Origin of the sequence: Nonomuraea antimicrobica (assembly GCF_039536965.1) — a bacterium.
GTDB lineage: Bacteria > Actinomycetota > Actinomycetes > Streptosporangiales > Streptosporangiaceae > Nonomuraea > Nonomuraea antimicrobica.
Window position 1 is genome coordinate 1 of sequence record NZ_BAAAZP010000213.1, and the last position, 57671, is coordinate 57671.

Below are 57671 nucleotides of genomic sequence, written 5' to 3' on the forward strand. Positions count from 1 at the left end.
GCGGGCGGCCTGGCGGTGCGGGGAGGCGTGGCGGTCACTGCCGGATCCCGCGCTTGATCGTCTCCACGTCGGTCTTGGCCTGCGCCGCGGCGGCCTGCGGGGTCAGCGTCCCGTCCACGATCTCGCTGAGCGCCTTGGGCACGGGCAGCTCGCCCATCGTGGCGCCGACCAGCTTGCCCTGCCCCTGCGGGATGCCCCATCGGGCGAAGGTGTCGGGGCTGGTGCGCAGGGCGTCGAGCACGTCGGCCGGGTAGACGTCGGCCAGCGGCTTCTTGGTGTCGACCCCGGCGGGCAGCTTGTTCCACACGTCCTCGAAGCCCCTGCGGGTGGGGAACTTGCCCTCCGGCGCCATCCCGATCCAGCGCTCGTAACCCTCGGTCATCATGAAGGAGACGAACTTGCTCGCCGAGTCGGTGGCGGCGTCGCGGGTGATCGCCCAGGAGACGATCTCGCCGTACTGCGCGGGCGCGCTCGCGTCGGGTCCCTTGAGCGCGGTGACGACGCCGGTGTGCTTGGCCAGCCAGTCGGGGTCCGCGCGGCACTCGGGGCAGCTCGGCAGCGCGTCCTTACGCAGCCCGGCCAGCTCGTCGAGGATGAACGACGACCAGATCGTCATGGCCGACTTCCCCGCGAAATACGTGGCCCGCGTGGAGTCGACGTCCTGCTTGCCCTTGACGGAATAGTCCTTGGCCAGCTTCGCGTAGAAGCCGAACGCCCGCACGCACTGCGGCGAGTCGAGCGTCACGTTGCCGGCGTCGTCGACGAGCTGGCAGCCGTTGGCCAGCGCCACGTGTTCGAAGCTCTGGGCGGTGAAGGAGTCTTTCGGCGCGATGGCGAGCGTGATCCCCGCGACCCCGCCCGTGTTCAGCCTGGCCGCCGCGGCCTCCAGCGCCTCGTAGGTGTCGGGCGGCCGCAGCCCCGCCTTCTCGAACAGGTCCTTGCGGTACAGGATGAGCTGCGCCCACCCGTCGCTCGGCACCGCGAGCAGCCTGCCGCCCGAGCTGTCGAGCTCCAGCGCCCGCGGCGAGAACGTGTCACGCCCGAGCTGGTCGACGACCCGGCCCGGCGTCTCGGTGTCGAGCAGGTCGTTGGCCTCCATCTCGCGGATGGAGGCCAGCGGCAGGGCGCCGATCACGTCGGGCAGGTCGTCGGCCGCCGCCGCGGCGGTGAGCGTCTGGCTGAACTGGTCTTCGGCCACGCCGACCAGATTCACCTTGATCCCGGTCTTCCTGGTGAAGTCGGCGGCGATCGCGTTCTGGACCGCCATCCGGTCCTGGAGGTTCTCCTCGGTCCAGACCGTGATCTCGTTGCTCGTGGACGATCTCTCGCCACCGCCGTCCCCGCAGGCCGTCAGCGAGACGGCGGCCAGCAGTGCGACGGAGAGGACGGCGGTGACCTTGGTCGGCATGGCACGCTCCTCCGGTTGGGGTTATGCCGCCCTTACCCGTGCACGAGAGGCCGCAACGTGCGGTAGGCGATACCGAGACCGGTCTGTACCCTGTCCGTGCTGCCGCTCCAGACCGGGTCCTCGTGCTCCACGGAGACCACCCCGTCGTAGCCCCCCTCGTAGAGCGCGTCGATCACCCTGGTCCAGTCGACCTGCCCGAGCCCGGGGACACGGAAGCGGTACCAGCCCTTCTCGCCGCTGATCGGGCCGTGGAAGCCGTACCGGTCGATCTTGCCGGGCAGGAACTGGGTGTCCTTGGCCTGGACGTGCGCGATGTTCGGCACGTACGGGGTCAGCGCGGCGACCGGGTCGATGCCGAGCGCCACCAGGTGTGACGGGTCGTAGTTGAGCTTGAGCCCCAGCGTGAACATCCACTCCCACAGCTCGGGGGAGTAGGCGAGGTTGCCCGGATACCCATCGGGATGCCAGCTCTTCATCACGCAGTTCTCAATGACGATCTCGACCCCGTTCGTCCTGGCGTACGCGACCAGCGGGCCGAAGACGTCCTCGGCGAGCTTGAGGTTGTCGCGCACAGGCAGGGACGGGTCGCGGCCCACGAACGTGCCCACCGTCGGGCAGCCGAGCGCGGCGGCGGCGTCCACGCACCGCCTCACGTGCGCGTTCACCGCAGCCCCTTGCCGAGGGTGCAGATTGTTCTCGTAGTACGCGATCGAGGAAAGCGTGAGTCCGGTCTCCGCGAAGATTCGCCTGACTCGCTCACATTCGGTGTCGTCGAAACGATCCACTCTGATGTGATTTCGGTCATCCGTAGACGGCCACCCCGCGACCTCCAGGGCCTCGTAGCCCTGACTCGCGGCCCAGCGTGCAATGTCGGTAAGGTCACTTTCCGGAAGACACGCTGTCAGAAACCCCAATTTCATCAGTCACCTCCGACGGAAGTCGTAGACTTAAGAGTGTTACGAACGCAACTATCGTTTGCAAACACGCACTAAATCTTTGACTTTTGTTTGATCAATAGGCATAAGTGTGGGGAATGCGCGTCATCACCTTCGAGGAGCCAGGCGAAGTCCGCGTCGGCCTGGAGTCACCCGCCGAGCTTGTGGCGGGGGCAGTGCGAGTTCGCACGCTCTATTCCGGAGTCTCAGCGGGCACTGAACTGACCGCCTACCGCGGCACCAATCCATACCTCAATCGCAAGTGGGACACCGAGCGCCGGCTCTTCGTCGAAGGCCAGACGCACGCCTACCCGCTGGCCGGGTGGGGCTACCAGGAGGTAGGCGAGGTGGTGGAGGCCGCGCCCGATGTGGCCGACCCCCCGGTCGGCAGCCTCGTGTGGGGCATCTGGGGCCACCGGGCCGAGGCCGTCGTCCCCGCCGACAAGCTCGTCGGGCACGTGATCCCGCCCGGCGCCGACCCCCTGACCGGCGTCTTCGCCCGGGTGGGCGCGATCGCGCTCAACGGCGTGCACGCCGCCGACGTGCACCTCGGTGACCAGCTCGCGATCTTCGGTCAGGGCGTCATCGGGCTGCTCGCCACCCGCCTGGCCGTGCTCAGCGGCGCCCGCGTGGTCGCCGCCGACGCCATCCCCGACCGGCTGGAGCTGGCCAGGAGGTTCGGCGCCGCCGAGACGTTCGACATCTCCTCGGGCTCGGTGGCCGAGTTCATGCGCAAGCGCGTTGAGGGCGCCGACACCGTCATCGAGCTGAGCGGCACCCACGCCGGCCTGCACGAGGCCATCAGGACCGTGCGCAGGGGCGGGCGCGTCGTGGCCGCCGGCTTCTACCAGGGCGACGCCGTCGGGCTGCGCCTCGGCGAGGAGTTCCACCACAACCAGGTCCAGCTCGTCTCCTCCCAGATCGGCGGCGTCGCCTCGTGGCTCGCCCACCGATGGGACGTCGAGCGCATGCAGCGCACGTTCATGGAGCTCGTCCACCGCGGAGAGGTCGCCGCGGGGGAGCTGATCAGCCACGTCATGCCCGTGGACCGGGCCGCCGAGGCCTTCGACCTGCTCGACAAGCACCAGTCCGAGGTGCTCCAGCTCGTCTTCGAATTCAAGGAGTGACAGTGAAGCTCGCCGTACAGGAGCAGCTTCTGCCTGGCCGTACACTGCAGGAGAAGTACGCCTTCGCGGTCGACGCCGGGTTCGACGCCATCGAACTGCGGGGCAAGGGCGATTTCCACTTCGCCGGCCGCCTGACTGAGCTCAAGCGGGCGCTGGCCGACGGCGTGGTCATGCCGACGGTGTGCGTGGAGATGTCCCACTTCATCGGCGACTTCGACCCCGCCAGGCGCAAGGACGCCATCCAGCAGCTCAGGTCGCAGCTCACGGTGATCGGCGAGCTGGGCGGTCTGGGCGTCATGACGCCCGCCTCCTGGGGCCAGTTCTCGCGCAGGCTGCCCCCGTTCGAGCCGCCGCGCAGCCCCGAGGACGACCGCGAGGTGCTGGCCGAGGCGCTGGGCGTCCTGGGCGAGCACGCGCAGCGCAACGGCGTGCTGATCATGCTGGAGCCGCTCAACCGCTACGAGAACCACATGGTCAACACCCTGGCCGAGGCCGTCTCGTACTGCTCGATGGACTCGATCAGGATCGTCGGCGACACCTACCACATGAACATCGAGGAGGACGACCCCTGCCGCGCCCTCATCGACGCGGCCCCCTACCTGGCGCACATGCAGATCAGCGAGTCGAACAGGAACCAGCCGGGCACCGGTCACCTCGACTGGGGCGCGCAACTGGCCACGCTCGACGCCGTCGGCTACGACGGCTATCTCGCGCTCGAATGCCGGCTGCGCGGCGAGCCCGAGATCGTCCTTCCCCAGACCGCAGCCTTCATCAGGAAATATCTATGATCCTTCGCGACGCGGTGCGTGTCCTGGCCAGCAATTGGGACGGCACCTACACAGTCCCTTCACGTCGCCTCTATCCCCATCAGTGGAGCTGGGACTCCGCCTTCACCGCGATCGGCAACGCCCGCTGGTCGCCGCGACGGGCCAGGCTGGAGCTGTTGTCCCTGTTCGGCGCCCAGTGGAGCGACGGCCGGGTGCCGCACATCGTGTTCAACCCCGAGGTGCCGGAGGGTGCCTACTTCCCCGGCCCCGAGTTCTGGCGGACACGGGCGCCGTCCGGGGTGGAGACGTCCGGCATCGTCCAGCCGCCGGTGCACGCGCTGGCCGCGTGGAAGACGCACCTGGCCGAGCCCGACCCCGGGTTCCTGCGCCGGATCTACCCCCGGCTGGTGGCGCAGCAGGAGTTCCTGCGCGCGCAGCGGCGCTCCCCCGAAGGGCTCATCTCGATCGTGCACCCCTGGGAGTCGGGCATGGACAACAGCCCGGCGTGGGACCTGCCGCTGCGTGCGGTGGTGACGCGGCCGACCGGGTTCGTCCGCCGGGACCTGGCGACCGTCAGCGCCGACGAGCGGCCCACCGACCGCGACTACGAGCTGTACGTCACGCTGTCCGGCGCCTACCGGGACTCGGGCTACACCGAGCCGGGCGCGTTCCAGGTCGAGTGCCCGCTGTTCAACGCCGCGTACGGGCTGGCGGAGTCGACGCTGGCCGACATCGCGCGCGAGTGCGGGTTCGACCCCGAGCCCCACGAGCGCGAGGCCGAGGCGATGACCCGCGCCATGATCGAGCACCTCTGGGACGGCGGCCTCTTCCAGGCCCGCGACGTGCGCACCGGGGCGATGATCCGCTCCAGCAGTGCGGCCGGGCTGACCCCGCTCGTGCTGCCCGGCCTGCCGTCGCGGATCGCCTTGGCGCTGGTGGCGACCGCGCTCGACCGGTTCGGGCTCAAGGGCATGATGCTGCCCAGCTACGCCCCCGACGCGCCCGGGTTCGACCAGGCCCGCTACTGGCGGGGCCCGAGCTGGATCAACCTGGGCTGGCTCGTCTGGCACGGGCTGAAGGACCACCGCCCCGACCTGGCCAGGCCGCTGGCCGACGCGATGGTGCGGGCGGTGAGCCTGGCGGGCTTTCGCGAGTATTTCGACCCGCTCACGCTGCAGGGGCACGGCTGCCGCGACTTCAGTTGGTCAGCCGCCCTCGTCCTCGACCTCGTCGCAGAGTACAGCCTGGACGCTCTGAAGCCGTCTGGCCGCGAGATCGGTCAGCAGCCGTGGAGCGTCGGGAAAGCCGACGACGTCGGTGATCACGTGCTCGCGTAGCCGCCCGCCCCGCTCTCTGAGCAGCGCGATGGTCTCGTGCGAGAGCCGCTCCCTGTCCCAGGCGTGCGCCAGGCCGCGGGGCACCCGGCCGATCTGGGCGCAGCGCACGGTCAGCCCGTTGTGGTGGAACTCCTCGCCGAGTCGCACCTCCTGGGCGCCCTGCGTGTAGAAGGCCAGGTCGACCAGCGTGCCCTGGGGGCGCAGCAGGCGCAGCCCGAGGGCCAGCGCCCTGGCCTGGCCGCGGCACTGGAAGACCACGTCGGCGCCGCGGTCGTTGGGGCCGTGGCGCCAGCGGCGCTTGAGGGTGACGGCCGGGTCCTCGTCGGACAGACCGTCGGCGGCCAGCACGTCGGCGCCCAGGGCCGCCGCCACGGCGAGCCGGTCGGGGGTCTCGTCCACGACCACGACCTCCGCCGCGCCGCCCGAGAGGGCGAAGCAGGTCGTGAGCAGCCCGACCACGCCCGCGCCGACGACCGCGACGCGCCGCCCGCGTACGCCGTCGCCCAGGTGCCGCACGGCCGGGCCGTGCAGGTCGTGGGCGGCGTGCAGGAGGCCGTTGGCGCAGATCGGGCCCATGTGGGCGACGTAGACGCCGAGGACGGGGTCGAGGTCGTCGGGCAGCTCCACGAACCTGTCGGTCATCGGGTCGGCCACGTACGCCGTGCGGTGCCCGTACGCCATGGCGACCAGCGCGCCCTCGGGCACGGCCCGCGTCCGCGTCTCGACCACGAAGCCGACCTGCATGTAGCCGATGCCGCGCACCGGGTACGACACCGACGGCGTGCCCTCCATGAACAGCCCGAGCGCCGGGTCCCACGACGCGCCGAGGTAGGGGTTGGTGCCCTTGACGTAGGTCAGCTCGGTGCCCGCCGAGACGCCGCTGTGCGTGGTGGCCACCATGAACCCGCCGTCGGGCAGGCCGGGCAGCTTCTCCTCGACCAGGCACACCTCGCCCGGCGCCTCGATGCTGAGCACTGTGCTCACGGTCTCACTGGTCATCGAGCATCACCGGCCTCCGTTCGGCTGCGGATCGAGCGAGTGCCAGCGCCAGGCGGTGAGTACGCAACGCCTCACCGTACGGTACGCGGACATCGGCCGGCCTGCCCTGCACCGCGTTGACGAACTCCCGGTCCACCCGGGTCTTCGCCTGGCCGTCGTCCTCGATGATGCGCTCGCCGTCCACCAGCAGCCGTGTCTCGCTGAGCTCCAGCGCGATGCCGTCGGCGCACACCTCCAGCCCCACCCGGTGCTTGCGGGTGAGCAGGCAGGAGGTGGCCAGCAGCCCGGCGGCCCCCTCCGCGAAGCGCATCACCGCCGAGGTGGCCCGGTCGACCTCACCGTCCACGGTGTTCTCGACGGGCACCGCGTGCACCATGGAAACCTCTCCCACCAGCAGCCGCGCCAGGTCCAGGACGTGCACCGCCTGCTCCACGATCTGGCCGCCGGACCGGTGGCGGTCCAGCCACCAGCCGACCGGGGGCACTTTGTCCAGCCAGTGGCCGAGCGCGAGGCGTACGGGACGGCCGGCGAGCAGGTCGTGCGCCCGTCCGACGACGTCGAGGTAACGCCAGTGATGGCCGACGGCGGACGGCAGAGATCGCCGTTCGATTTCGGACGCGATGTTTTCTGCGGTTTGGAGGTCTAGAGAAAGGGGTTTTTCTACAAAAATCGGGAGATTGCACGACAGAACATCATGTTCCGGGTTACCGTGCGCGAAAGGAGGCACACATACATAGACGGCATCCAGACCTCCGGCACTGAGCAGGTCGGCATGGCCGCCGTAGGCGGGGGTCCCATGCTTCGAGGCCAGCGCCTCGGCCCTGCGGAGATCGGTGTCGGCGATTCCGGCGATCGTCACATCGGGGAACGCGGACAGTACATCTGCATGACGGGCAGCGACATTTCCGGCACCTATGATGCCGACACGGGTCATTGGGGACACAATCCGGCATATGCCACGTCTGGGAGCATTCAAACAAAAATGTTCGAATGCCTATAGATCGGGCATAAGCCGTGACCTCATGAATCGGGGCTGATGCATGGAGAAAGATCTGCAAGCCTTGGCCAAGGTCCAAGAATGGTACGGCCCGCACTCGAGCACCGCTGCCGAGTGGCCGGTGGACGCCTTAATGGCGGTCAAGGGAAACACCACGGTGAGCGTGGTCCTGCCTGCGCGCGACGAGGAGAGCACCGTGGGGGACATCGTCACGGTCATCCGCCGTGACCTCGTCGAGCGTGTGGCACTGGTCGACGAGGTCCTCGTCGTCGACTCCAACTCGACCGACGCCACCGCCGAACGGGCCCGCCAGGCCGGGGCCCGCGTGGTGGCGCAGGATCAGGTGCTCTCCCACCTCGTGGAACCGCTCACGGGCAAGGGGGAGGCCCTGTGGAAAGGTCTGGCGGCCTCCACGGGCGACATCGTCGTCTACATCGACTCGGACCTGCGCAGCTTCGGCGCGCACTACGTGTCGGGCCTGGTGGGGCCGCTGCTCAAGCACGGTGACCTCCAGTTCGTCAAGGCCACGTACGAGCGGCCGTACACCGGCGCGGACGGTGTCGTCCAGCGGGGCGGCGGCGGACGCGTGACCGAACTGGTGGCCCGGCCGCTGCTCAACATGTTCTGGCCGGAACTGGCCGGCTTCGCCCAGCCGCTGGGCGGCGAGTACGCGGCCCGGCGCGCGGTGCTCGAACAGGTGCCGTACGTCACCGAGTACGGCGTCGAGTTCGGTCTCCTCGTCGACCTGCTGCACCTCGTCGGGCTCGACGCGATGGCCCAGGTGGATCTGGGGCACCGTACGCACACCCATCAGTCGATGACCGCGCTCGGCCGGATGGCGGGACAGATCATCCTCACCGCCTGGTCCCGGCTGGAGCGGCAGGGCCGCGTGCTCGCGTCGGAGCCTCCGGCGCACACGCTGTTGCAGTTCGGGCTGCAGGGACAGTCCGCGCTGGTGGACGTGGCAGTGGCAGAGCGACCTCCGCTCGCCTCCCTCGTACCAGAGGAGGACGTCGCATGAAAGTCCTGGTGAACGCGGGGCCGTGGCTGGCGGTTCCGCCCCCCGGCTACGGCGGGATCGAGAACGTGCTGGCCACACTCGTGCCGGCGCTGCGTGAGCGGGGGGTCAGCGTGGTGCTGGCCTCGGTGGGCGCGAGCACGCTGGAGGTGGACGAGCTGCTCTGCGCGTACGACGACGGTCAGTTCACCGAGCTGCAGAAACCGTACAACCAGGTCATGGGCATCGCCCACGCCCACCTCGCCCGGGTGGTGGACGAACTGCGGCGGCGCGACGACATCGACCTCGTGCACGACCACGTCGAGGTGGTCGGCCCGGCCGTGCTATCGGCGCTCGGCGGCCCGCCCGTCCTCCACACCCTCCACTGGGATCTGCGCAAGCACCCCGCCTTCTATGGAGCGTTCCCGTCGTCGATCGCCGTCAGCGGCGTCTCGGAGTCGCAGCTCGCCCGCGCCCCCGACGCCCTGCGCGCCGCCGCGCTCGGCGCCGTCCATCTGGCCACCCCGCTGGCCGAGCGCGACGTGCGGGTGGAGCGCGAGGACTACCTGGTGGTGATGGGCCGGGTCTGCGGTCTCAAGGGCCAGCACGTGGCGGCCAGGATCTGCCAGAAGCTCGGTCTCCCGCTCGTCCTGGCCGGCCCCGTGAGCGGCCGCGACACCCCCGCCGAGCTGGACGTCGTCGCCCAGAACCCCTACCACCCGCTGCACAACCATCCCGACGTCCGCTACCACCTCGACCAGGTCTCTCCCTATCTCGACGGTGACCTGGTCAGGTGGATCGGCTCGGTGGGCGGCCAGGCCAGGGACCACCTGTACGCCTCGGCCCGCGCGGCGCTCTTCCCCATCCAGTGGGACGAGCCCGGCGGCACGGCCGTCGTCGAGGCCCTGGCGCTCGGGGTGCCGCCCGTGGGCCTGCGGCGGGGCTGCCTGCCGGAGATCATCGACCACGGCCGCACCGGGTTCCTGGCCGACACCGAGGAGGAACTGGCCGAATTGGTGCTGCGGGTGGACGAGCTGGACCCCGAGGAGTGCCGCAGGGAGGCCCGGCGCCGCTTCTCCCCCTCGGTGATGGCCGAGCGGTACCTGGAGCTGTACGAGGAGGTGGCGCGCGGAACGGGCACCCGCCCGCGAGCCTAGGCGAACCCCCGCGGCAGGACGGCGACCGGGCAGACGGAGGCCCGCAGCACCTTCATGGCCAGCTCGCCGAGGAACACCCGATGGGGCTGGGCGTCCTCGCTGGCCGCGCACACCAGCAACTCGCCCGTCAGCCACTCGACGTCCTGCAGCGCGGCGGTCACGTCGTGGCCCTCGGCCACCTCCGACTCCGCCTCGATCCCGGTCGTCTCCCACGCCAGCCGGACGGCCAGCGCGAGATCGTCCCTGAGCTTGCCCTGGTCGTCCGTGCGCAGGTCGAGGGTGATCAGCCGGAGCGGCACGCCCAGCCGTAGCGCGGCCTGCGCCACCTGCTCGACCGCCGCGTCGCACTGCGGCCGGTGCACGTACGCGAGGGTGAGACGGTCGGCTCCGGCGGGCGGCACGTAGCCCGACGGCGCCAGCATGACCGCCTCGGGCGACAGGTGGAGCAGGTGGTCGGAGGTGGAGCCGATGGCGATGCGGCCAGGCGGCCCGCTCGCCGCCGAGCCCACCACGATCAGGTCGGCCCTGATCCGGCCTGCCAGCACCGACAGCCCGCGCCCGGTGCCCCTGCTCTCGAACGTGAGGAACCCGGCCGGGACCGCCCCCAGCGCCTCGGCCGCGTGCGCCAGGTTGGCCTGCGCCTCGACCGCCAGCCCTGGGCTGCCAGGAGGGTAGATCGTGGCGATCGTCAGCTCGCCGCCGGTGACCCGGGTGATCGCGGCCCCGAGGGCGAGAGCGTCTCGCCCGCCCTGGTCGTTCGCATAGCCGACGATCACGTGCGCTCCGATCACGAATGCCCTCTTACCCGCGCTGAACTGGGAATACGCGGCTTTGGTCGGATCGTTGTAAGCAATTGGAGGCGCAAAGAACGTGAAGATCACCCTTGACACCCGTTTCAACGGGTCCCGCGGTCCCGTCACCCTTCGCGAAGCGGTCCAGCAGCTCAAAGATCGTGACCTGGCCTGCACGGTGGCCTCGGACACCGTCGAGCTGAAGGTCGGCATCTTCGCCGACTGCGTCGAACGCGGGTTCACCCCGCTGCGCAGCGAGATCATGGCCGCCTACTACGTCGCCGAGCGCGACGCCACCACCGAGGCGTTCGACCGAGGGCTGATCACCCGCGGCGAACTGGAGATCAAGCAGGCCGCCCTGGTCCGGCGCCTCCTCACCTGAGCCTCCGAACGTTGGCCCCCGCACCTGGGCCCCCGCCCCCAGGTCGGCCGCTACCTCGTCGCGGCGCCGAACGCGTCCGTGGCCGCGATGAGCCGGTCGAGGACGCCCGGCTCGGAGAAGGCGTGCCCGGCGTCGTCCACCACGTGGAACTCGGCCTCGGGCCACGCCTTGTGCAGGTCCCAGGCCGTGGCCATGGGCGTGCACGCGTCGTAGCGGCCCTGCACGATCACCGCCGGGATGTGCCGGATCTTGCCGACGTCCCTGATGAGCTGGTCGGCGGGGTCGAACCAGCCGCCGTGGGTGAAGTAGTGGTTCTCGATCCTGGCGAACGCGAGGGCCTTGTCGTCCTCGCCGAACTCCGCGACCCGCGCCGGGTCCGGCAGCAGCGTGACCGTGCCGCCCTCCCACTGTGCCCACGCCTTGGCCGCCGCCAGCCTGGCCTCGGCGTCCTGACCCTCCAGCCGCCTCCTGAACGCGGCGATCAGGTCGCCCCGCTCGTCCTGCGGGATCGGGGCGACGTAACGCTCCCACAGGTCGGGGAACAGGTGGCTCGCGCCCTCCTGGTAGAACCAGTGCAGCTCCTGGGGGCGCAGGGTGAAGATGCCGCGCAGCACCAGCTCGGTCGTCCTGCCGGGGTGCGTCTGCGCGTACGCGAGGGCCAGCGCGCTGCCCCACGACCCCCCGAACACCTGCCAGCGCTCGATGCCGAGGTGCTCGCGCAGCCGTTCCATGTCGGCCACCAGGTCCCAGGTGGTGTTCGCGCTCAGGTCGGTGGCCGGGTCGGCGGCGTGCGGGCGGCTCCGTCCGCAGTTGCGCTGGTCGAACAGGACGATGCGGTAGACCTCGGGGTTCCACTGGCGGCGGTGCTTGGCGTCGCACCCGCCTCCCGGACCGCCGTGGAGCATGACGGCGGGCTTGCCGTCGGGGTTGCCGCAGACCTCGTAGTGGATCTGGTTGCCGTCGCCCACATCGAGCAGGCCCGAGTCGTACGGTTCGATGGGTGGGTACAGGTCTCTCATACGCCCTGATCCTTCCGCATCACGGCGCCCGAGTCGCGATACCCGGCTCCCGACCGAAGTGCTTCGGCTAGGACCACGAGTACCGGTTCAGGAATGAGCGGTCGCCCGTCGCGTAGTCGTGGAACGCCTGGCGTACCTCCGCGAGGTCCGCCACCATGGCCCGGATGAGCGCGCCCTCCTTGTACTCCAGCTCGAACCCCGGTGACACCTGCAGGAAGTGGCGGCCGAAGTTCACCAGCGCGACGAACGGGTTCTGCGGTGACATCGTGCCCAGCACGTCGTGGACGAGGCCGAGGTCGGGGTCGCTGACGACCATGCCGTCGCCGGTGTGGAGCTGCATGCCCTCGTAGACCCCCAGGGGCGCCACGTTGTGCACCAGGTCGCGCTGGGGGTCGTAGCAGACCAGGCCGTGGGCGCGGGCGATCGTGAACACCTGCGCGGACAGCTCGTCCATCGTGTCCAGGTCCATCGTCACCAGCACGTGGCCCGGGTAGAGCGTGATCTCCCCGGGTAGTTCTTTGGCGACGTCGGGTGCGGGCCCGCCGCCGGGCTCGGTCCGCTTGACCGCCAGGTACGTGGCCCGCGCCTGGTCACGGCTGATCGGCACCGGCTCGTCCCAGACCATCAACTCAACGCTCATCGGTCCATCTTGACCCACCCGAACCGGCTCCGCCGCACGGCCCGCACAGCGGCGCGCCTCGGCCGGAATGTCGGACCGGCTTTCCGGGCACCTTCTGGTCGTGGCCGACCTGTCCCGGTCGAGCAGGCTGACATCGGGTTGCCGGGTGGAGCGGGGGAGCAGACCATGGGAGAGACCGCAAGGGAGCCTCGATGATCGAGATCTGGCCGGGAGACCCTTATCCGCTCGGGGCCACCTACGACGGCGCCGGCACGAACTTCTCGCTCTACACCGAGGTGGCCGACAAGGTCGAGCTGTGCCTGTTCGACGAGGACAACGTCGAGGACCGGGTGCCGCTCGCCGAGGTCGACGGGTTCATCTGGCACGGCTACCTGCCGGGCATCGGGCCGGGCCAGCGCTACGGCTACCGCGTCCACGGGCCCAGCGACCCGGCCCAGGGGCTGCGCTGCAACCCGAGCAAGCTGCTGCTCGACCCGTACGCGATGGCCATCGAGGGCGGCGTGAACTGGAACGAGGCCGTCTACGGCTACCGGTTCGGCCAGCCCGACCTCAGGAACGACCTCGACTCGGCCCCCTACGTGCCGCGGTCGATCGTGATCAACCCGTTCTTCGGGTGGGGGCACGACCGGCCGCCCGCCACGCCGTACCACGACACCGTGATCTACGAGGCGCACGTGCGCGGGCTGACGGTCAGCCATCCCAAGATCCCCCGGCACCTGCGCGGCACGTACGCGGCGCTCGGGCATCCCGAGATCCTCGACCACCTCACCAAGCTGGGCGTGACGGCGCTGGAGCTGATGCCGGTGCACCAGTTCGTCACCGATCACATCCTGGAGCAGCGCGGCCTGTCCAACTACTGGGGCTACGACTCGATCGGGTTCTTCGCGCCGCACAACCGCTACTCCAGCCAGGGGCAGCGGGGCGGGCAGGTGCTGGAGTTCAAGGCGATGGTGCGCTCGCTGCACGAGGCGGGCATCGAGGTCATCCTCGACGTCGTCTACAACCACACCGCCGAGGGCAACCACCTGGGGCCGACGCTGGGGTTCAGGGGGATCGACAACCTCAACTACTACCGGCTGGTCGAGAACGACAAGCGTTACTACATGGACACCACGGGCACGGGCAACAGCCTGCTCATGCGCTCCCCGCACGTCCTGCAGATGATCATGGACTCGCTCCGCTACTGGGTCATCGAGATGCACGTCGACGGGTTCAGGTTCGACCTGGCCTCGACGCTGGCCCGGGAGCTGCACGAGGTCGACCGGCTGAGCGCGTTCTTCGACCTGGTGCAGCAGGACCCGGTGCTGTCGCAGATCAAGCTGATCGCCGAGCCGTGGGACGTGGGCCCCGGCGGCTACCAGGTCGGCAACTTCCCCTCGCGTTGGACGGAGTGGAACGGCCGCTACCGCGACACGATCCGCGACCTGTGGCGGGGGCAGGCGGCCACGCTGCCCGAGTTCGGCTCCCGGTTCACCGGGTCGAGCGACCTGTACAAGGACGACAGCCGCCGCCCTGCCGCCTCGATCAACTTCGTGACCTGCCACGACGGGTTCACGCTGAGAGACCTGGTGTCGTACGACCACAAGCACAACGAGGCCAACAAGGAGGGCAACCGCGACGGCACCGACGACAACCGGTCCTGGAACTGCGGTGAGGAGGGCCCGGCGGGCATCGCCATCGAGTCGCTGCGCGAGCAGCAGAAGCGCAACTTCCTCACCACCCTGTTCCTGTCGCAGGGCGTGCCGATGCTCTCCCACGGCGACGAGCTGGGCCGCACCCAGCGGGGCAACAACAACGGCTACTGCCAGGACAACGAGCTGACCTGGGTCGACTGGTCGGACGTGCGGGAGAACTGGCTGCTGCTCGAGTTCACCCAGAGCCTGGCCGAGCTGCGCAAGAAGCATGCCGTCTTCCGGCGCAGGCGCTTCTTCTACGGCAAGCCGGTACGCGGGCTGAGCGACATCGCCTGGCTCACCCCGACGGGCGAGGAGATGACCGACGGCGACTGGACCGTCGGGTACGCCAAGTCTCTGGCCGTCTTCCTCAACGGCGACGCCATCACCGAGCCCGACCGGCGCGGCCGGCCGATCAGGGACGACTCGTTCCTGCTGCTGTTCAACGCCCACTACGACCCCATCACCTTCACGATCCCCGAGGACTACGGCGAGATGTGGCACACGGAGATCGACACGGCCCTGCCGATCAGGCTCGACGCGCGGATGGTCAAGGCGGGCGACGCCATCGCCGTGCCGGGACGCAGCGTACGGGTGCTGCGCCGTGTCTAGGCCCACCTCCACCTACCGCGTGCAGCTCACCCCCGACTTCGGCTTCGCGCAGGTCGCCGAGATCGCCGGTTACCTGCGCGACCTCGGCGTGAGCCACGTGTACCTGTCGCCGATCCTGCAGTCCACGTCCGGGTCGCGGCACGGCTACGACGTCACCGACCACTCCAGGATCAGGGAAGAGTTCGGCGGCGCCACGGGCTTCAGGGAGATGGCGCAGCAGCTCGTCGGGCACGACCTGGGCATCGTGCTCGACATCGTGCCCAACCACATGAACACGGTGAACGCCCAGTTCTGGTCGGTGCTCAGGGGCGGTCCCGGCTCGCCGTACGCGCACTGGTTCGACATCGACTGGGTGGACGGCGAGGTCGCGCTGCCCGTACTGGGTGACGACACGCGACCGGTCGTGGACGGCGACGTCCTGCGCTACCACGACCACGCCTTCCCGCACCCCGGCCACTACCGCCTGGTCGGCTGGCGCGAAGGGCCGGGCTACCGGCGCTTCTTCGACGTGTCGTCGCTGATCGGGCTGCGGGTCGAGGACCCGTCAGTGCTGTTCGCCACGCACGAGGTGATCTTCTGGCTGCTCGACGAGGGCCTGGTGGACGGGCTGCGCGTCGACCACCCCGACGGCCTGGCCGACCCGCGCGGCTACCTGGATCGGCTGCGCGAGCACGCGGGCGACGCCTGGACGGTCGTGGAGAAGATCCTCATCGGGCCCGAGCGGCTGCCGGCCGACTGGCCGTGCGACGGCACCACCGGCTACGACGTGCTCAACCGGGTCAACGGCCTGTTCGTCGACCCGGCAGGCAGGACGCCGCTGGTGCAGCTCTTCACGGAGCTGACCGGGCAGCCGTCCGCCTACCGGCCGGTCATGGCCCAGTCGAAGCGGGAGGTGCTCGACCTGTTCTTCGGGGCCGAGGTGGACCGGCTGGCCAGGGCCACCGCCTGCGACCCGGCCGCCGTGCGCGAGCTGCTCGCCGCGATGCCGGTCTACCGGGCGTACGTGGTGCCGGGGCAGCCGCCGCCGCCCGAGTCGGTGGAGATCGTCGAGATGGCCGCCGAGTCCTGCTCGCCCGCCGTGCGGCCGCTGGTCCGCGAGGTCCTGTACGGCTCGGCCGAGTCGATCGTGCGCTTCCAGCAGACGTGCGGCCCGGTCATGGCCAAGGGTGTGGAGGACACGGCGCTCTACCGGTGGTTCCCGCTGGCGTGCCTGAACGAGGTGGGCGGGGAGCCGGACAGGTTCGGGGTGCCGGTGGAGGAGTTCCACGACTTCTGCGCGGAAATGTCCCCGTACACGATGACCACGCTGTCCACGCACGACACCAAGCGGTCGGAGGACGTGCGGGCCCGGCTGTCGGTGTTGTCGGAGCTGCCGGGGGAGTGGGCGGCGGCGGTGGCCGAATGGTCGGCGCAGGTGAGCTTCGACCCCCACCTCGACTACCTGGCCTGGCAGAACCTCATGGCGGCCTGGCCGATCTCGGCCGAGCGGTTCGCCGACCACCTGCTCAAGGCCGCGCGGGAGGCCAAGACCGCGACCTCCTGGGTGAATCCCGACCCGTCCTATGAGCGGCGGCTGCGGGCCTTCGCCGAGGCGGCCGTACGCCTGCCGGTCGGGGGGTTCACCGAGCGCATCGACCCGTACGCGATGTCCAACTCGCTGGGGGCCAAGCTGGTGCAGCTCATGATGCCGGGAGTGCCGGACGTCTACCAGGGCAACGAGACGACCGACTTCTCGCTGGTCGATCCGGACAACCGGCGGCCCGTGGCCTATCCGCGCAAGCCCGAGACCGCCTGGGACTCCGCCAAGCTCCTGGTCACCACCCAGGCGCTGCGGCTGCGCAGGAGGCTGGGCGGCGCGGCCCCCTACCTGCCGCTGCGGGCCGAGGGGGCGCGGGCCGAGCACGTGATCGCCTTCGCCCGGGGGGAACGACCGTGCGCCGTCGCCGTCGCCACCCGGCTCCCCGTGGGCCTGGCCGTCTCCGGCTGGGGCGCCACGACCTTGACGTTGCCCTCGGGCACCTGGCGGGACCTGCTCACCGGCGGCCTGCACACCGGACGGATCCCGCTCGCCCATCTGCTCGGTCAGTATCCGGTCTCACTCCTGGAGAGACATGATCTTTGAGGTCTGGGCACCGAAGGCCACGGCGGTCGACGTGCACGTCCTGGGCGCGCGGCGGGCGATGTCCCCCGGGGAGGACGGCTGGTGGTCGGCCGACGTGGCGGGGGCCGGGCACGGGACCCGGTACGCGTTCGTGGTGGACGGCGACGGGCCCTACCCGGACCCGCGCTCCCGGCGGCAGCCGGAGGGCGTCTTCGGGCCGAGCGCGGTCTACGACCATGACCGTTTCACCTGGTCCGACCACGACTGGAAGGGCCGCGACCTGCGCGGGGCGGTGATCTACGAGCTGCACGTCGGGACGTTCACGCCCGAGGGGACGTTCGCGGCGGCCGTCGAGAAGCTGCCGCACCTGGTGGAGCTCTGCGTGGACCTCGTGGAGGTCATGCCGGTGGCGCCGGTGCCGGGCGGGCGCAACTGGGGGTACGACGGGGTCGATCTCTATGCCGTGAACGAGACGTACGGGGGGCCCGACGGGCTCAAGTCGTTCGTGGACGCCTGCCATCGGGCCGGGATCGGGGTCGTTCTGGACGTGGTCTACAACCATCTCGGGCCGTCGGGGAACTTCCTGCACCCGTTCGGGCCGTACTTTTCCGGATTTGACGGCAGCTATTGGGGCGAAGCGGTCAATCTGGATGGGCCGGGGTCCGACGAGGTGCGGCGCTACCTCATCGGCAACGCGCTGCAGTGGCTGCGCGACTACCACATCGACGGGTTGCGCCTGGACGCCGTGCACGCGCTGCACGACAGGCGCGCCCAGCACCTGCTGGCCGAGCTGTCGGAGGAGGTCGACGCGCTGGCCTGCTCCGTCGGCCGCCCGCTGTCCCTGATCGCCGAGTCCGACCTCAACGACCCGCGCATGGTCCGCTCACTCGACGCCGGAGGGCTGGGCATGACGGCGCAGTGGGACGACGACGTCCACCACGCCCTGCACTGCGCGGTCAGCGGCGAGTCCCACGGCTACTACCGGGACTTCGCCCAGCTCTCCGCCCTGGCCAAGGTGCTGACGCGCGGGGTCCTGCACGACGGCGGCCACTCCAGCTTCCGCTCCCGCGCGCACGGCCGTCCCTTCGACGGGGTGCCCGGCCATCGCCTGGTCGCCTGCCTGCAGAACCACGACCAGATCGGCAACCGGCCCGTCGGCGACCGGCTCCCGATCCCGGCGCTCAAGCTGGGCGCCGGGCTGCTGCTGACCTCGCCGTTCACCCCGATGCTGTTCATGGGGGAGGAGTGGGGGGCGCGCTCGCCGTTCCAGTTCTTCTCCGACCACGTGGAGCCGGAGCTGCGCGACAGCGAGGGTGCGCGGAGGGAGCGGGAGTTCGACGGGTTCGGGTACGTGTGGCAGGCTCCAGACCCCTCGGACGAGGAGACGTTCCTGCGCTCCAAGCTGGACTGGGGCGAGGTGAAGGAGGAGGCGCACTGGTCGCTGCTGTGCTGGTACCGCGACCTGATCGCGCTGCGCAAGGCACTGCCCGAGCTGTCGGACCCGCGCCTGGACCGGGTGCGGGTGGAGGTGGACCCGCTGGGGAAGTGGCTGCTGATGTGGCGGGGGGAGCTGGCGGTGACGGTGAACTTCGCCCAGGAGTCGGTGACGCTGCCGTTGTCACCGGGGACGGTGCTGCTGGCCTCGGACGAGCCGGTGGCGGCGGGCGAGGAGGGGCTGCGGCTACCGGCCCAGTCGATGGCCATCATCCGCCCCGCCTGACCGGCTCGCTGGTTGTGGATATCGCCCCGTCCTCCACAGAACGCCGTTCCACTCCCCGTGGGCCGCCCACCGTCGACAATCCTGAGTGCCTCCCGGGCCCCGGCCCGACCCCTTACTCACGGAGGCCGCAGACCATGCAGATCGACCTTCCCCTGCCCGGCGCCATGACGTCCCTCTTCGTCGTCGCGATGGAGCACTTGCCCTTCGACGTCCGCTCCTTCGTCCCATGGCGCATCGGCGGGCCGTACAAGAGGGCCGCGATCACGGCGGTGGCCAACGGCACGCTGACGGTGACCCACCACGCGAGCCCGTGGAGACCCGTCGAGGCCGGCCTCGCCGACGACGAAAGACGCCGCCTGCGCCGCACCGGGCATCATCTGGTGGTCTCCGCCACCGCGCCGCCGCACAAGCTCCCCACCGCCGCGCAGGTGGCCCGTGCCGCCGCCCGCGCCCTGGCCCGCGAATGCGACGGCCTCCTCATCGACCCGCTGACCGGCTCGACCATCGTCACGTGCGGCAGATGCGTGGGCGAGCCCACGATCTTCCGGCTCGACGACGACTGGCTGGCCTGGGACGTCCAGGTCCACGACGCCGCGACCTGCCCGCCCTGGGACCCGCGCGACACGGGGGCGTGCGACTGCCTGCGCGTCACGTCCAGGGGTCTGCGCCGCTTCGCGCTCCCCGAGATCACCCTCGACGGCGCCGCCTGCGCCCACAACCTGTGCGCGACGAACCTTCTCCGTACGGTGGCGGGCCGCCTCGTCACCGACCACCTGTCCTACCTCGCCGGTCATCCGGAGGCCACGGTCCGCAGGATCGATGACGTCGTCCACATACAGACCGCCGACCAGCCCGACGGCGGCCACCCCTTCGGCGTCCGGCTCACTCCTTACGACGCCGACGTGGGCGAGCTGGGCCGCACCGGCAGCATCCGCCGCCTGAAGATCGGTCCCGTCCCCGGCACCGGCCAGCTCACCTGCCTCAAGGTCGGCCCACCGTCCGGCTTCACCGGCTCACTCAACGACTGGCTCTGCGCCACCCAGGCATCCCAGCCCGCCACCCTGACCCCGATCGACCGCCGCCCACCCGACCCGGCCCACGCCATGGCCGCCTGATCACGCTGCGGTCCACGCCGTGGGCTCCGGGCCGGGCGGTCGTTGCCGGTTCAGCCTGAGGGCACCAGGTCGCGGCGGCGCAGGCCCGCCAGCCCCGCCGCGGCCAGGGCGGCGGCGAGCGCCGTGAGCCCCAGCAGCGGCGGCACCGGTGACGAGGCGTCGCCCAGCAGCAGGGCGGGCACGTGCACGAACGGCGACAGGTTGAGCACGACCCCGGTGGCCAGCTTGAACTCCGCGAGCAGGTCCACGACGAGAAACAGGCCGAGCACGGTCCAGCTCACGGCCACCGCCGACCGGGGCAGCACGCCGAAGAGGAGCGTCGCGATCCCGACCACGATCCAGACCGCGGGCAGGTAGGCCAGCGTGGCCACGGTGACCCGGGCCACGTCGCCGTCGTAGGCGAGCCCCGCCATGGCGCCCAGCACGGCCAGCAGCAGCACCGGGCCGGCCATGGCGTACACCAGATGGCTCAGCGCCCAGCGCATCCGGCCGACGGGGGTCGACAGCAGCAGCTCGGCCCGGCCCGCCGCCTCCTCGGTACGCGCGCGCAGCGCCGAAACCAGCGCCGCCCCCGTGACGAGCTGGCTGAGCACGTACATCACGAACGTGAAGAACACGTCCGAGATGTGGGCGTCGGCGCCGCCGACGGTCGCGGCCAGCTCCCGGAACTGGGGCGTGTCCAACTGGGCGTCCAACCCGCGCGCCGCCACGCCGAGCAGGGCGCCCAGCAGGCCGAAACCGATCGCGAAGCCCGCGAGCGTGCCCCGGTGGAGCTGCCCGGCCAGGCCGAACGCGCCCGACAACGTCCCGGTGGCGGGCCCTGGGCGGGTGGACACCAGGCCCCCGGCCAGGTCGCGCCGCGTGGACAGCGCGAACGCGGCCGCCGCCAGGGCGGCGACGAACACCACGATCAGCCCCAGCACCCACCACTGGTCACCGGCGTAGGGCTTGGTCAGCCGGACCCACCCGAACGGCGACACCCAGGCCAGCCAGCCGATGCCGCCCGCGTCGGCCAGCGAGCGCAGTGCGAAGAACAGGCCGCCGACGGCGATCGCGATGCCGCGCGCCGTACCGGACGAGGAGGTGAGCTGGGCGGTGACGGCGGCCACGGCCGCGAACACCCAGCCGCCCCCGGCCGTGGACAGCCCGAACAACACCGACGAACCCGTGGGCAGCCCGGTCGCGACCAGGGCGGGCACCGACAGCACGCCCAGCAGCAGGTTGGCGGCCAGCACGACCGCGAGCGCGGCGGCCAGCGGGGCGTGGCGGCCGACGACCCCCGACGTCAGCAGCTCGCGCCGGCCGGTCTCCTCCTCGACCCGGGTGTGCCTGATCACCAGCAGGATGCTGACCAGCCCGCCGATCATCGCGAGTGACGAGCCGAGCGTCCAGGCGGTCAGGCCGCCGACACTCGCGTCGTAGATGTGGCCGCGCATGGCCAACTGCGCCGGGTTGCCCGCGGAGGCCGCCGCGAAGGCGTCGCGGGCGGCCTGGTCGGCGTACAGGTCGGCGGTGGCGGAGGCGATGCTCGTCGGCAGCACCGCGCTGATCACGATCCACACCGGCAGCAGCACGCGGTCTCTGCGCAGAACGAGCCGGATCAGCGCCCAGGTGCCGGTCATCCGGCCGCCCCCTCGTAGTGGCGCAGGAACAGCTCCTCCAGCGTCGGCGGCTGCGTGGTCAAGGTGCGTACGCCGGCCCTGGCCAGCTCGGCGAGCACCGCGGTGAGCGCGGCACCGTCCACCTGGCAGCGCAGCCGGGCGCCGTCGACGGTCAGGTCGTGCACGCCCGGCAGCGTGGCCAAGCCGGGCGCGGGCCCGATCAGCTCGGCCGTCACCGAGGTACGGGTGAGGTGGCGCAGGTCGGCCAGGCTGCCCGACTCGACGGTACGACCGGCGCGGATGATGCTGACGCGGTCGCACAGCGTCTCGACCTCCGACAGGATGTGGCTGGACAGCAGCACGGTGCGGCCGGCGCGCTTCTCCCGCAGGACACAGTCGTTGAAGACCGCCTCCATCAGCGGGTCGAGGCCCGAGGTCGGCTCGTCCAGCACCAGCAGCTCCGCGTCGGAGGCGAAGGCGGCCACCAACGCCACCTTCTGCCGGTTGCCCTTGGAGTAGGTGCGGCACTTTTTGCGCGGGTCGAGCTCGAAGCGTTCGAGCAGCTCGGCGCGTCGCTCGGGGTCGAGGCCGCCGTGCACCCTGCCCAGCAGGTCGATGACCTCGCCGCCGGTCAGCGACGGCCACAGGGTGACGTCGCCGGGCACGTAGGCGAGCCTGCGGTGCAGCTCGGTGGCGTCGTGCCACGGGTCGCCGCCCAGTAATGTCATCCGGCCGCCGTCGGCGCGCATCTGGCCCAGCAGGATACGGATGGTGGTGGTCTTGCCCGCACCGTTCGGGCCGAGGAAACCGTGCACCTCGCCCGTCTCGACGGTGAGATCGAGCCCGTCCAGGGCCCTGGCCCGGCCGAAGGTCTTGACCAGGCCCTCGGCACGCACAGCGGCGTTCATCGTTGTCCCTCGTACTTCTCCAGGCCCGTCCGCGCCTGTTCGAACAGCTCGCGGCCGAGGAATTCCGGTCTGATCAGGTCGAGCTGGGCCTTTCCGACGCGCAGCACGCCCTCCGAGGTGTAGACGTCCGTGTCCAGCGCGCGGGAGACGTGCTCGTGCAGCACCGTGATGCCCAGCTTCATCGCCGTCAGGACGGTCGCGCGGGCGCGGTGGTCGGCCTCGGTGCGGTCGTCGCGGGCGAGATGCTGCTCCGTCACGCGGACGAGCTCGTCGAACAGCTCCGCGGCGGCGGGGGAGCCGTCGACGAGCGCGCGGCCGAGATATTTCATCAGGGGCGGTGCGGTGCGGTGCACGTTGTCGACGAACTCGGGCTTGTCCAGGTTGCGGCCGGTGATGCCGGCGTCGACCTGTTCGCGCATGTAGCTGAGGACGTACTCGTCGCACGCGTGTCTCAGCGCCTCCTTGGTGCCGAAGTGGTGCTGCACCAGGCCGGGGGAGACTTTGGCGGCCTCGGCGATCCCGCGGATCGTGGTGGCCTTGACGCCCTGCTCCGCGAACAACGCCATCGCGGCGTCGCGGATGCGGGCTCGCGTCGTCAGGTCCTCTTCAGAGATTGGTCGCACGTCCAGGATTCTATACAGATGTATTGGATGCTGTGCAAGTGTTCAACGCCTCACGTGGCCAGGCTCACAGCGAGTGAGGCTTGTGTGACTGTTTTGGTCTACTTTGATGGGAAAAGTGGATGGTTGTCCTGAACCAAATGAGGCGGTAGACGCGTCCAAGTGACGTGATCCCGTTCGAGATGATCGACGAAGACCTGCGCACGGCACGTCGGCGGGCGCATCGCTGGGAGGAACTGGAGGGACGCCGTACGGTGGTGTCCGCCCTGATGCGGGAGGCCCAACGGGAGCTGGACGCGGCCGGGGTGTGGGACCAGGAGGGCGTGGCCATGCGGGCGGCCAGGGTGGGCGCCTACCGGATGGTGCTGGCGACGGTGCGGCGCGAGCTGGCCGAGGTGGGCCCGGCCAGGGAGCTCTACGAGGAGTTGCTGCTGCGCGAGGAGCGCCGGTTGACCGGTTCGGCCGATCCGCGCGGCGCCGAACTGCTGGGCATCGGCCGGCTCCTGGCCGAGCTGGACGTGGAACTGCCCGCCGGGGAACGTGCCAGAGCGGCCGGGCTCGCGCTCCTGGACGGAGCCGGTGGCCGGGAGGAGACGCTGGCCGAGTTCGCGCGACGGGCAGAAGCCGTGGGCATGAGCGTTCCCGCCCAGGCCGGGAGTGGTGGTGACGTCGAAGTCGAACAGGTGGTGAAGCAGTTGGGGGAGCGCTGCCGCGAGCTGAAACGACTGCGCGACAGGTTGCACGCCCGCCGCGAGGCCCTCCTCCTCGGCTGAGAACTCACGCCCCGCCCCTCGCAAGCGGATGAGGGCCGGGGCCGATCGTGGGCGGGGTCAGCGGCTGAGGATTCGGCGTAGGACGCGTTCCAGGGTGGCCGCCGGATTCGCGTCCGCCTCCGGGGAACGCCAGGCCACGTAGCCGTCCGGCCGTACCAGTACGGCGCCGCCCCCGCTGACGCCGTACCGCTCCAGGAACCGCCCGTCCACGTCCAGCAGCTCGTCGTCCACCGGCAGCCGCGTCAGCTCCACCCCGAGCCGCTCCTTGACCTGCCGCCCCGCGTCCATCCACGCCTGCCCGCCCTGCTTGGCCGCCATCAGCACGAACCCCGAGCCGAACAGGTCGATCGTGGACATGAGCTGCCCGTCCCAGTCGAGCACCACGTGCGGGGCCCGGCTGCCGGGCCGCCCGTTCGGCACGCGCGGGTCCTCCAGGATCGAGCCGTCGTCCCCGGGCTCGTCGATGATCGCCGTGGAGTGGTAGCGGTGTCCGAGAAGGGCGCCGATCGGGTCCTCCAGGGGTTCTGGATAACCGGCCCGGGCCGCGGGAGGCATGCGCGCGCCGAGGTCGGCGAGTTGCGCGTCGGCGGTCAGCTTGCCGATCGGGCGGCGTTCGGCGTCGTAGGTGTCCAGGAATCCGGGCCCGGCCTGCCCCGTGAGCACCAGCCACAGCCGCCAGGCCAGGTCGCACCCGTCCTGAAGGGCCGTGCTGCCGCCCTGCCCGCCGGTCGGCGGCATGGTGTGGGCCGCGTCGCCGGCGAAGAACACCCGCCCCGCCCGGTAGGTGTCGGCCACCAGGTGGGCGATGCCGATCATGGCCCGGTCGAGCACCCGTACGTCGAGGTCGGGCCGGCCGGTCGCCAGACGGATCAGCTCGACGCAGCGCTCCTCGGTGAAGTCGGCCGCGCTCTCGCCCTCGGCGAGGTTGACGCCGAGCACGTGGGCCCCGACCCCGGTGCCGGTCACGATCACGCCGGTGAAGACGTCGTTGCGCAGGTACCAGAGCGTCACCTCCCGCTCCCGTACCAGCTCGGACAGGTCGGCGTCGAACATGATCGAGCACATCTGGCCCAGCGGCCCGCGGCCCGAGGTGGGCACGTTCAGCGACTCGCGCAGCGGGCTGCGGTGCCCGTCGGCGGCCACCACGTAGTCGGCCCGTACGATGCGATCGCCGTCCTTGTCCCGGATCACCGCGGTCACTCCGGCGGAGTCCTCTTCCAGGGAGACCAGCTCGGTGGAGAAGCGCAGGTCGGCGCCCAGCTCCTCGGCCTTGACCCGCAGGACGCGCTCGATCTCGGCCTGCGGTGCCCCGACCATGGCCGCGGGCGTGAGGTCGGCCAGGAAGGCGAACTCCTCCTGCTCGTCGCTGATGATCATGTGGGGGTCCGGGTCGGTCAGGCTCCCGGCGACCGCGATGCGCATGTTCTCGCCGATCCCGGCCCAGATGCCGGCCAGCTCCTCCTCGATCCCCGGTACGACCCGCAGCAGCTCCACCGCGCGCGGCCCGACGCCGAACGCCTTGGGCTGGATGGAGGTGCCCGGATGGCGTTCGACCACCATGACGGGCACGTCACGCCAGGCCAGCAGCGTCGCGGCGCTCAGGCCCGCGTATCCGCCGCCGACCACCAGGACCGGCACTCGCTCTTGTTTCATTGATATCCACCTCCGAGAACGCGTACTATCGCGTCTGTGTCGAGCGACACGATATGTCGCGTCCGCGGAACGAGTCAAGATATATCTCGAATAAGGGGATTTGGGGACCGTTCCACATGAAGAAGCCCCCGGCGAGCGGGGGCCGAAAGGGCTGAGGAGAGGTGACGTTCCAGCGATTCGACAGGGGCTCAGGGGAGGTGGCGTTCCAGCGATTCGATCTTGGAGGTCATGGCGTCCGTGACGCCCTGCCGCAGGTCGGCCTTGAGCACCAGGCCCACCCGGGGAGCGACCTCGGCCACGGCGTCGACGGCCCGCTTGACCACGTCCATGACCTCGTCCCACTCACCCTCGATGGTGGTGAACATCGCGTCGGTGTGGTTGGGCAGCCCGCTGTCACGGACGACCTTGACGGCGCGGGCGACGGGCTCGGCGACCCCTTCGCCGACGCCCAGCGGGGTGATGGAGAATGCGACGATCATCGAGTGCCCTCTCAGCGGGTGCCGGACGATCTCGATCTTAACCAGCGAAAAGCCACGACGTCTGGGAACGCCGTGGCTGCCGCCGTACGTCACACGTGGTCGTGCTCTTCTTCGACCTCTTCCTCGCCAGGCTCCTCGGACGGCTCCACGCCCAGCACGGCCTCGCGGGGCTCGATCTCGCTGATGTGATCGACGAGCTGCAGCACGTGGTCGGGCTCGATCAGCCACTGCAGCGCGGAGGCGCCGCTGTCGTCGGAGGCGACCAGTTCGGCCTGCTCGGTGCGCTCCTCATCGGTGAGATCAGCGTCGGGGTGCCTGATCTCGGCGAGCGCCGCGGCCTGCAGCGCGTCCATGTCGAGCACCTCGACGGTCAGTTCGACCGTGAGGCGCAGGAACTTCGGTTCATCACTCATGGCGAAGATGCTAGGGCAGCTTCCACTCGACGGGTGTGGCGCCTTGCTGGGTGAGCAGCTCATTGGCCCGGCTGAACGGCCGCGAGCCGAAGAATCCGCTGCGTGCCGACAGGGGGGAGGGGTGAGCGGACTCGATACGCGGCACCTGGCCGAGCATCGGGGCGAGGTTGCGGGCGTCGCGGCCCCACAGGATGGCGACCATCGGCTTGTCGCGCGCCACGAGCGCGTGGATGGCCTGCTCGGTGACCTGCTCCCAGCCCTTGCCGCGGTGCGAGGCGGGCTTGCCGGGCATCACGGTGAGCACCCTGTTGAGCAGCAGGACGCCCTGCTCGGCCCACGGTGTCAGGTCGCCGTTGGCGGGCCGGGGCAGGCCGAGGTCGGTCTCCATCTCCTTGTAGATGTTGACCAGGCTGCCCGGCAGCGGCCGCACGTCGGGGGCCACCGAGAACGACAGCCCGACGGGGTGGCCGGGGGTGGGGTAGGGGTCCTGGCCCACGATCAGCACCTTGACCTCGTCGAAGGGCTGGCTGAAAGCACGCAGCACGTGCGCGCCGGAGGGCAGGTACTGCCTGCCCTCGGCGATTTCCTTGCGCAGGAAATCGCCCATCTGGGCGATCTGCTCGGAGACGGGCTCGAGCGCACGGGCCCATCCCGCTTCGACGACTTCGTTCAGTGGAAGACCGGCCATGGCCGTTGAGCTTAGCCAGGTCTGGTACGGCTTGCGGCCGAAACCTCGGCGCAGGCCGTACCAGAATGATCACGACACCGGTTCTCGCCGGCTTGCCGCCTGCCCTTGCGGGCGGGCGGTCACTTCACGGAACCGGCCATCATGCCCTGGACGAAGTACCGCTGGAACGCGAAGAACATGATCAGTGGCACGATCAGCGACATGAATGCACCCGACGAGAGGATGTCGACGTTCGACCCGAACTGCCGCATCTGAGACTGCAGATACTTGGTCATCGGCTGGTTGCCGGAGTCGGCGAAGACCAGCGCGATGAGCATGTCGTTCCACACCCACAGGAACTGGAAGATGCCCAGCGAGGCGATGGCGGGCTTGCCCAGCGGGAAGACCACCGTCGCGAAGATCTTCCACTCCGACGCGCCGTCCATGCGCGCCGCCTCCAGGAGCGAGGAGGGGATGCCGACGAAGAAGTTCCGCAGCAGGAAGATCGCGAACGGCAGGCCGAAGGCCACGTGGAACAGCACCACTCCGGGGATGCTGCCGAAGATCCCGCTGCCGCCGTAGAGCACGGCGATGGGGATCAGCGCGATCTGGATGGGCACGATCAGCAGGCCGACCACGATCAGGAAGCCCAGGTCCCGGCCGGGGAAGTCCATCCACGCGAACGCGTACGCCGCCATGGCCGCGATGCCGATCACCAGGACGGTCGTCGGCACTGTGATCAGGATGGTGTTCCAGAACGACCCGGTGAACCCGCTGCCGAGCAGGTTCTGGTAGTTCCTGATGGTCAGCTCGGCCGGCTTGGTGAAGACCGTCCACCAGCCCTCGGCGTTGTTGACCTGCGTCGTCCGCATCGACACGACCAGCAGGCCCAGCGTCGGCACCAGCCAGAACAGGCCCAGCACCACCATGATCACCTGGACGGCGCCGCCGCCCACGCGATCGACGATCTTGCTGATCACGCCCCTGCGCGGCGCGCCCGACTCTACCCCGGACGTCTTGGGCCGCGCGGCGGCTGTCGTGGTCGTCATGACTCTCCCCTCCTGAACCGCCTGATGTTCATGACCATGAAGGGGAGCACCAGAATCAGCAGGAAGATGGCGAGCGCGCTGCCCAGCCCCTGGTTGTTCCCGCCGCCGAACGACACGCGCCACATCTCCAGCGCGACCACGTTGGACTGTGGCTGGACCGAGGGGGGCGCGATGATGAACACCAGGTCGAACACCTTCAGGGTATTGATGATCATCGTGACGAACACGACGAGCAGCACCGGCGACAGCAGCGGCACCGTGATCTTGCGGAACACCTGCCACTCCGTGGCGCCGTCGATGCGGGCCGCCTCCAGCGCGTCCCGGGGGATCGCCGCCAGACCGGCCGCGAGCAGCACCATCGCGAACCCGGCCCACACCCAGACGAACGCGCCGATGATCGCGGGCGTGATCAGTGTCGGGCCGAGCCAGGTCAGGCCGGCGTAGGCCGCCTCGAAGTTCGACTGCGGCAGCCGTACGACGTACGAGCCGGCCGGCAGTCCCTCGAAGCGGAACGATCCGTCCGCTGCCGTCGTCGCGGTCGCCGCGACCTCGCCGTTCTGGACCGCCTCGACGGTCATGCCCGGCAGGCCCTTCTCGGTGGCGTCCACCTCGTTGTTGGCGCCGCCGCCGCCCGGCGTGAAGTCGAACCAGACGGTCCCCGACACGCCGTCGGGGATCGCGGGGGCCTTCGCGGCCTCGGCGGAGGCGGGCACCAGCTCCTGCTTGACGCCCACGATCGGGATCAGCACCGGCTGTCCCGCCTGGGCGGGCTGCTTGGTGACGACCGCGCCGCCCTGGGCGGCGACCGGTGACTCGTCGCCCTCGCGCGGCCGGGCCTCGGGATAGCCCTGCGCGGAGGAGAACGTGTCGTGCACGGTGGTCAGCACCGCGTTCGCCAGGCCCCGCTCGGGGTCCTCCTCGTAGACGAGGCGGAAGATGACGCCCGCCGCCATCAGCGAGACCGCCATCGGCATGAACACGATCAGCTTGAACGCGGTCGCCCACTTGATGCGCTCGGTCAGCACCGCGAAGATCAGGCCCAGCGTGGTGACGATGATCGGAGCGATCACGACCCAGATGAGGTTGTTGCGGACCGTGGTCAGCATGGCCTGGTCGGTGAAGATCGTCAGGTAGTTGCCCAGGCCCACGAACCCGGTGCCCGTCGCGTCGAACAGGCTCCGGAACACGGAGTAGACGATCGGGTAGACCACCCAGATGCCCAGCAGCAGCGCCGCGGGGAGGAGGAAGGCGATGGCGACCGCCGGCGAGGGGCCGAGGCGTCGTCTTGTGCGGGGGGTATCAGCCGGTCCGGTGGGGGGCCCGCCCGCGACGTTCGCGGGCGGGTCCTGCCGGCCGTCCAACCGTTCGGTCACGGCCTTACCTCTTTACTTCCAGGCCTTCTTGGCCTCGGCTTCGAGCGCCTCCTGGGTGCCCTTGACGTCGCTGGGGTCGCGCAGGAAGTCCTGGAGGACCTTCCACTCGCCCTTGCCGTCGGTGGCGCCGAACGCACTGGGGGCCAGGTCGGACATGTCGTAGCGGACGCTGTCGCCGGCCGAGACGATGGTCTGGCCGAGCGCCTTGGTCAGCTCGTCGGGGTAGTTGTCCGGGGAGACGTTCTTGTTCGGCGACAGGTAGCCGGGCAGCTTGGCCCAGACCTCGCCGCCCTCCTTGGAGGCCAGGTACTGCAGCAGCGCCATGGCGCCGGGCGAGTCCTTCATGGCCACCGCGACGTCGCCGCCGAGGACGACCGGGGCGGTGTCACCGACCTTGGGGAACGGGAAGTACTTCGCCTCCTCGCCCACCTTGGCGCCCGACTGCAGGGCCTCGACGGCCACGAAGTCGGCCTCGATGACCATGGCGCCCTTCTTGTTGCTGTAGACCTCGCTCACGCAGGTGGGGAAGTCGGTCTGCAGGGCGCCGGAGCTGCCGCCGGCCACGAACTCGTTCTTGCCGACGATCTGCGCGATCTTCTCCAGCGCGGTCGCCACGCTCGGGTCGGTCCACGGGATCTCGTGCTTGGAGAGCTTGTCGTAGTTCTCCGGGCCCGCGCTCGACAGGTAGACGTTCTCGAAGAGGTCGGTCAGCGTCCAGCCGGAGGCGCCGCAGACGGAGAAGGGCGGGGTGCCGGAGTCGGCGATCGTCTGCGCGTTCTTGACCAGCTCGTCCCAGGTGGTGGCCGGCTGCACGCCCGCGTCCTGGTACGCCGTCGAGCTGTACCAGACCAGCGACTTGTGCGCCGCCTTGATCAGCACGCCGTAGACCTGGCCGCCGGCGGAGCCGAGCTCCTTCCAGTACGGGGTGTAGTTGGTGTCGATCTCCTGGATGATCTCGGGGGCCAGGGCCTTGAGCGCGTCCTGGTCGGCGTACTGCTGGACCAGGCCGGGCTGCGGCAGGATGGCGACGTCCGGCGGGTTCTTGCCCTGGATGCGCGGGCCGAGGTAGGCGCCGGTGTCCTCGCCGGTGGAGGCATAGGTGACCTCGGCGCCGGTCTTGTCGGTGAACGCCTTGAGCACCTGCTCGAAGTTCTTCTGCTCGGCACCGGTCCACTTGGCGGCGACCTCGAGCTTCACACCCGCGAGCGGCTTGGCGCCGCCGTCGGTCGCGGGCGCCGACCCCGACGCGGTGGGCTCGGTCGTCGTCGGAGCGTTGCCGCAGGCGGCGACCGCTACCGTGAGCCCGGCCAGGATCGCTGCTGCTCTGCCTTTTCGCATGGCTGCCTCACTGAGTTCTGATGATCTCTTCGAGTTCGGACTTCATGGAGACCGCGACGTCGTCGGCGGTCTCGGGGGATGGGTTGGCGAGCGCCTTGGCGACCGAACTGGCGATCACCAGGCTGACCTGGGTGTAGTTGGCGCTCACCGGCCGCGGTTTGGCGGCGAGGATGCTCTCCTTGAGCACGGGGAGGTAGGGGAAGCGCTTGATGAGGTCGGGGTCGTCGTAGAGCTCTGTCCACACGGGCGGGAACGAGCCCTCGGTGAGGACCCGGCGCTCGTTCTCCAGGCTCGTGAAGTAGCGGATGAACTCCTGGGCGGTGTGCTGGTTCTTGGAGTAGGCGCTGATGGCCAGGTTCACGCCGCCCAGGGTGCTGGAGCCGGGGCCGTCGAGGCCGGGCAGCCGGGTCACGCCCAGCTTGTCGCCCAGCCGGGCCTTGGCCGGTCCGTACGCGTGCGGCCAGTTGCGCGCGAAGGCCAGCTCGCCCTCCTGGAAGGCCAGGCGGGACTCCTCCTCCTTGTAGGTCAGCGCCTCCTTCGGGATCCAGCCCTCGCGTAGCCCCTGGAGCAGGAACTCGAGCGCGGTCCCGCCCGTGGCGGGGTCGAAGGTCACCGCCGTGCCGTCACGGCTGATGATCTCCCCGCCGGCCGACTGCACGGCCTCAGAGAAGTTGACCGTGAGCCCTTCGTAGGCCAGGAACTGCCCGGCGTAGCCTCCTACGTTGTGCTTCTTGTCGATCTCTCGTGACTGGTCGCGAAGCTCGGCCCAGGTTTTGGGCGGCTTGTCGACCAGGTCGGTCCGGTAGTAGAGCAGGCCCGCGTTGCTGGTGTACGGGACGGCCCAGAGCTTGTTCTTGTAGACGGCCGTCTCCACGACAGGCGGCAGGAACCTGTCGAGCGGGAACAACCCGCGCTCCAGGGGGATGATCCAGCCGTTCTCCGCGAATTCGGCGGTCCACACCACGTCAAGCCCGAGCACGTCGTACCGGCTGCTCTGGGCCTGGAGGTTGGCCGCCATCTGAGCGCGTTGCTCGTCGGCGGCCTCGGGCAGCTCCAGCAGCGTCACCTTCTCGGCCGGATGGGCCTGGTTCCAGCGGTCCAGCAGGGGTTGCAGGTACGCCGTGGTGTCGCGTCCGGTGGCGAACGTGATCGGCCCGGTTCCGCCCGTCGCCGTCTCGCCGCCGCCCGTGTCGCCCGCAGCAGTGCATCCGGCCGCCAGGGTTACGGCCAGCAGCACCGGCAGCGAGCGAGGCACCCTGTTTCCTCCGTGTTCACAGTGATTTACATACGTGTTAGGTAGATGCATTCATGTTATGCACACCTGTAATCTTGAGGTCAACGGATTGCTCCGTAACGCATACGTAACAGGAGCGGTGAGGAGGGGTGGTGCGGCTTCACCTGCTGGCGCTCCTGGCGAAGGAGCCGGCTCACGGTTACGAGCTGAAACAGGCCCTGGAGCAGACCTTCGGCGGCGCCTATCCCTCGCCCAACATCGGGCAGATCTACGTCACCCTCGGCAGGCTGGAGAAGGACGGCCTGGTGCGGGCGGTCGACGTCGAGCAGTCCAACCGGCCCAACAAGAAGGTCTACTATCTGACGGCAAAGGGCCGTGAGGTGCTCGTGACCTGGGTCGACGAGCCGACCGAGGGCCCCAGGGTGCGTGACGAGTTCTTCATGAAGCTCGTGCTCGCCCCGCTCACCGGCATCGCCGACCGCATGGCGCTGATCAGCCGGCAGCGCCGCCACTACCTGTCCCTGATGAGTGATCTCAACGACCTCCTGGCCCGCACGCCGCCGACCGACCGGGTGGCGATGCTGCTCATCGAGGGCGCCATGTTGCACCTGCAGGCGGATCTTGACTGGCTGGCCCGATGCCAGGAGGATCTGGCATGAGCGCGGTGGTGAAAACGGTCAATCTGGTCAAAATCTACCAGGACGGTGCGGTCCCCGTGCCTGCCGTGCGCGGGGTGGATCTGCAGGTCGAGCCGGGTGAGTTCGTCGCGGTGATGGGGCCGTCCGGGTCGGGGAAGTCCACGCTCGTCCACATGCTGGGCGGGCTCGACGCCCGTACGAGCGGGGAGATCTGGCTCGACGGCCAGCGCGTCGACACCCTGTCGGAGAGCGCGTGGGCGCTCCTGCGGCGCAAGAAGATCGGGTTCGTCTTCCAGTTCTTCAACCTGGTCGCCAACATGACCGTCGGCGACAACGTCGAGCTGCCCGCGCTGCTGGCCGGGGTCTCGCCCAAGGTGGCCCGCGAGCGCCGTGAGAGCCTGCTGGCCGCGCTCAACCTGACCGACCGGGCCGACGCCGCGCCCGCCCAGCTCTCCGGCGGCGAGCAGCAGCGCGTCGCCCTGGCCAGGGCGCTGGCCAACCAGCCCAGCCTGCTGCTGGCCGACGAGCCCACCGGCAACCTCGACAGCCGCAACACCCGCGACGTGCTCAACCTGCTCAGCAAGGTGCACAAAGAGGGCCAGAGCATCGTCATGGTCACCCACGACGCCCGCGTGGCGAGCCTGGCCGACCGGCTGGTGTCCCTGTTCGACGGGGAGATCGTGGACGACGGCCGCATCGCGCGCCGCCGCACCCGCACGGCCGGAGAGGTGATCGACCTCCGGTGAGCGACACATGAGCACCGCGCTGGCCGGCAGCCGGTGGATCAGGGCCGACCTGCGGGCCAGGAAGGGCCAGGCGGTGCTGACCGTGCTGGCCGTGGCCGGCATCGTGGCCGCGCTGATCACCGCGGCGACCCTGCTCGAAGAGGGCACCAACCCGTGGCGCAGCCTCTTCGCCCAGACCGACGGGGCCCACGTCTGGCTCTACACCAAGAACAGCCCCCAGGTGGCCCTGGGCGGCATCGAGGGTGTGACGCAGACCGCGGGGCCGTACCGGTCGGCTCCGGTCACCGTGGCCCAGGACGGCAAGAAGGAGCCCGCGGCGCTGCGCGCCATGCCCGCCGCACCGCCCGCGGTGGCCCACCCCGTGGTGGCCGAGGGCAGGTGGCTCGACCCGGCCCAGCCCGACGGGGTGGTCGTCGAGCGCTCCTTCGCCGGGTCCCTCGGGCTCAGGATCGGCGCCCCCTTCACGATCATCGCGCTCAGTGGCGAGCGCCACACCCTCTACGTACGCGGCATCGCCGACTCCGCCGAGCAGGGCTTCTACCCCGAGTGGACCCCGGGCCTGGCCTATGTGCTGCCCACCATGCTCGACCGCGTCGAGCCCATGATGGGCCGCAGCGAATGGGTCACCGGTCTGCGCCTGGCCGACGCCGAGGCGTCCCAGGTCGTCTCCCAGCGGGTCGTGGTCATGCTGGAGGACCACCTCCAGCGCGTCTACACCTGGCGCGAGGTCAGGGCCGCGATGGAGCTGGACAACCGGCTGCTGGGCACGCTGCTGGCGCTGTTCGGCGTGGCCGGGCTCGTGGCCGCCGCGCTCGCGCTGGCCAACGCCGCCGGCGGCCGGGTGCTCGGCCAGCTCCGCGACCTGGCCACGCTCAAGTCGATGGGCTTCACCCGCGGCCAGGTGGCGCTGCTGCTCCTGGTCGAGCACGGCGCGCTCGGGCTGCTGGGCGTCGTCGTGGGCGCCTTCGCGGGCTGGGGCGTGATGGCGGCGATGCTCGGGCCCACCTCCGTGGCGCCCACCCCCGTGCTGGCCATCGTGGCGGGCACGGCCCTGCTGGTGCTTGCCGCCGTCTGGGTGCCCGCCTGGCGCGGCGGGCGCACGCCGCCGATCCCCGACGTGCCCTCGGGGCCGCCAAGGGGCCGCCTGTCCCGGCTGGCCCGGCTGGGCCTGCTCGTACGCCTCCCGCCCGCCCTCGTCCTCGGCACCCGCGACGCCTTCACCCGGCGGGTGCCGGCGTTCCTGACGGCGTTCGGGCTGGCCGTGCCCATGATGATGATCACCGTCGGGCTCGGCGTGTGGGCCACGCTGGACAACTTCCTGGCCCACCCGGAACAGGTGGGCCAGCACGCCGCGCTGCACGTCAGACCGGGCAAGCTGGAGCCGGCCGCGGCCGAGCGGATCGCCCGTCAAGACCGTGACGTCGCCGCGGTCTACCCGGGCACCGACGTCAACGCGCTGGCCCCGGGCGAGGCCCGCTCGGTCAGGGTGCGGGCGGTCGGCAGCTCGACGAGCCCCTACCCGTTCCCCGTGGTCGAGGGCCGCATGTACGGCCGCCAGGGCGAGGCGGTGGCCGGCCAGGGCCTGCTCGACCTGCTCGGGCTCAAGATCGGCGACCGGGTGCGGCTCACTGTGGGCGGCAGCCCGCTGATCGTCAGGATCGTGGGCCGCACCGTCGAGCCCGAGCAGGACGGCGTGGTGCTCTCGCTGGGGATCGACAGCCTGGAGGCCAAGGACGCGGTGCCGCCCGAGTACTACGCGCTGGCACTCAAGACGGGCGCCGACCCTTCGGAGGTGCGCGGCCGGCTGCTGTCGGAGACGGGTGAGGGCCTCGAGGTGCAGGCCGTGGTCAACCCGGCCGACCGGCTGTCGATCATCAGGGTGGTGATCGTGGCGCTGATCGCCGTGCTGACCCTCATCGGGCTGGCCAACCTGCTCACCGCCAGCGCGCTGGGCCTGCGCGACCACGCCTTCGACCTGGCCGTGCTCAAGGCCATGGGGCTGACCCCGCGCCAGGTCATGGCCACGCTGGTGACCGGTACGGGCCTGCTGGTGGTGCTGGGCATCGGCGTGGGCGCGGCGGCCGGCTACTTCGTCGTCACCGGCCTGATCGACCTGCAGGGGCACACCAGCGGCGTCGGGGCGGGCATCGGCCGGGCCCCGTCGCCGCTGACTCTGACCGTGACCGTGCTGGTGGCCGTGGGCACGGCCCTGGCGGTCGCGCTCATCCCTGCGCGCCGCGCGGCCCGTGCCCAGGTGCCGGTCACCTCGCGCTGAGGCTCTCCGGATCGGTCACGCGCCGCGCGGTGCGCACCGGCGTCCGCACGGAGGTCTGCTCGGACGTCCGCGGGTGCTCGCGTGCCTGGTCGGGCTGCTTCAGCGCGAACCAGTAGAAGCCGTGCCCCGGCAGCGTGAGCAGGTAAGGCAGCTCCCCGATGGCCGGGAAGGGCACCCCGCCCCGCGCCTCGACCGGCGTCATGCCCTCGAAGCGCCGCAGGTCCAGCTCGACCGGCTGCGGGAACTTCGACAGGTTGTTCACGCACAGCATCACGTCGTCGCGGTCCTCGCGCACGTACGTGAGCACGCACGGGTTGGACGACCACATTTCCGTGTACGCCCCCACGCCGAAGACCGGGTGCCTGCGCCGGATCTCCAGCATCTTGCGGGTGAAGTGCAGCAGCGACCCCTCGTGGCGCTGCTGGGCCTCCACGTTGACGCCCTGGTAGCCGTAGATCGGGTCCATGACCGCGGGCAGGTAGAGCCGCCCGGGGTCGGCCGAGGAGAACCCGGCGTTGCGGTCGGGGCTCCACTGCATCGGCGTGCGGACCGAGTCGCGGTCCTCCAGCCAGATGTTGTCACCCATGCCGATCTCGTCGCCGTAGTAGATGACCGGCGAGCCGGGCAGCGACAGCAGCAGCGCCGTGAACAGCTCGATGCGGTCCCGGTCGTTGTCGAGCAGCGGGGCGAGGCGGCGGCGGATGCCCAGGTAGGCGCGCATGCGCGGGTCCTTGGCGTATTCCTTGTGCATGTAGTCGCGCTCTTCCTCGGTGACCGTCTCGAGCGTGAGCTCGTCGTGGTTGCGCAGGAAGATGCCCCACTGCGCCGTCTCCGGCAGCTTGGGCGTGCGCGACATGATCTCGGAGATCGGCTCGCGGGTCTCCTTCTTGACCGCCATGTAGATGCGCGGCATCAGCGGGAAGTGGAAGGCCATGTGGCACTCGTCGCCGCCCACGGTGGGGTCGCCGAAGTACTCCACCACGTCCTCCGGCCAGCCGTTGGCCTCGGCCAGCAGCACCCGGTCGGGGTAGAGGCGGTCGACCTCCGCACGGACCTTCTTCAGGTACGCGTGCGTCTCCGGCAGCCCGGAGCAGGCCGTGCCCTCGCGCTCGAACAGGTAGGGGACCGCGTCCAGCCGGAACCCGTCGATGCCCAGGTCGAGCCAGAACCGCAGGACCTCCAGCATGGCCTCCTGCACCGCCGGGTTGTCATAGTTCAGGTCCGGCTGGTGGTGGAAGAAGCGGTGCCAGTAGTACTGCTTGCGCACCGGGTCGTAGGTCCAGTTCGACTCCTCGGCGCCGATGAAGATGATCGGCGCGTCCGGGTAACCGCCAGGGGTGTCCGACCACACGTAGAAGTCCCCGTACGGCCCCTCGGGGTCGTGCCGGGACGCCTGGAACCAGGGGTGCCGGTCACTGGTGTGGTTCATCACGAGGTCGGTGATGATCCGCAGGCCGCGCTCGTGTGCGGCCTCGATCAACTGCACGAAGTCCCCCAAGTCCCCAAAATCCGGGAGGATCTTCATGTAATCCGAAATGTCGTACCCGCCGTCGCGCAGCGGCGACTCGTACAACGGCAGCAGCCACAGGCAGTCCACACCGAGCCACTCGAGGTACCCGAGCTTCTCGGTGAGACCGCGAAGGTCGCCGGTGCCGTCGCCGTTGGAGTCCTTGAACCCCCGGACGAGAACCTCATAGAAGACCGCCCGCTTGTACCAGGCTGGGTCCTCCGAGACGAAGGCCTCGGAGATCGGCTCCGGCGTTGGGGATGCGTTGATCATGATGTCGCTCACAGGAAGAGATGTGGGCAGGACGAAGTCACCGGTTACCCCGGCGTTACTAGCTGGTGACTGCGCCGCGTGGAGTCGTCATCCCTGCGTACTCCACTGTCCTCGAACGAGACCGGATTTGTGATCTGGTGCCCGTTTGCGCGGCGCTTACGGGCCGAACACTACCAGCCCGTCGGCTTTCCGGAACCCGCTTCTGCTGTGCGACGGTTAATACCCGTGAGATCCGTGTGTAATCGCCCTGTTACCCAGGGTTCACTAAAAAGGAGTGGTCAGATCCGAGAGATCGTTTTCGAAGTCGTTCAGCCACAGCCCGAAGAGCACAAGACCGCGCACCCAGAAACGATCGTTCCAGCCGTTGAACCTGGTCAGAGCGTCAGGGCCGCCCGCGACGACCTCGTGCAGCTCCTCCGAGAGCAGTCCGGGCACGCGGCCCGCCAGGGTCTCCAGCATGCTGTGCGCGTAGTGCCGGGCCGGGGCCGCCGTCGACCTCAGCGGCACCCTCCTCAGCGGCTGCTTGACCACGTTCGTCGAGGGCAGAGCGGCCACCCGCGGGTTGGCCGCGTGCAGCACCTCGCGGTAGAAGCGGCCCTTGGCCTTCCTGGCCACCCCGACCGACAGCGCGGCGTCGAAGAACTCGGGATGGATGAACGGCGCCGCGAACGACGCCTCAGGCCCCACCAGGTTGACCGCCGAACGCGCGATGCCCCGCACGGTCCTCGTGTGCAGCACCGACAGCGGCAGCTCGGCCCGGTGCCCGTGGAGCATGGAGGTCGTGGCCAGGAACTGCTCGCGGACGGTCTCCTCCATCCACTCCCGCGCCGCCTCCGACAGGAACGGCTGCGTGGGCCGGCCCAGCGAGAGCGAGTCCAGCACGGCCGCCGAGCGCTCAGCCTGCGTCCTGGCCTCCAGGGCGGCCCCGCTGACCATGAAGTTCTTCAGCAGCGGCCCGCCGGCCAGCCCGTCGACCAGGATTCGGCCCGCGCCGTGCACCTCCTTGGCGAAGGGGGCGTACCAGGCGTGGTGGGGGGTCAGGTATTCGAGCCTGCGCGCCACCTCCGTCGCGTCCTGCGGGTAGGCGGCGGCGTCCTGCGTGATCACCCGGTGCGGTATGCCCAGCTCCTTGGTGATCGCCTGGGCGAAGGCGATGTCGGTGTCGGTGCCGTCGTCGGGGCTGGTCGTCCACGACTCGACGTCCGCGCCGCGCGCCTTGGCCACGCTCGCCAGCAGCCGGGAGTCGTAGCCGCCGCTGACCGGCACCAGCAGCGCGCGCCCGTCGTATTCCGCGTAGACGCCGTCGAGCAGCTCGACGATCTCCCGCGGGCTGACCCACGCCTCGTACGGCTCGGTACGCAGCCAGCGCGGCAGCCTGCGCTCCGTGAGAAGCCTGCCGCGCTCGAACACCAGCGCCCCGGCCCCCGGCAGCCGCTTGACCTCCGTGTACGGGGTCGCCTCGCCCAGCGGGAACGTCACCTGGAGTATCGAGGCCCACGCCGACCAGTCGATCTCGATGGGCACGAGGCTGAGCAGCGGATGGATCAGGGAGGAGAAGTAGACCGCCTCCCCGAGGCGTACGTAGTAGACGTCCACCAGGCCCAGCGCGCCCGTGTGCAGCGTCACCCGCGCGCCGTCGCCGATCAGCCCCGGCGTCTCGTACGTCTCCGCGACCGTGATCCACTCGTCGGCCGCCTTCGGCCTGCGCTCGCCCCAGGCGAACGCGTACGCGTCGCCCGCCCGGTGGTAGGGCGGCAGCGGGGCGGAGCTGAACAGGGCCGCGTCGGCCGCCTGGAGCGCCGGGCGGACCTTGGGCCCGGCGGCCGTGAGCTTGCCGAGCAGCGCGGTGTCGATCCGGCCGAGAGCGCCGCAGACGTAGGGCCGCACGTTGAACTGCACCGGATCTCATCCCTTCGAGACGCTTTGCAAAAGAGTATCCTTTGCCGGGCTACGAGAGCGGAGGTCCTGGTTTGTCCATCGAGCTTGAGAGCACGCGGAAGGCGCTGCGCGAGGCCGTCTCCCAGGCCGGGCGCGCGGCCGAGCTGGCCAGGCTGCTGGACGCCGCCCAGGCCAAGCTGGCCGCCGCCGAGCAGAGCGTCGAGGAGGCCAAGGCGCTGGCTGAGCAGTTGAGCGAGGCCGAGGAGCGGCTGGCCGCCGAGCAGGCCGCGGCCGACAGGCTCCGCAAGGAGCTGGCCGAGCAGAGCTTCCAGGCCGAGGTGGCCAACTGGAAGCTGTCGTCCATCAAGGTCGCCCGCTGGAGCCGGCTCGGCGACGCCATCAGGACCGGCAAGAGCAACCCGGTACGCCTGGCCAAGGGACTCAAGGGCGCCGCCAAGCCGGTCAAGCGGCCCATCGCGCCCAAGCGCAAGCCCGTGGCGAGCGCCGCCAAGCCCAAGGACGAGCGCCCAGGGGCCGCGTTCCAGGCCACCACCACGACCAGGACGCTCGGGGGCGCCTCGTTCAAGCTCAAGCCGTTCCGGGTGCCGACCGGCCCCAACACGCGCCCTCACCTGACGGCAGCGGTGATCGCCGACCCGCACGCCGAGGCTCTGCTGCGCTACGAGTGGCGCCAGACGACCGGCTTCACGCCCCGCGACTTCGCCAGGGTGCTCCCGATCGAGGTGCCCCACCTGCTGGTCGTCGAGTCCGTCGCCCAGGGGCCGTGGGTCGAGGAGATCACCGGCGAGCCCGGCGAGGGGCTCAAGGCGCTGCTGGCCTGGTGCGCCGAGCGCGGCATCCGCACGGTCTTCTGGCACACGGGGGGCGACGTCTCGGCGTACGCGGCGGCGGCCGAGCTGTTCGAGCACCGCTTCACGGCCGACCTTTCCGTGGCCTGGCCGCGGCTGCAGTTCGGGGTGCAGCCCCGGGTGCACAACCCGCTGCCGCTGGCCGGGGGCCGCATCGACCGGGTGCTCACGCTCGACCAGCTCCTTCCCAGCCACCTGGGCTATCCCGACATCCTGACCTCCTACCGCTGGCCGGCCGCCGCCGACTGCCCGCCGGGCACGCCGCAGTGGCGGCTGGCCGAGCTGGCCGCCTGCGGCACGTCCATCGGCACCGAGTCCGACTCGCGGCGGGCGCACGTGGCGATGCGGCGGGCGTACTCGATGGGCACGATGAGCGAGCGCATCGACGAGATGCTCGCCGCCATCGGGCTGCCCAGCGCCCGGCCCACCCTCAACACCTCGGTCCTGCTGGCCGTGCTCGACCCGTACCTGCTGGAGCACGCGCTGGCGCAGGTCGCCAAGCAGTCGGGCGTCGACCAGGTCATCGTCATCGGGCCGCCGGAGGCCGAGCTGCGGGCCCGCGACGTGCTGCCGGACGTGGAGATCATCTGCCGTCGCCCGTCCGTCGAGATGACCGAGGGCGCGCTGCTCAACGTGGGCCTCGACCTGTGCGAGGCGGACCTGGTGGCGGTCATGGACCCGCGCGACGTCTACGGCCCCCACTATCTGTCGGACCTGCGCAGGGCCTTCCTGTTCAGCACCGCCGACATCATCGGCAAGGCCGCCTTCTACGCGCACCTGCGCAAACCCCAGGCCACGCTGCTCAAGCAGCCCGACGCCGAGTACACCTACCTCCCCGAGGTCACCGGCGGCACGCTGCTGGCCCGCCGCAACGCGCTGCGCGAGCTGCGCTTCGCCGACCTCACCGAGGGCTGGGACGAGGTGCTCATGCGGCAGTGCCGTACGGACGGGATCAAGGTGTTCTCGGCCGACCGCTTCGGCTACGTCCGGGTGCGTGACGAGGACCGCTGGCTGCTCGGCGCGGCCCACCTGGTCGAATACGGCTCGGCGGAGCCCCACGCGCTCATCTAGGGTCGTCCCCATGACGCCTGGGGAGCTGGCAGGGGTGCTGGGGGAGCCGCCGGCGCCCGAGGGCACGTGGGAGCGCGAGGCCCGGTACGTGTCCGCGGCCGCGCTGCGGCGGCGGGTGCCCCCCGAGGAGCTGGCCTCCCTGGTGCGGGCGCTGCCCGGGGTCGACTCCGTCGAGGTGCGCGCCGACGGGCTGCTGCGGATCGCCGTCGGCGTGCCGGGCGCGCTGGTGGTGGAGGTCGGGCCGGTCGACCTGCCCGAGCCCGCCTGGCCCGACTTCCCGCGTACGTGGGACAACCCGGGCTTCGTGGTCCGCTACGCGCACGCCAGGGCCTGCGCCGTGCGGCGGTGGGCGGGGGAGCTGGGCGTGTCCGAGGCCGGGTTCCGGCCCGAGCTGCTGGACGACCCCTGCCACCGCCGGGTGCTGCGGGTGCTGGCGGAGCTGCCCGGCCGGCTGGGCGGCAGACAGCCCGGCTGGGAGAGCTACCTGCTCCGGCTGGCGCTGGCCTACCACGACGCCCACGAGCGGGCCCCCGCCGTCCCCGTGGGTGACGAGGAGCCGGGGCCGGTGCACACGGCGCGGGTGCGGCTCGCACAGGCGGTGCGGATGGTGCTGCCGGGGCCGGAGCGCTTGTAACGTGTCACAAAATATCCGGCCAAACGGCGAAAAAACGTAAAAATATCCCTGCTGAAGCTTGATCGCGTCTCGATACGTGGTCACCGGGTCATGGCTCACTTGCGCTTCCGATAGCCTCGATCGGGTGAGTCGATTCGCCCATCCCGCCGGGGACCGGCACGCCGAGATGCTGCCCCACGAGCGCCCGCCGCTGGCGCCCGCCGACCTCAACCGGATCAACCCCGCGATCTGGCCCCGAACGTCGGCCCGGACCGACGGCGCGCTCACGGTCGGCGGCGTCGACGTCCGCGACCTGGCCCGCGAGCACGGCACGCCCCTCTACGTCCTCGACGAGGACGACGTGCGCTCCCGCATGCGCGACTACGCCACCGCCTTCGCCGGCTCCGAGGTCCACTACGCCGGCAAGGCGTTCCTGTGCAGGGAGATCGTGCGCTGGCTCCAGGAGGAGGGCCTCGGGCTCGACGTGGCCAGCAGCGGCGAGCTGGCGGTCGCGCTGAGCGTCGGCTTCCCCGCCGGGCGCATCACCATGCACGGCAACAACAAGTCCGCGGCCGAGCTCACCAAGGCTCTGCGGGCGGGCGTCGGGCACATCGTGGTCGACTCGTTCGACGAGATCGCCAGGCTCGGCTACCTCGCCGAGCAGCACGGCAAGCGGCCCAAGGTGATGGTCAGGGTGACCACCGGGGTCGAGGCGCACACGCACGAGTTCATCGCCACGGCGCACGACGACCAGAAGTTCGGGCTGTCGCTGAGCACCGGGGCGGCGGCCGAGGCCGTACGCAGGATCCTGGCCCTTCCCCAGCTCGAGCTGGTCGGGCTGCACTCGCACATCGGCTCCCAGATCGTCGACACGGCCGGGTTCGAGGTGGCCGCGCGGCGGCTGGCCACGCTGCTCGTCCAGATCAAGGACGAGCACGGCGTGGTGCTGCCCGAGCTCGACCTCGGCGGCGGCTACGGCATCGCCTACGTCGAGGGCGACGAGGCCCCCGACATCAAGGAGCTGGCCGACGGCCTGCGCGAGATCGTCTCCAAGGTGTGCGTGGACGCCGGCCTGCCGGTGCCCCGCCTGACCGTCGAGCCCGGCCGCACCATCGTCGGCCCCGGCGGCATCACCCTCTACGAGGTCGGCACGATCAAGGACGTCGAAGGGCTGCGCACCTACGTCAGCGTCGACGGGGGCATGAGCGACAACGTGCGCACGGCACTCTACGCCGCCGAATACACCGCCGTGCTGGCCAGCCGCGCCAGCGAGGCCGAGCCCATGCTCAGCCGCCTGGTGGGCAAGCATTGCGAGAGCGGCGACATCGTCGTACGCGACTTCCACCTGCCGTCCGACCTCGCCCCGGGCGACCTGATCGCCGTGGCCGCGACCGGCGCCTACTGCCGTTCGCTGGCCAACAACTACAACTACCTGCCCAAGCCGGCCGTGGTCGCCGTCTCCGGCGGCTCCTCCCGCGTGATCGTGCAGGGTGAGACCGAGGACGACTTGTTGAGGGGGCAGCTGTGAAACCGCTGAAAGTGGCTCTGCTGGGCTGCGGCGTCGTCGGCTCGCAGGTCATCAGGCTCATGCACGAGCAGGCCACAGACCTGGCCGCCCGCGTCGGGGCGCCGCTGGAGCTGGCCGGGGTCGCCGTGCGCAGGCTGGGCCGCAAACGCGACGTCGAGATCGATCCCGCGCTGCTGACCACCGACGCTGAGTCGCTGGTCACCCGCGACGACGTCGACATCGTGATCGAGGTCATCGGCGGCATCGAGCCCGCCCGCTCGCTCATCGTGGCCGCCCTGTCGAGGGGCAAGTCGGTGGTCACCGCCAACAAGGCGCTGCTGGCCGAAGACGGCGCCACCCTCCACGAGGCCGCCAGGTCGGGCGACGGCGACCTCTACTTCGAGGCCAGCGTGGCCGGGGCCATCCCGCTCCTGCGGCCCCTGCGCGAGTCGCTGGCCGGCGACCACGTCAACCGGGTGCTCGGCATCGTCAACGGCACCACCAACTACATCCTCGACAAGATGGACTCCACGGGCGCGTCCTTCACCGACGCGCTGGAGGAGGCCCAGACCCTGGGCTACGCCGAGGCCGACCCCACCGCCGACGTCGAGGGCTTCGACGCCGCCGCCAAGGCCGCCATCCTGGCCGGGCTCGGCTTCCACAGCCGCGTGCGCGCGGAAGAGGTGCACCGCGAGGGCATCACCGAGATCACCGCCACCGACGTGGCCTCGGCCAAGGCCATGGGCTACGTCATCAAGCTGCTGGCCATCTGCGCCCGCTCCGACGACGGCCGCTCGTTCGGGGTGCGGGTGCACCCGGCGATGATCCCCCGCTCACACCCGCTGGCCGGGGTGCGCGAGGCGTACAACGCGGTCTTCGTGGAGGCGGAGTCGGCGGGGCAGCTCATGTTCTACGGCAAGGGCGCGGGCGGGGCCCCGACGGCCTCGGCGGTGCTCGGCGACCTGGTCGCCGTCGGGCGCAACCGCCTGGCGGGCACCCGGGGGCCGGAGGAGTCGACGTACGCGGAGCTGGCCGTGCACCCCATGGGGGAGACGGTCACGCGCTGCCACGTGGCCCTCGACGTGGCCGACAAGCCGGGCGTGCTGGCGCGGGTGGCCGAGCTGTTCGCCAAGCACGACGTGTCGATCCAGACCGTGCGCCAGGAGGGCCACGGCGACGACGCCCAGCTCGTCATCGTCACCCACCGCGCCACCGACGCCGCCCTGACGGCGACGATGGAGGGGCTGCGGGAGCTGGACATCGTCCGCGCGGTGGCGAGCGTGATGCGCGTGGAGGGCGACGAGTAGCCCTGCCGGAGCCCGCCTACTCGTCACCGGGGAAGGCCAGGCCGCGGACGCGGCGCACGGCGCGCTTGAGCACCGTGCGGTCCCGGTTCCCGGCCTGCTCCCTGGCCAGCCGGACCGCCTCGCGCCGCCACGCCTCGGCCTTCTCGTGCCATCGGGCCGCGTCCCTGCCGCTCTTGCCCGCCGCCTTGCGCAGTTGCCCCAGCTCCGCCCTGAGACTGGTCGTGCGCTTGCGGTAGAGGGCCAGCTCCTTCTCGTACGCGGCCGTGAGCAGGTCGAGGTCCGACGGCGGCGGTTTGCGCGGCGGGTAGAAGGCCGGGCGGCGCCGCAGCCCCCACGACTCCCCGTCCACCCACTCCAGGCCGAACAGGGCGTCCACAAGGTCGTCCAGCTCGTGGTCGGCCAGGTCGCCGCCTGGCGTCGCGACCAGCGCGGCCCGGGAAAGCGCGGCCGTGCGGTCCAGGCGGGCCACCGTGACGCCCGCCCGCGTCTCCTCCAGCGCGACGCAGAGCGTGCCCAGGTCGTGCTCCTCCATGTACTCCACCAGCCGCTGCACCGCGTCCTTCGCCACGACCCAGCCCGGCGGCAGCGACAGCCGGAACGGGGCCGTGCCGGGCAGGGCGGCGTCCCCGGCCCTGGGGAGGTGGACGCGGGCGTCGTGGGCGAAGGCGGCGTCGAGGAGCCGCAGGTCGAGGTACGGGTCGGCCAGCGGGGAGCGGCGTTCGGCGGTGAGCGAGTCCCAGGGGCCGGTGACGGTGACCCTGACGTCGGGGAGGGAACCGGCCAGGAGGGAGTCCACGCTCGCCCGTACGTCCTCGTACGAGCCCTCCGGGACCGTCGCCTCCACGTACGGCACCAGCCACTGCCGCCCCGCGTCCGTACGCAGGTAGCGCCGGTAGGGGACGCGGTCGGCCACGTACGGGTCGTTGTAGCGCTTCAACGCCTGGAAGTCGCGCATGGCCGTGGGCAGGCCGACGTGCCACGCCCTGGACTCCGGGTCGGGCACGTACACGACGCCCGCCTGCGTGAGCCGGTACCCCAGCTCCGTGTCCTCCGCCAGCACCAGCGAGGTGTCCATGCCGCCGATCGAGCGCAGCAGCGCGGCCGGGTACGACACCGTGGCCCCCACGTGGATCCGGGTGGCCAGGGAGTTCGGGGCGGTGCGCAGGCCGTCGTGGTCCTGGATGATCTTCTCGGCCCAGTCGTGCCGCTGCGGGGAGAGGGGGAACAGCTCCGCCTCCGTGCCCGTCTCCAGAGCCCTCCTGACCTGCTCAGGCGTGGGCAGGGCCGCGCCCCTCCCCATGGGGTCCGGCGCCGTCGAGCCTGGCGCTGTGGAGTCGGCCACGGTTGAGGCGGCTGCGGTGGAGTCGGCCGCGGTGGAGTCGGCCGCGGTGAAGTCGATCCAGCCCAGCACCACCACGTATGGGGCCAGGTGGTGCCACCGGAGCTGGGCCTCCACGTGGTGCCTGTGCGGCACCATGTCGGCGTCCAGGACGAAGACGACCTCGCCGGTCGCGGCGTCGAGGCCCGCCTGCACCGCCCAGGCCCGCCCCCACCCGCCCGGCGGGCTGGAGACGAGCTTCGTCCGCGATGGGACGATCTCGGGCAGGTGCAGCGGCGTGCTGCTGCCGTCGTCCACGACGATGACGTCGAGGAGGTGCTCGGGGTAGGTCTGCGCCGAGAGGGCCGCGAGGGTCAGGTCCAGGGTCTCCTGGCGGTTGTACGCCGGGATCACGACGGTGACCGTGCGCGTGGGCTCCCAGGCGCCCAGCTCGGGCGGGGCGAGGACGCCGAAGTCGTTGCGGCGGATGCGCGGGATGCCGGTCATGGGCGCGCGCTCCCGTCGAGCGGCGACGGGCTCCCGTCGACCGGGGCGACCGGCGCGGGTCCCTTGCCCGGGTCCGCCGGGGCGTCCGGGGCTGCCGGGACGTCCAGGTCGGCCGGGGCGTCCAGGTCGGCAGGGGTGTCCAGGTGCATCAGGGCGCTCGGGCGGAAGCCGCGCCACTGCCGCCTGTTGCGCTGCAGGAACGTCCCGATCGGCTCCTGCCAGGTGTGGTTGGCGGCCGGGCCGCGGCGCAGGATGTACCCGAGCCCGTGCGTACGGTAGATCTGCCCGCCCGCGGCCTGCAACGCCTCCTGGAACTGGGTGTCCACCGACCGCCGCAGCGGCCTGAACCCGCCCACCGCCTGGAACGCAGAACGCTCCACCAGGATCGTCCCCCCGGCCACGAAGCTGGTGATCTGCTCGGTGACCTGCCTGCGGTGCACGGTGACGTCGATGGACGAAAGGTAGACGAACTCCGGCACCGTCCCGACCACCTGGGCCCCCGAGTACGCGTGGGCCAGCAGCAGATCGGCCAGGAAGTCGGGGCCGTACCAGTCGTCGTCGTCCATCTTCAGCAGGAACGACCCGGAGGCCCTGGCGGCGGCGTCGTTCAGCACCTCGCCGAACACGGCCCGGTGGTCTGCCTCGAACACGGTCAGCGGCCCCTCGAACGCGTTGATCGCCGCCGCCACGTCCGGATGCCCCTTCGGCACCCCGTGCAGGGCGAGGATCACCTCGAGCCGGGCGTCGCGCTGCCGGGCGACCTGCTCCAGCGCGAACGCCACCATGTCGGCCCGGCGCGTGGCCAGCAGCACCGAGGTCAGCGGGGGAGCCTGGGCGGGGGCGCCGAGTTGCTCCCACCGGGCCGCCACCCCGTGCGTACGCAGGGCGGCCCGGCGCAGGCGGATGCTGTGCTCCTCCCGCCGCAGTTCGTCGGTGAGGTCGGGGGAGCGCGAGATCAGCGCGACGAGGTCGTCCCCGAGCGCGCGGGCCCAGCGCGGCACCGCCTCGGCCACCACCAGCGGCACCCCGGCGGCGGCCAGCCCGGCCAGCACGCGTACGGCCGCCAGCGGCCCGCTGTGCGCGTGCAGCCAGCCGACCTCGACGCCGCGGATCTGCCGCAGCCTGGCCACGTCGGCGTCGGTGACCCCGCCCGACTCCGCGAACGACGTCACGACCTTCCCGTCCAGCACCACCGACCAGCGCCCGTCGCGCTCGGACAGGGCCGCCATGCCGCGGGCGGGCGTGGTGACGAACCCCTGCGGGTTCACCAGCCGCTCGTCCACCGGCGGGATCATGGACGGCTCACCCAGCACGTCGGGATCGGCCAGCGGTGAACCGCCCATCCCGGGCCGCCCCAGGCGCTCCCAGCTCACGGCCCGCAGCGCCGGCCGCTCGATGGGCGTCTCTTCCCCGGCCCACTCCGCGTCGCCGGACGCCTGCTCGCGCGGCTCCGCGAGGTCCGCCCCGAGCGTACGCAGCACGAGGTCGCTGCCCGGCGCGCCGACCCGCTCGGGCACGGGCCCGGCCAGCTCCGCGGGCGTCGCGTTCGGGTCACCGGGCCGCCAGTCGGCCGCGCCCACGCCCGCGATGGCCGCCGCGGGAGCCGCGATGACGTCGAGCCGGTGCCCGGCGAACGCGCGTGCCGTGGCCGTCACCGTACGCCCGGCGGGGGTGGCGGCCGAGAAACGCGCGTCCACCACCCAGACCCGGTTCTTCGGCTGGTACACCCGCAGGTCCACCAGCGACCGCCAGCGGTGCGCCGGCGTGGGCGTGGGGACGGGGGCCGGATGCGCGGCCGGCGTGTCGAGCACGGCCACCACCACCCGCTCGGCCTGCGGCAGCAGCTTGTGCAGCGTGGCGATCCTGCGCAGATCGGCGGGTGTCCCGGCCAGGACGAGGACCTCGCGTACGGGCTCCGGCTCCGTCACGGGCTCCAGCAGGTCCCGGTCCAGGTCCACCACGCCGCCCTCGTGGGAGGGCAGCTCCGGGTCGTCGATGCCGGCGGCGTACACCCGGGCCCCGTCCAGCTCCGCCAGCAGCCGCTCGATCATCCGGCGCTCCGCAGGTGACGGATGATCGAGTGCAGCGGGCCGCGCCGCTCCTGCTCGCCCGAGGGCTCGGCGGCGGCGGTGAGCCGGTCGACCTCGGCGGTCAGCCGGGCCACCTCGGTTCGCAGCTCCTTGACCTCGCCCTGCCGTTGCCCGGCCAGCGCCCGCCACTTGGCCGGCTCCCCGGTCAGCGGCTCGGCCTGCGCCGCCGTCGCGAAGCCGTACTCGGATCCGCTGACCCACTCCGACCCGAACAGCTCGTCCACCAGGTCGTCGGCGGCGCCAGGGAGCAGGGCGGCGCGGGCGAAGGCGGCCGTACGCTCCAGGCGGGCCGTGACGACCCCGCTCCCGCCCTCCGCGAGCGCCACGCACACCAGGCCGAGCACGTCGCGGTCGGCGTGGCGGACGAGCGCGGCCAGCGTGTCGGCGCCCAGCACCCACCCGGTGGGCACGGTGACCAGGAAGGGCGCGGGCGCGGCCGAGACCGGTACGCTCTCCGCGAACTCCACCCGGGGCTCATGGGCGTAGTGATGGCTCAGCAGCCGCAGCTCCAGCATCGGATCGTCGAGGCTGGAACGCCGTTCGCCGGTCAGCTTGCCCCAGGGGCCGACGATCGTGACCGCCGCGTCGGTGAGCGTGCCCGCCAGCGCCGAGTCCACGGTCGCCCGCGTCTCCTCGTACGTGGTGGCGGTCACCGCGACGCGCACGTACGGGACCAGCCACGTGCGGCGGGGATGCCCGCGCAGCCAGCGCAGGTCGGGGATCAGGTCACCGAGGTACGACCAGTTGTGCCGGTGCACCTCCTTCTCGCGCAGCATGACCGTGGAGGGGCCGACGTGCCATCCCCTGGCCTCGGGGTCGGGGACGAACACCGCTCCCGCCTGGGCCAGCCGGTAGCCCAGCTCGGTGTCCTCGGCCATGTTCAGCGAGGCGTCCACGCCGCCCGCCGCCCGCAGCAGCTCGGTCCGTACGGAGGAGGAGGCCCCAGTGTGCAGCAGGTACGCGCTCGCCCCCGCGTCCTTGAGCCGCCTGGTGGACTCCAGCGTCTTCCTCGTGTACTCCGTCTGGACGCCCTCCTCGCCCGGCGCGTCCACGAACCTGGTGTCGCCGATCACCACCGCGTAGTCGATCAGGTGGTGCCAGCGCATGTGCGCCTCGAGGTGGTCGTCGGCCAGGATCATGTCCGCGTCGAGCCAGTGGACCACGTCGCCCGTGGCCGCGAGCTGCCCGGTCTGGCGGGCGGTGCCGCGTCCCCAGCCGTCGGCCACCCGTACGACCCGGGCCCCGGCCGCCTCGATCGGCGGCTCGCTGCCGTCGTCGGCGACGACCACCTCGACCAGCTCGGCCGGGTACGTCTGCCGCGCCAGCGCCGCGATCGTGCGCTCCAGCGCCTCCGCGCAGTTGTAGGCCGGGATGACCACGGACACCCGCAGCGTGGGCCGCCACGTACCCAGTGCGGGCGGGCGCAGCACGCCGTAGTCGTTGTGCCGGACCCGCGTCATACGCGGTCCTTGGTGGCCAGCGCGCGGACCTCCTCGCGCAGCTCCTGCACCTCGCGCGCCTGAGCCATGGCGTTGACCCGGTCCTCGCCGAGCGAGGCCAGGATCGCGCCCAGGTCGTCGGCCCGCCGCGCGGCCGAGTCCTCGACGGCCCGCACCAGCACGTCCAGCCTGGTCTCGATGTTCTTCAGCGCTGCCGTGCTCCTGGCCAGCTCGGCCTCGTGTTTCTTCATCCGCAGGTCGATCCGGTGCGCCTTGCCGTCGATGCGGCGCACGGTGAGCAGGGCAAGGGCGAGGGCCGCCAGCGTGACCAGGAACGCCACCGCGGTCGCCGCGGCACCGAACGTGATCAGATCGGCGAGGACGAGGAGCGCCAGCCCGCCGAGGATGATTGCTGCCAGAGGTGCGGCGGTCGCCGCCAGTCGGCGAGGCGAGAGCATCCGCGCAAACCTTTCGTGATTTACAACTTTTTCATGGACATCAGCGGCGTCACGGACATCCAGGGATTATTGACACCCTAATAAACATCGGCAACTATCGCGCCATAAGTTCTGAAAGATCACAGCGAACGTTCAGGCTCATCACCTGCGCCACCGGGCTTGCCGAATGTGTCACTCTCGTCTACTCGTGCGTAAAACCGGCGTAAGGTAGGCGCCGATCGAGTCCAAACGATCGAGGAGCACACCACCCATGTCCGTCACCCCCTGCGGCTTCACCCGCACGCCGGACAAGGGGCCGGCCCCCCTGCGCTGGGCCGACGGCGACTGGACGGTCGAGGGCCGGCGGCCCGAGGTGTCGTCGCTGCGCCCCCTGCGAGGGCTGGAGGTCGAGTGGCCCGACGCGCCGGTGCCGCTCGACGGGCTGATGCTGCTGGCCGCCGCCGGGGTGCCGCTGACCGCCGACCGCGCCGCGCCCTGGGTGCCCGCCGACCTCGCCGCGCTGCTCACCGACCGCGACTGGCTCGGCCACGTCCCCGACGGCACCACACGCTGCCTGGCCGACCTGCGGCGCGAGGAGCACAGCGTACGCCTGCGCCGCCTGGCCCACCCGGCCGCCGCTCCCGCGCAGGTCAGCATCGTCATGGCGACCAAGCGCCCGGGGCTGGTGGGCGCGGCCCTGGCCCAGATGGAGCGCCAGCGGGACGTCTCGGCCGAGGTCCTGCTGGGCCTGCACGGGGTGGCCTTCGAGCAGGTACGCGAGGCGGTCGAGCGCTGTTCGCTGCCCGTGAAATGGGTCGAGGCGGCGCAGACGGTGCCGTTCGGAGAGGTGCTCAACCGGGCGGCGGGCCTGGCGAGCGGCGACCACCTCGCGAAGTGGGACGACGACGACTGGTACGGCCCGCGCCATCTGGCCGACCTGGTCATGGCCCTGGCGTACACGGGGGCCGACGTGGTGGGCACGACGGCCGAGTTCTTCTACCTCGAACCGCTGAGGGCGACGATCAGGCGCACGACGTTCGCCAGCGGGGCGAGCTATCCGAGCGAGGTCTGGGCGGATCACGTGGCGGGCGGCACGATCCTGGTGCCCAGGGTAAAATTTCAGGAAATAGGTGGATTTCCTGGTCTGCCCAGGGCTGTTGATCTTGAATTTCTGAAAGCGGCCCAAAAGGCCGGCGCCCGTACCTACCGGACCCATGGGCTCGGTTACGTCCTGCGCAGGGGCCTCAGCGCCGAGCACACGTGGCAGCTCCCGCTGGCCCACTTCGTCAAGGTGGCCGCCAACCAGTGGCGCGGCTTCCGTCCCAGCCTGCTGATGGAAGCCGCATGACCGCCCCCGCCCGCCGGGTACGCGGCAACGACTACCGGGTGCTCGCCCCCGAGCCCCACTTCACCCCCCGCCTGACCGTCAGCGTGGTCATCCCGGCGTACGGCGGCCAGAACAAGCTCGACCTGGTCTTACAGGCGCTGGCCCGGCAGACCTACCCGGCGGAGCTGACGGAGGTCATCGTCGTCGACAACGCCAGCTCCCCGCCGTTACGCCTGCCCGAGGGCGCCCGCGCCCGCCTGGTCGTCTGCGAGCGCCCCGGCCGGGCCGCCGCCCGCAACGCGGGCCTGGCCGAGGCCACCGGCGAGGTGATCCACTGGCTCGACTCCGACGTGGTGCTGACCCCCGGCGCGATCGAGGCCCACATGCGCTGGCACCACGCCGCCCCCTACCTCGTCGTGACCGGCTACATCCGCTTCACCGCCGCCGACGTGCCCGCCGAGCTGCCGCACGACCTCGAGACGGCCTTCGAACCCGCCGAGCCGCACGCCTGGCTCGTGGACCTGGTCGAGCGCACCGACGGCCTCACCGACAACCCCCAGCGCCCCTTCAGCCTGCACGTCGGCGGCGCCACCTCGGTCGGCGCCCGCCTCGTCGAGGCCGCCGGGCCCATGGACGAGGAGCTGATACTCGGCCAGGACACCGAGATGGGCTACCGGCTGTGGCAGGCGGGCGCGGTCTTCGTACCGGAGCCGGCGGCCCGCGCCTACCACCTTGGGCCGACCATGCGCATGCGCGACAAGCAGCCCATCGACCGGGTCAGCCACGCCTTCGTGGCCGACCGCATCCCTGCCTACCGGTGGCTCAGAGGGCATCCAGGGCGGCAGTGGAAGGTCCCGTACGTCACGGCGGTGGTGGACGGGACGGGCGGCTACGACGGCGTGCGCGCGACGGTGGACGCCCTGCTGGCCTGCACCGTGCCCGACCTGTCGGTGCTCGTGACCGGCCCCTGGGACACGCTCGGCCGCGACCACCGCGCCCCGCTCGAAGATCCGGACCTGGAGCTGGTGCTCGTCCACGGGCACTACCGCCACGAGGGACGGGTGCGCCTGGCCGAGACCGGCGACGTCGACCCTGCCGTGCCGTTCGTGCTGCGGCTGCCCGGCGGGTGGATCCCCGGCGAGGACACCCTCGCCCGCCTCCTCGACCTGGCCCGCGACGAGGGGCTGGGGCTGGTCGACGTGCTGCTGGGGGAGTCGTCCGAGTGCGTCGTGGCGGCCCGGCTGGAGCGCGCCTCGTCCTTCGCCAGGGCCCGCCTCGTCGCGGCCGAGGGCGAAGACCTCGACGACGCCGTGGACACGGTGTCCGGCGTGGCCTGGGTCGCGGGCGAGACCTACGGCTTCTTCACCACGGGCCCGACCACAGGGCCGACCGCGGGCTCGACCGCGAATCCGACCGCGAATCCGACTGCGGGCCCGGCCATGGATCTGACCGCTGAGGCGGCGGAGGCCCCGCTGGGGCGGCGCGGGGCGTACCGTGCCCGCGCGGCGGCACGGGCGGAGGCCGCCCGGCTGGCCAAGGAGGCCGAGCGGCTGCGGGCCCAGGTGGCCAAGTGGAAGGAGGAGGCGGGGCGCTGGCGCAAATCGGCCGTGGAGCTGCGGCGCGAGGTCGGCGCGTTACGCCGCCAGCTCGCCGCCGCCGGCCGCGCCCAGCAGGGCCTGCGCACGCTGGTCTCCACCACGATGAGACGCGCCCTCGGCAGACGCCTGCGCGGCTGACCCCGGCCGCTCCGCCCGGGGGGAAGACCTCCGGGGCCGTCAGTTGGGGCGCAGGGCGGACTTCAGCCGCCGCAGCAGCGTGCGCTCCGGCGCCTCGCCCGGGACGCCCACCGGCTCCTGAGCGAGTGGCCGGGCCTGCTTCTGCGCCTGACTGTTCTGGGGCTCGTTGAGTGCCGGGACGACCACCGGCTCGGGCTGCGGGGGAGCGGGCCAGAAGCGGTCGGGAGTCTCGTGGCGGACGCCGTGCGTGGCGTCGATGATCTCGTCCGGATCGTCGCCCGCGTCGCCGAGCAGCGCGGCGCGGCCCAGGGCCGAGGTACGTTCGAGCCGGGCCGTACGCCCGTCGGGCAGGTCCACCACCAGCACGCCCGCGAGGTCCTTCTGCACCGACTCGATCATCCGCTCCAGCGTCGCCCGGTGCAGCGGCACGTCCACCGGCCCCCGATAGCGGAACGGGGTCGGCGCGGGCGTCGGGGCGGCCTCGTCGATGAGCCGGACGCGTTCGTCGTGCGCGAACAGGTCACGCATGAGCCGCAGCTCGAAACACGGGTCCGACAGCGCGAAGCGGCGCGAGTCGTTCAGCCGCGACCACGGCCCCACCAGCGTCACCACGACGTCCTGCAGCTTGCCGTCCAGCGCCGCCGCCACCGCCTGCCGCACCACCGACTCGGAGGTGTCGGTGACGTCGAGCACGATCTCCACGTACGGCACCAGCCACCGCCGCCCCCGGTCCTTGCGCAGGTCTCTGCGCTGCGGGATCCGGTGCGCCAGGTACGGCTCCACCGCCCGCACGGCCCGCTCCCGGTCGCGGTGCTGGGCCGGCAGCCCCAGGTGCACGGCCTGGGCGGCCGGATCGGGCACGAACACCACCCCGTGCATGGCCAGCCGGTACGCGAACTCGGTGTCCTCTCCCCTGGCCACGGTCGGGTCGAGCCCGCCCACCGCGTGGAAGACCTCCCTGGGAAGGGCGAAGGTCGGCCCGGTGCACACGTGGTAGGGGTTGCGGCTCTTGCGCAGCCCGTCGGTCTTGGCGATCGTCGCCTCGGTGGAGCTCGCCACGGCCGCGTCCAGGTCGAACAGCTCTCCCAGGTGTCCCGCCAGAAAGACCTGTCCGGGGGTGACCGGCGGCGCGTCGACGAACCTCTTCATGCCGATCGTGACCAGGTAGTCCGTCACGTGGTGCCAGCGGGCCATGGCCTCGATGTGCTCGCGGCAGGCCACCATGTCGGAGTCGAGACGCTGGATGATCTCTCCGTCGGCGGCCTTGGCGCCCGTGTTGACGGCGTTGGAGATGCCCCAGCCGTCGTGGACCCGTACGAGGCGGGTGTTGACCGGGCGGATCTCCGGCAGCCGGATCGGCGGACGGCTGCCGTCGTCGACGACCAGGACCTCCATGAGGTGCTCCGGGTACGTCTGCGCGGCCAGCGCCGCCAGCGTCAGGTCGAGCTTGTCCTGCCCTCCGTGCGCGGGTATCACCACGCTCACGGAAAGGGCGGGTGACCAGGCGCCGAGCTGCGGTGCCGCCACTGGTGAATAGTCGTTCTGCCTCAGAGCAGGACGCGCGTTCATGGTCGTGACCCCCTCCCGAGACCTTATCGGGAGATGCTGAGAATTTCCTGAATAGTGCCCCTGTCCAACGGGCGAGTCGCCCGGTGTGCGCCGGGTGTCCTGCCCGGTGTCCGACCCGGGACTCGGCACCAGGACGGTCGCCCGCACCCCGTAGACTCGGTGCCCAACAGCGCAGGTAGGGAGTCATCATGAGCAGGTCGTGGCGTGGCCTCATCGAGGAGTACCGCGAGCGTCTTCCGGTCACCCCGAAGACGCCGGTCATCACGCTGCTCGAGGGCGGCACGCCGCTGGTGCCCGCGCACCGCGTCTCCGCCCTCACGGGGTGTGACGTCTACCTGAAGGTCGAGGGGGCCAACCCGACGGGCAGCTTCAAGGACCGCGGGATGACCATGGCCATCAGCAAGGCGGTGGAAGAGGGGGCCAAGGCGGTCATCTGCGCCTCCACCGGCAACACCTCGGCGTCCGCGGCGGCCTACGCCGTACGCGCCGGGCTGACCTGCGCCGTGCTGGTGCCGCGGGGGAAGATCGCGATGGGCAAGCTGGCCCAGGCGCTCGTGCACGGGGCCACGCTGCTGCAGGTCGAGGGGTCGTTCGACGACTGCCTGGAGATGACCCGCAAGCTGTCGTCCAACTATCCGATCGCGCTGGTCAACTCCGTCAACCCGTTCAGGTTGCAGGGGCAGAAGACGGCGGCGTTCGAGATCGTCGACGCGCTGGGCGACGCGCCCGACATCCACTGCATCCCGGTGGGCAACGCGGGCAACATCTCGGCGTACTGGATGGGTTACTCCGAATACGCCGCCGACGGCGTGTCGACGAAACGGCCGCGCATGTTCGGCTTCCAGGCCAGCGGCGCGGCGCCGATCGTCCAGGGGGCGCCCGTCGCCCATCCGCACACGATCGCCACCGCGATCCGCATCGGCAACCCCGCCTCCTGGTCGCTGGCCACCGCGGCCCGCGACGAGTCCGGCGGAGTGATCCAGTCGGTGACCGACCGGCAGATCGCGGCGGCGTACAAGCTGCTGGCGCAGGAGGAGGGCGTGTTCGTGGAGCTCGCCTCGGCCGCCAGTGTCGCGGGCTTGCTGCAGGCCCACGGGGAGGGCATGGTGGAGGCGGGGCAGCGCATCGTCTGCACGGTCACGGGCAACGGCCTGAAAGATCCCGACTGGGCCATCTCGGGGGCTCCGGCGCCGGTGGTCATCCCCATCGACGTCCACGCCGCCGCGGCGGCGCTCAACCTCGCGTGACGGGGGCGCACGGGGAGTGACGAGGGAAAAGTGAACGAATGACAACCGTTGACATCCGCGTGCCCGCCACGTCGGCGAACCTGGGGCCCGGGTTCGACGCGCTGGGGCTGGCACTGAGCCTCCACGACGACGTCGAGGCCACGCTCACCGGCGAACGCGGCGTACACGTCAGCGTGGAGGGGGAGGGCGCGGGGGAGGTCGATACCGGCGAGGGTCACCTGGTCGTCAGGGCCATGCGCGCGGCGTTCGCGCGCATGGGTGTGCCCCAGCCGGAAGGCATACGCCTGCGCTGCCACAACAGGATTCCGCACGCGCGTGGCCTGGGGTCGTCGTCGGCGGCCGTGTGCGCGGGCATTCTCGCCGCGCGCGCCCTGGCCGGCGCCGAGTTCTCCGATGACGCGGTTTTCGCGCTGGCCACCGAGATGGAGGGCCATCCCGACAATGTCGCCCCCTGCCTGGCGGGCGGGCTGACCGTGGCGTGGTCCGACCACTCCGAGCTGCCGCGTATGGTGAAACTCGCTCCCGACCAGCGCATCCGTCCGGTCGTCGTCGTGCCGTCGGCACGGCTGTCCACGGAGGCGGCGCGGGGGCTCCTGCCGAAGGACGTGCCCCACAAGGACGCCTCCTTCAACGCCGGCCGGGCCGCGTTGCTGATCGCCGCGCTGACCCAGCGGCCGGAGCGCGAGCTGCTGCTCGCGGCCACGGAAGACCGCCTCCACCAGCCCTACCGCGCGCCTGCCATGAGGCAGAGCGCGGATCTGGTAGAACGTCTCCGTGCAGTGGGCGTGCCCGCGGTCGTTTCGGGAGCGGGGCCCACGGTTCTTGCGTTTTCGACATCGGATACGCAGGATTTGATCGCGCCAGAAGTGGGTAATGACTGGCACATCCAGCAAATGGACGTCGACCCGTTTGGTGCGAACGTTCAGTTCCCCGAGACACGCTGATGCCTCTTTAGACCTTCAGGGAATAGCCGTGTGCGCTGGTGATGTTAGGCTGGTAGCCGCACCAGATGCCCCCTTGGTGGGTGCGTGCTTGTCAGCCATACATCGCTGCATCATGCTTCACGTCGCGAGGCGTGGGCAGCGCGGCTGTCTCCCCGGAATCCGTTGCCTCCGGTTGGCCCACACCCGGTTGGCTCAACGCGAGGTGGCGACGACGGGGATCTGTGCGTTCGAATCATCTCGACATCTGGTTGGCGACAGCAATCTGGGGGGTGTCAGCCACGCGCCAAGGGCCATCGGCGGCGTGGGCGAGCCCCTCCCCAAGAGTGGCGGCCGTCTCAAGCGACAGCCGAAGATCGCAAAGTGCACCCCGACCCGGTCTGTCCCGCCGGATCGCAAGCACCTCCGGGACGCCCGGAAGAACAAATCCGGCGCCCGACCCCTGGGAAGGACCTTTTAGTTGAGCGACACCACCGAACTCCTCTCCGACG

The 57671-nt window shown here is 71.0% G+C and carries 47 protein-coding genes and 1 pseudogene (1 of these 48 running past the window's edge); 23 read left to right on the forward strand and 25 right to left on the reverse strand.

All coding sequences use genetic code 11. The features are described 5' to 3' along the window. Window positions 1-34: 34 nt before the first annotated feature. Both ABD844_RS46050 and ABD844_RS46055 read right to left on the reverse strand, forming a co-directional pair. Window positions 35-1408, reverse strand: coding sequence for an ABC transporter substrate-binding protein (locus tag ABD844_RS46050; protein ID WP_344893919.1), 1374 nt, complete (start codon window positions 1406-1408; stop codon window positions 35-37). Between the two features lie 32 nt (window positions 1409-1440). Then, on the reverse strand, window positions 1441-2328 hold the full coding sequence (locus tag ABD844_RS46055; RefSeq protein ID WP_344893922.1) for a sugar phosphate isomerase/epimerase family protein: 888 nt from the start codon (window positions 2326-2328) through the stop codon (window positions 1441-1443). A gap of 113 nt (window positions 2329-2441) precedes the next feature. On the opposite strand from ABD844_RS46055, the gene ABD844_RS46060 reads away from it, so the two are divergent. From ABD844_RS46060 to ABD844_RS53495, 3 genes and pseudogenes are all read left to right on the forward strand, one after another. Further along, window positions 2442-3470, forward strand: a complete 1029-nt coding sequence (locus ABD844_RS46060) for a zinc-binding dehydrogenase (protein ID WP_344893925.1) — start codon at window positions 2442-2444, stop codon at window positions 3468-3470. Between the two features lie 2 nt (window positions 3471-3472). Then, the gene (locus ABD844_RS46065; protein ID WP_344893928.1) at window positions 3473-4258 is read left to right on the forward strand and encodes a sugar phosphate isomerase/epimerase family protein; all 786 of its coding nucleotides are present in this window, start codon (window positions 3473-3475) and stop codon (window positions 4256-4258) included. Continuing rightward, window positions 4255-5433, forward strand: a pseudogene (locus ABD844_RS53495) (MGH1-like glycoside hydrolase domain-containing protein); the annotation flags it as partial. The gene ABD844_RS46065 and the pseudogene ABD844_RS53495, both read left to right, overlap by 4 nt. Window positions 5434-5442: 9 nt before the next feature. On the opposite strand, the gene ABD844_RS46070 reads toward ABD844_RS53495, so the two are convergent. Together ABD844_RS46070 and ABD844_RS46075 are read right to left on the reverse strand one after the other, a co-directional pair. Next, window positions 5443-6573 carry a zinc-binding dehydrogenase gene (locus ABD844_RS46070; protein WP_344893931.1) on the reverse strand — a complete coding sequence of 377 codons (1131 nt, stop codon included), beginning with the start codon at window positions 6571-6573 and terminating at the stop codon, window positions 5443-5445. After that, window positions 6563-7507, reverse strand: coding sequence for a Gfo/Idh/MocA family protein (locus tag ABD844_RS46075; protein ID WP_344893934.1), 945 nt, complete (start codon window positions 7505-7507; stop codon window positions 6563-6565). Before ABD844_RS46075 ends, ABD844_RS46070 begins: the two co-directional genes overlap by 11 nt. A 106-nt stretch (window positions 7508-7613) precedes the next feature. On the opposite strand from ABD844_RS46075, the gene ABD844_RS46080 reads away from it, so the two are divergent. Both ABD844_RS46080 and ABD844_RS46085 read left to right on the forward strand, forming a co-directional pair. Then, window positions 7614-8591 carry a glucosyl-3-phosphoglycerate synthase gene (locus ABD844_RS46080; RefSeq protein WP_344893937.1) on the forward strand — a complete coding sequence of 326 codons (978 nt, stop codon included), beginning with the start codon at window positions 7614-7616 and terminating at the stop codon, window positions 8589-8591. After that, window positions 8588-9724: a glycosyltransferase gene (locus tag ABD844_RS46085; protein WP_344893940.1), complete on the forward strand. Its 1137-nt coding sequence runs from the start codon at window positions 8588-8590 to the stop codon at window positions 9722-9724. Before ABD844_RS46080 ends, ABD844_RS46085 begins: the two co-directional genes overlap by 4 nt. On the opposite strand, the gene ABD844_RS46090 is transcribed toward ABD844_RS46085, so the two are convergent. After that, window positions 9721-10515 carry a universal stress protein gene (locus ABD844_RS46090; RefSeq protein WP_344893943.1) on the reverse strand — a complete coding sequence of 265 codons (795 nt, stop codon included), beginning with the start codon at window positions 10513-10515 and terminating at the stop codon, window positions 9721-9723. The two genes, ABD844_RS46085 and ABD844_RS46090, sit on opposite strands and share 4 nt — an antisense overlap. Window positions 10516-10594: 79 nt before the next feature. Between ABD844_RS46090 and ABD844_RS46095 the strand changes: the two genes are divergently transcribed. After that, a complete protein-coding gene (locus ABD844_RS46095; protein WP_344893946.1) occupies window positions 10595-10897 on the forward strand; it encodes a hypothetical protein in 303 nt (100 codons plus the stop codon). Between the two features lie 50 nt (window positions 10898-10947). Here ABD844_RS46095 and pip read toward each other — a convergent pair whose 3' ends face one another. Together pip and ABD844_RS46105 are read right to left on the reverse strand one after the other, a co-directional pair. Continuing rightward, window positions 10948-11916: a prolyl aminopeptidase gene (pip, locus tag ABD844_RS46100; RefSeq protein ID WP_344893949.1), complete on the reverse strand. Its 969-nt coding sequence runs from the start codon at window positions 11914-11916 to the stop codon at window positions 10948-10950. A 67-nt stretch (window positions 11917-11983) separates the two neighbouring features. Next, complete coding sequence (locus ABD844_RS46105) at window positions 11984-12556, reverse strand: hypothetical protein (RefSeq protein WP_344893952.1); 573 nt, start codon at window positions 12554-12556, stop codon at window positions 11984-11986. 191 nt (window positions 12557-12747) lie between these two features. Here ABD844_RS46105 and glgX point away from each other — a divergent pair, with 191 nt between their 5' ends. The 4 genes from glgX (at window position 12748) to ABD844_RS46125 (ending at window position 19777) form a co-directional block, all read left to right on the forward strand. After that, complete coding sequence (gene glgX, locus ABD844_RS46110; protein WP_344893955.1) at window positions 12748-14841, forward strand: glycogen debranching protein GlgX; 2094 nt, start codon at window positions 12748-12750, stop codon at window positions 14839-14841. Beyond that, window positions 14834-16963 (forward strand): malto-oligosyltrehalose synthase, encoded by a 2130-nt coding sequence (gene treY, locus ABD844_RS46115; protein WP_344893958.1) that lies wholly within the window; start codon window positions 14834-14836, stop codon window positions 16961-16963. The genes glgX and treY overlap by 8 nt, the downstream gene beginning before the upstream one ends. Beyond that, on the forward strand, window positions 16953-18662 hold the full coding sequence (gene treZ, locus ABD844_RS46120) for a malto-oligosyltrehalose trehalohydrolase (protein ID WP_344893961.1): 1710 nt from the start codon (window positions 16953-16955) through the stop codon (window positions 18660-18662). The genes treY and treZ overlap by 11 nt, the downstream gene beginning before the upstream one ends. A gap of 134 nt (window positions 18663-18796) precedes the next feature. Further along, window positions 18797-19777 carry a hypothetical protein gene (locus ABD844_RS46125; protein ID WP_344893964.1) on the forward strand — a complete coding sequence of 327 codons (981 nt, stop codon included), beginning with the start codon at window positions 18797-18799 and terminating at the stop codon, window positions 19775-19777. 50 nt (window positions 19778-19827) lie between these two features. Here ABD844_RS46125 and ABD844_RS46130 read toward each other — a convergent pair whose 3' ends face one another. Genes ABD844_RS46130 through ABD844_RS46140 form a run of 3 tightly spaced genes read right to left on the reverse strand, consistent with a single transcriptional unit; the run spans window position 19828 to window position 22909 of the window. Continuing rightward, the gene (locus ABD844_RS46130; protein ID WP_344893967.1) at window positions 19828-21399 is read right to left on the reverse strand and encodes an ABC transporter permease; all 1572 of its coding nucleotides are present in this window, start codon (window positions 21397-21399) and stop codon (window positions 19828-19830) included. Further along, entirely contained in the window at window positions 21396-22286 is an 891-nt protein-coding gene (locus tag ABD844_RS46135; protein ID WP_344893970.1) for an ABC transporter ATP-binding protein, read from the reverse strand. The genes ABD844_RS46130 and ABD844_RS46135 overlap by 4 nt, the downstream gene beginning before the upstream one ends. Continuing rightward, window positions 22283-22909, reverse strand: a complete 627-nt coding sequence (locus ABD844_RS46140) for a TetR/AcrR family transcriptional regulator (RefSeq protein ID WP_344893973.1) — start codon at window positions 22907-22909, stop codon at window positions 22283-22285. Before ABD844_RS46140 ends, ABD844_RS46135 begins: the two co-directional genes overlap by 4 nt. A gap of 179 nt (window positions 22910-23088) precedes the next feature. On the opposite strand from ABD844_RS46140, the gene ABD844_RS46145 reads away from it, so the two are divergent. Further along, window positions 23089-23679, forward strand: coding sequence for a hypothetical protein (locus tag ABD844_RS46145; RefSeq protein WP_344893976.1), 591 nt, complete (start codon window positions 23089-23091; stop codon window positions 23677-23679). Between the two features lie 57 nt (window positions 23680-23736). Here ABD844_RS46145 and ABD844_RS46150 read toward each other — a convergent pair whose 3' ends face one another. The 8 genes from ABD844_RS46150 to ABD844_RS46185 all read right to left on the reverse strand — a co-directional run bounded on the left by ABD844_RS46150 (window position 23737) and on the right by ABD844_RS46185 (window position 31906). Continuing rightward, on the reverse strand, window positions 23737-25332 hold the full coding sequence (locus ABD844_RS46150; RefSeq protein ID WP_344893979.1) for an FAD-dependent monooxygenase: 1596 nt from the start codon (window positions 25330-25332) through the stop codon (window positions 23737-23739). Window positions 25333-25520: 188 nt separating this feature from the next. Next, window positions 25521-25811, reverse strand: a complete 291-nt coding sequence (locus tag ABD844_RS46155) for an MTH1187 family thiamine-binding protein (RefSeq protein ID WP_344893982.1) — start codon at window positions 25809-25811, stop codon at window positions 25521-25523. 89 nt (window positions 25812-25900) lie between these two features. Continuing rightward, complete coding sequence (locus tag ABD844_RS46160) at window positions 25901-26224, reverse strand: hypothetical protein (protein WP_344893985.1); 324 nt, start codon at window positions 26222-26224, stop codon at window positions 25901-25903. Window positions 26225-26234: 10 nt separating this feature from the next. Next, on the reverse strand, window positions 26235-26912 hold the full coding sequence (locus ABD844_RS46165) for a uracil-DNA glycosylase (RefSeq protein ID WP_344893988.1): 678 nt from the start codon (window positions 26910-26912) through the stop codon (window positions 26235-26237). 119 nt (window positions 26913-27031) lie between these two features. After that, a complete protein-coding gene (locus ABD844_RS46170; protein ID WP_344893991.1) occupies window positions 27032-27940 on the reverse strand; it encodes a carbohydrate ABC transporter permease in 909 nt (302 codons plus the stop codon). Beyond that, window positions 27937-29313: a carbohydrate ABC transporter permease gene (locus ABD844_RS46175; protein WP_344893994.1), complete on the reverse strand. Its 1377-nt coding sequence runs from the start codon at window positions 29311-29313 to the stop codon at window positions 27937-27939. Before ABD844_RS46175 ends, ABD844_RS46170 begins: the two co-directional genes overlap by 4 nt. A gap of 12 nt (window positions 29314-29325) precedes the next feature. After that, window positions 29326-30651 (reverse strand): ABC transporter substrate-binding protein, encoded by a 1326-nt coding sequence (locus ABD844_RS46180; RefSeq protein WP_344893998.1) that lies wholly within the window; start codon window positions 30649-30651, stop codon window positions 29326-29328. A gap of 7 nt (window positions 30652-30658) precedes the next feature. Further along, a complete protein-coding gene (locus ABD844_RS46185; protein WP_344894001.1) occupies window positions 30659-31906 on the reverse strand; it encodes an ABC transporter substrate-binding protein in 1248 nt (415 codons plus the stop codon). A gap of 131 nt (window positions 31907-32037) precedes the next feature. Here ABD844_RS46185 and ABD844_RS46190 point away from each other — a divergent pair, with 131 nt between their 5' ends. Genes ABD844_RS46190 through ABD844_RS46200 form a run of 3 tightly spaced genes read left to right on the forward strand, consistent with a single transcriptional unit; the run spans window position 32038 to window position 35544 of the window. After that, window positions 32038-32544: a PadR family transcriptional regulator gene (locus ABD844_RS46190; RefSeq protein ID WP_344894004.1), complete on the forward strand. Its 507-nt coding sequence runs from the start codon at window positions 32038-32040 to the stop codon at window positions 32542-32544. Next, window positions 32541-33269, forward strand: a complete 729-nt coding sequence (locus ABD844_RS46195; protein WP_344894007.1) for an ABC transporter ATP-binding protein — start codon at window positions 32541-32543, stop codon at window positions 33267-33269. The genes ABD844_RS46190 and ABD844_RS46195 overlap by 4 nt, the downstream gene beginning before the upstream one ends. A gap of 7 nt (window positions 33270-33276) precedes the next feature. After that, the gene (locus ABD844_RS46200; RefSeq protein ID WP_344894010.1) at window positions 33277-35544 is read left to right on the forward strand and encodes an ABC transporter permease; all 2268 of its coding nucleotides are present in this window, start codon (window positions 33277-33279) and stop codon (window positions 35542-35544) included. Here ABD844_RS46200 and treS read toward each other — a convergent pair. Further along, on the reverse strand, window positions 35531-37324 hold the full coding sequence (treS, locus tag ABD844_RS46205; protein ID WP_344894013.1) for a maltose alpha-D-glucosyltransferase: 1794 nt from the start codon (window positions 37322-37324) through the stop codon (window positions 35531-35533). The two genes, ABD844_RS46200 and treS, sit on opposite strands and share 14 nt — an antisense overlap. A gap of 264 nt (window positions 37325-37588) precedes the next feature. Next, window positions 37589-39223 (reverse strand): asparagine synthetase B family protein, encoded by a 1635-nt coding sequence (locus ABD844_RS46210; protein WP_344894016.1) that lies wholly within the window; start codon window positions 39221-39223, stop codon window positions 37589-37591. 71 nt (window positions 39224-39294) lie between these two features. Between ABD844_RS46210 and ABD844_RS46215 the strand changes: the two genes are divergently transcribed. The 4 genes from ABD844_RS46215 to ABD844_RS46230 all read left to right on the forward strand — a co-directional run bounded on the left by ABD844_RS46215 (window position 39295) and on the right by ABD844_RS46230 (window position 44569). After that, complete coding sequence (locus ABD844_RS46215) at window positions 39295-41142, forward strand: hypothetical protein (RefSeq protein ID WP_344894019.1); 1848 nt, start codon at window positions 39295-39297, stop codon at window positions 41140-41142. A 10-nt stretch (window positions 41143-41152) separates the two neighbouring features. Beyond that, window positions 41153-41776, forward strand: coding sequence for an anticodon-binding protein (locus ABD844_RS46220; RefSeq protein ID WP_344894022.1), 624 nt, complete (start codon window positions 41153-41155; stop codon window positions 41774-41776). A 124-nt stretch (window positions 41777-41900) separates the two neighbouring features. Beyond that, window positions 41901-43283, forward strand: a complete 1383-nt coding sequence (gene lysA, locus ABD844_RS46225; RefSeq protein WP_344894025.1) for a diaminopimelate decarboxylase — start codon at window positions 41901-41903, stop codon at window positions 43281-43283. Then, a complete protein-coding gene (locus ABD844_RS46230) occupies window positions 43280-44569 on the forward strand; it encodes a homoserine dehydrogenase (protein ID WP_344894028.1) in 1290 nt (429 codons plus the stop codon). Before lysA ends, ABD844_RS46230 begins: the two co-directional genes overlap by 4 nt. A 16-nt stretch (window positions 44570-44585) precedes the next feature. Here the strand turns inward: ABD844_RS46230 and ABD844_RS46235 are convergent, their stop codons facing one another. The 4 genes from ABD844_RS46235 to ABD844_RS46250 are packed head-to-tail and all read right to left on the reverse strand — an operon-like array spanning window position 44586 to window position 50381. Then, window positions 44586-46394 (reverse strand): glycosyltransferase family 2 protein, encoded by a 1809-nt coding sequence (locus ABD844_RS46235; RefSeq protein WP_344894031.1) that lies wholly within the window; start codon window positions 46392-46394, stop codon window positions 44586-44588. Further along, window positions 46391-48445: a glycosyltransferase gene (locus tag ABD844_RS46240; RefSeq protein WP_344894034.1), complete on the reverse strand. Its 2055-nt coding sequence runs from the start codon at window positions 48443-48445 to the stop codon at window positions 46391-46393. The genes ABD844_RS46235 and ABD844_RS46240 overlap by 4 nt, the downstream gene beginning before the upstream one ends. Further along, the gene (locus ABD844_RS46245) at window positions 48442-49944 is read right to left on the reverse strand and encodes a glycosyltransferase family 2 protein (protein WP_344894037.1); all 1503 of its coding nucleotides are present in this window, start codon (window positions 49942-49944) and stop codon (window positions 48442-48444) included. The genes ABD844_RS46240 and ABD844_RS46245 overlap by 4 nt, the downstream gene beginning before the upstream one ends. Further along, complete coding sequence (locus ABD844_RS46250; protein WP_344894040.1) at window positions 49941-50381, reverse strand: hypothetical protein; 441 nt, start codon at window positions 50379-50381, stop codon at window positions 49941-49943. The genes ABD844_RS46245 and ABD844_RS46250 overlap by 4 nt, the downstream gene beginning before the upstream one ends. A gap of 250 nt (window positions 50382-50631) precedes the next feature. On the opposite strand from ABD844_RS46250, the gene ABD844_RS46255 reads away from it, so the two are divergent. Next, window positions 50632-51708, forward strand: coding sequence for a glycosyltransferase family 2 protein (locus tag ABD844_RS46255; protein ID WP_344894043.1), 1077 nt, complete (start codon window positions 50632-50634; stop codon window positions 51706-51708). Then, a complete protein-coding gene (locus ABD844_RS46260; RefSeq protein WP_344894046.1) occupies window positions 51705-53423 on the forward strand; it encodes a glycosyltransferase in 1719 nt (572 codons plus the stop codon). Before ABD844_RS46255 ends, ABD844_RS46260 begins: the two co-directional genes overlap by 4 nt. A 39-nt stretch (window positions 53424-53462) precedes the next feature. Here ABD844_RS46260 and ABD844_RS46265 read toward each other — a convergent pair whose 3' ends face one another. Then, window positions 53463-54950, reverse strand: a complete 1488-nt coding sequence (locus ABD844_RS46265) for a glycosyltransferase family 2 protein (RefSeq protein WP_344894049.1) — start codon at window positions 54948-54950, stop codon at window positions 53463-53465. 230 nt (window positions 54951-55180) lie between these two features. Here ABD844_RS46265 and thrC point away from each other — a divergent pair, with 230 nt between their 5' ends. The 3 genes from thrC to ABD844_RS46280 all read left to right on the forward strand — a co-directional run. Then, window positions 55181-56239, forward strand: coding sequence for a threonine synthase (gene thrC / locus ABD844_RS46270; RefSeq protein ID WP_344894052.1), 1059 nt, complete (start codon window positions 55181-55183; stop codon window positions 56237-56239). 38 nt (window positions 56240-56277) lie between these two features. Continuing rightward, window positions 56278-57183, forward strand: a complete 906-nt coding sequence (thrB, locus tag ABD844_RS46275) for a homoserine kinase (RefSeq protein ID WP_344894056.1) — start codon at window positions 56278-56280, stop codon at window positions 57181-57183. Between the two features lie 457 nt (window positions 57184-57640). After that, on the forward strand, window positions 57641-57671 hold part of the coding region annotated (locus ABD844_RS46280; protein ID WP_344894059.1) for a Rho termination factor N-terminal domain-containing protein (this coding region is incomplete at its 3' end). The annotated region continues 468 nt past the right edge of the window; 31 of 499 annotated nt are visible.

Coding starts and splice junctions, on each gene's coding strand:
- ABD844_RS46195 (WP_344894007.1), top strand. CDS start 32,541: ATGAGCGCGGTGGTGAAAACGGTCAATCTGGTCAAAATCTACCAGGAC.
- ABD844_RS46235 (WP_344894031.1), bottom strand. CDS start 46,394: ATGACCGGCATCCCGCGCATCCGCCGCAACGACTTCGGCGTCCTCGCC.
- pip (WP_344893949.1), bottom strand. CDS start 11,916: ATGAGAGACCTGTACCCACCCATCGAACCGTACGACTCGGGCCTGCTC.
- ABD844_RS46070 (WP_344893931.1), bottom strand. CDS start 6,573: ATGACCAGTGAGACCGTGAGCACAGTGCTCAGCATCGAGGCGCCGGGC.
- ABD844_RS46125 (WP_344893964.1), top strand. CDS start 18,797: ATGCAGATCGACCTTCCCCTGCCCGGCGCCATGACGTCCCTCTTCGTC.
- ABD844_RS46130 (WP_344893967.1), bottom strand. CDS start 21,399: ATGACCGGCACCTGGGCGCTGATCCGGCTCGTTCTGCGCAGAGACCGC.
- ABD844_RS46160 (WP_344893985.1), bottom strand. CDS start 26,224: ATGAGTGATGAACCGAAGTTCCTGCGCCTCACGGTCGAACTGACCGTC.
- ABD844_RS46180 (WP_344893998.1), bottom strand. CDS start 30,651: ATGCGAAAAGGCAGAGCAGCAGCGATCCTGGCCGGGCTCACGGTAGCG.
- ABD844_RS46050 (WP_344893919.1), bottom strand. CDS start 1,408: ATGCCGACCAAGGTCACCGCCGTCCTCTCCGTCGCACTGCTGGCCGCC.
- ABD844_RS46105 (WP_344893952.1), bottom strand. CDS start 12,556: ATGAGCGTTGAGTTGATGGTCTGGGACGAGCCGGTGCCGATCAGCCGT.
- ABD844_RS46150 (WP_344893979.1), bottom strand. CDS start 25,332: ATGAAACAAGAGCGAGTGCCGGTCCTGGTGGTCGGCGGCGGATACGCG.
- ABD844_RS46155 (WP_344893982.1), bottom strand. CDS start 25,811: ATGATCGTCGCATTCTCCATCACCCCGCTGGGCGTCGGCGAAGGGGTC.
- ABD844_RS46260 (WP_344894046.1), top strand. CDS start 51,705: ATGACCGCCCCCGCCCGCCGGGTACGCGGCAACGACTACCGGGTGCTC.
- ABD844_RS46245 (WP_344894037.1), bottom strand. CDS start 49,944: ATGACGCGGGTCCGGCACAACGACTACGGCGTGCTGCGCCCGCCCGCA.
- ABD844_RS46250 (WP_344894040.1), bottom strand. CDS start 50,381: ATGCTCTCGCCTCGCCGACTGGCGGCGACCGCCGCACCTCTGGCAGCA.
- ABD844_RS46200 (WP_344894010.1), top strand. CDS start 33,277: ATGAGCACCGCGCTGGCCGGCAGCCGGTGGATCAGGGCCGACCTGCGG.
- ABD844_RS46170 (WP_344893991.1), bottom strand. CDS start 27,940: ATGACGACCACGACAGCCGCCGCGCGGCCCAAGACGTCCGGGGTAGAG.
- thrB (WP_344894056.1), top strand. CDS start 56,278: ATGACAACCGTTGACATCCGCGTGCCCGCCACGTCGGCGAACCTGGGG.
- ABD844_RS46060 (WP_344893925.1), top strand. CDS start 2,442: ATGCGCGTCATCACCTTCGAGGAGCCAGGCGAAGTCCGCGTCGGCCTG.
- ABD844_RS46075 (WP_344893934.1), bottom strand. CDS start 7,507: ATGACCCGTGTCGGCATCATAGGTGCCGGAAATGTCGCTGCCCGTCAT.
- treS (WP_344894013.1), bottom strand. CDS start 37,324: ATGATCAACGCATCCCCAACGCCGGAGCCGATCTCCGAGGCCTTCGTC.
- ABD844_RS46255 (WP_344894043.1), top strand. CDS start 50,632: ATGTCCGTCACCCCCTGCGGCTTCACCCGCACGCCGGACAAGGGGCCG.
- ABD844_RS46080 (WP_344893937.1), top strand. CDS start 7,614: ATGGAGAAAGATCTGCAAGCCTTGGCCAAGGTCCAAGAATGGTACGGC.
- ABD844_RS46055 (WP_344893922.1), bottom strand. CDS start 2,328: ATGAAATTGGGGTTTCTGACAGCGTGTCTTCCGGAAAGTGACCTTACC.
- thrC (WP_344894052.1), top strand. CDS start 55,181: ATGAGCAGGTCGTGGCGTGGCCTCATCGAGGAGTACCGCGAGCGTCTT.
- treZ (WP_344893961.1), top strand. CDS start 16,953: ATGATCTTTGAGGTCTGGGCACCGAAGGCCACGGCGGTCGACGTGCAC.
- ABD844_RS46165 (WP_344893988.1), bottom strand. CDS start 26,912: ATGGCCGGTCTTCCACTGAACGAAGTCGTCGAAGCGGGATGGGCCCGT.
- glgX (WP_344893955.1), top strand. CDS start 12,748: ATGATCGAGATCTGGCCGGGAGACCCTTATCCGCTCGGGGCCACCTAC.
- ABD844_RS46135 (WP_344893970.1), bottom strand. CDS start 22,286: ATGAACGCCGCTGTGCGTGCCGAGGGCCTGGTCAAGACCTTCGGCCGG.
- ABD844_RS46145 (WP_344893976.1), top strand. CDS start 23,089: ATGATCGACGAAGACCTGCGCACGGCACGTCGGCGGGCGCATCGCTGG.
- ABD844_RS46220 (WP_344894022.1), top strand. CDS start 41,153: ATGACGCCTGGGGAGCTGGCAGGGGTGCTGGGGGAGCCGCCGGCGCCC.
- ABD844_RS46240 (WP_344894034.1), bottom strand. CDS start 48,445: ATGATCGAGCGGCTGCTGGCGGAGCTGGACGGGGCCCGGGTGTACGCC.
- ABD844_RS46085 (WP_344893940.1), top strand. CDS start 8,588: ATGAAAGTCCTGGTGAACGCGGGGCCGTGGCTGGCGGTTCCGCCCCCC.